The organism is Pontibacillus salicampi, from assembly GCF_042434395.1.
Classification (GTDB): domain Bacteria; phylum Bacillota; class Bacilli; order Bacillales; family BH030062; genus Pontibacillus; species Pontibacillus salicampi.
The window spans coordinates 171,904-229,574 of the sequence record NZ_JBHLTP010000011.1 but is presented as its reverse complement, the minus strand read 5'-3'; the positions used below and the strand labels follow the sequence as shown (position 1 = coordinate 229,574).

The window sequence follows — 57,671 nt, the reverse complement described above, 5'->3', positions numbered from 1 at the left end:
CCTCATCAACTCCGGCTTGGTTAGCTTCAAGCTTTACTAAAATATTATTTAAATAATTCAGTGATTTAACTTGAGGACTTAATACATCAGGTCGATTTCTTCTTGTTGAAACAGATCCAAGTCGTAAACCTCGTTCGTATAATTCCTTAGGGAAAAGAGCGAGTGCTTCAGCAATTACCACTACACGTGGTTCAGAGCAGCTAGCTGGATCTAATCCTAGATTTCCGGCACCACGTGATATAACCACGCGGATGTAAGCATTGTCTAATTGATTATGTCGTATCGTACTCACAATAATCTGCTCTAATTCCTCCTTTGTGTATGGAATATGAAGCAAGATTGATTGTGCGGATTCATATAATCGAGTCAGGTGCTGGTCTAAACGAAAGATATTTCCATCGTAGGAACGAATTCCTTCGAACACCCCGTCTCCATATAGAAATCCATGATCGTAAACGGAAACGACGGCTTCTTCTTTTCGTACGAATTGACCATTAAGGAAAATCCATTGACTGCTCATACTAGCACTCCTTTCTTTTCGATATTTAACACATTTAAGTGATAGTTGTTGGGAGAGAACCCTATGCGAAAAAAGGTGGGACACATCGTTCGCATAAGGCTCTGGTAAATCCGCTGGGAGGCGGCTCAAATCGATTTATCCTTAGGTGTTAGGATGAATTGATTTGTTTTGGTTGATGACAATATTAATCCCCTTTTCCCTTCTGGTCAACAGGCATTTGTTAATTTTTCTGACAAGTCAGATAATGGTATTGGTTAGTAAACGCTTACAATGCTGTTCTTATCACAAACCGCGTGGTCGAAGAAAAAAAAGAAAAAAAGTAAGCAAACGGGAGGATGAGGAAGGAGGAGGAGGGAGAAGAGAATGGATGGGTATTGGTGTAACTATTTTGCATTTGACGTAGCGTGGCGAGGGAAGAACAATGCAATTCTTTAGAAATTATAGGTGAATCGGGATAAATGTCTATACCACATGGGTAACTATTTCATACAGTATTGGTAGGTGACTATCACGAAAGGAGGAGGACTATGGCGCAGGATCATTCAAAAAAAGAAATGCGACCTCGGAGCATGTTTGATGAATTATTTGATGTAACGAAAAGCAAATCCATATTTGAAACAATGGACCAGTTATTCGCAGATGCTTTTGGAGGAGGGACACTTCCTGTATCTCAATACGAAACAAAAACCCACTACCACATAGAAGCGAGCTTGCCAGGAGTTGCAAAGGAAGAGATAGATATTGAACTAAATGGGGATTCCTTAAAAATTACGGTAGATAAACGCCAAACACTTGAGGATGAAAAGAGGGGGAAGAGGAGTAGTAAAAGAGAGTTTCAAGAAAGAACTATTCCATTGCCAGAGGATATACTACGACGGGATATGAAGGCTCAATATGAAAATGGTGTGTTAAAAATTGCTTTCCCAAAAAAGAGAGGTAAAAAGATAGAGATAGAATAAGGGCGAAAGATCCTGGCATAGCTCAGGGTCTTCTTTTTTATCTTTAGCTTTCTTATGCATATTTCATGAAGTTTATATTTCCAATAGCAGGGTAGTATGTTATTCTAACATTAACGTTAACGTACATATTTTACTGGTTAACAATGATTATGGCAGGAGGATCGTACTATGGAACGCAAGAAAATGACCGCACTCGATTTATCACTTGGAAGTATGTTTGTCGCACTAATGGCTATTGGTGCAAATATTACATCTATTGCACCATTTTTGGAAGTAGGTGGCGTCCCCATCACACTTCAGACCTTTTTCGGGATACTAGCGGGGTTAATTCTCGGAAGCAGACTCGGAGCATTTTCCTTATTTGTCTATATGATGCTCGGTTTAGCTGGAGCACGGATTTTTGCACAATTTGGAGGTGGACCAGGCACCCTTATTTCTCCTACGTTTGGATTTATTCTTTCTTACATTTTGATGGCTTATATCGTAGGAAAAATAGTGGAGCGAGAACGAACATTACCAAAGTATATCTTGGCTGCCTTGATAGGAATGGCTATTAACTATATTGTTGGAACCAATTGGATGTATGCAGCTTACATTCTATGGTTCGAAGCACCAGGAAACTTCTCCTATTCACTAGCATGGGCTTGGATGATGGCTCCGCTTCCAAAGGATATAATACTCTCTGTTCTTGCTGGTATCTTTGCTTATCGCTTAGAGCGCAGTGTATTGTCTAAAAGTCGCTATCGCAAGCAGCAAACCTATACCACATCAGCATAACTACAAATTGAATGATAACAGATATACCAAAACCTGGCATTCCTATTATGAGATGCCAGGTTTTGCTGTGGATTGATGATGTTTGGAGGGAGCAAGCTCTACAGTTGCTCCCATATCAGAGGCAAGCGTGACAAGGGATTGATTGATCCGCCAAATATAATATAGCTTGTACACAAACAAGCGGTCAGAAATGGAAGCTTCAGCAATCGTGAATCGTTCTACCGCTCTTCGGTCCTCCTCCAGTTCATATACGGTTATATTTCCTGTGCCCTTTATTAGCTTATGGATGTTATTAATATTGTGCAGTACATAATATTGCACATGTTCAAGAGTCTCTTCCATGTCTTTCTCTATTTTAGGATAAGAATGCCTTGTAGCGTGAAGCTGCTTTGCATAATAATTAATAGCACTTAATACTGTATGCCATCTTTCTATCCCCGACCTTCCAAACCTTCCTGGTCGATAACGGAACATAAGCGACTCTACTCGAATGAGTTCTAGTTTTTGATCGAGCTCGAAGCTTTTTTCAGCAAAGTTCTCATGATGTCTCTTGTGCAGTAAGTGATTTAAATAGGAATGAACGTAATCTGAAAGCTCATGAAAAAACTCAGAAGCATAATCCGCAATCTTATCTCTTGTGGTGGTAGGTAAAATAAAGGAAGCAGCGAATAAGCCAACATAAGCGCCGATAAACGTGTCGATTACACGTACACCCATTACCATTGGAGTTATTCCGCCAAGCAATAGATCATATAGCATAGCAACCACCATTGTTATCCAAAAGATCATGATGGAATAAGAAACAGGAAACAAATAAAAAGCCATGAAAATACATAGAAAAATAAAACTAACTTCTATAGTGCTATTTGATATCAATTGTGCTAAACCGAACCCTGCAAGTGCTCCCAGCACTGTTCCGAGTGTGCGTTGGTTTGCTTTCATAAAGGTACTGCCAACAGATTCAGTGCCCATGAAGATGATAAAGGAAGAAAGTAAAATCCAATAAGGATGAGCAGGAGTTAAGGTATAACCAAGATAGACTGAAATAGCTCCAGCTACTAGTGCCTGAATGGCTTTTTTAGTAGTTGGATGCAGGCCTGTTAGGGTAGCCTGGTCTTCCTGCTCCTCGTCTTCTGCAGGCTGTTCTTCCGTCAAGTGTTCCTTTCTTTCTCTGTGTAATTCTGTAACGCCATCAATAACATGATTCGCAATGGTTTCCATTCTCCTCACAAGATAAAGCCATTCCTCCGAGTCTTGATCACTGACTTCCCGAATTTGATGCCGCAATGCTTGAAGTGCTTTTTCCGCACGCGTTAATTGTTCTGGTACACTACCGTTACGTAACACCCTAATACTCCTGATTGATTCCACCAAGTCTAACAGTGCATCCTGAAAAGGGCTTTGCTGATAATGCTGCATAGCTCTTAATCGCTCTACAGCTGGGGATAAGCTTTGCATAAGCATATCTACGTCATAGACATAAAGCCTCAGTTCATTTGCACGAATTCCTTTCCAAATAAGAGATGGGCTAGTAGTCGCTAGTTGTCCAGAAATGTGCCGCGCATATTCATTTACTTTTGTTAAATTTTGATCGAGTGTCTTTATCTGCCTAGGTGTGATGGTCGGAGATACAATCATTTGCTTGACAAGATTCATAATTAGATTTGTTTGAATATGAAAGGAGTGCATACTTCGTTGCAGCACTTTTTCTGGTTGGTCCTTCAATACAACAAAATTGTAGACAAACGCATAACTCCCACCAATTGCTATGGCAAGATAATACCATGGGATCATTTCTAACTCTACTTTTAATATAGTAGAAAAGTAAATAGAAAAAAAGGCGATGACGGATAAGGAGAAGTAACGACTGGAAAATCTAGATAAATAGAAGGCTAAAAATACAACAAGAACGATAGCAATATCAGAAAGATAGTACATGCCGTATAAGTAACTGCCAAGGGAGATGGCGAGCATACTCGTTATGGCCATCAAAAAAGTAGTCATTTGCTTTTTTGCTTTTGTGTCGTCAAATACGACAAATGTAGAAACAAGTCCGACTACTCCTGAAAAGATGGGTACTGTAATCCCGCCAGGTCCTATATTAAAAAAACCAATAATTACGGAGGTTGTTAGGACGGCAGAAATTACACTTAACAGTATTTTTAACGCACTCTTAAAGCGCATAAGTCCAGGGTCAGAAGCGGTTAGCCTCGTCCAGTAATGTTGGATGGTTTGTAAAAAAGATAAATGTGCATTCATATCTTAATCATACTGGAAACCACTCCAATAATCCAAGTCATGGGGATTATTAAAAATTTTCAGTTAAGGAAGGGGAGTAGAAGTCATTTCTCTTTGTATACTATCCATTTTACTTTATCCTATATGGTAAGGAATTACAGAGGAGGTTTTTTTAGTTTTGACGATAATTGGGGAGCAAGTTAAAACCTACGCAGAGAAAAACCCTAACAAGCTTGCGATTCAAGTAGATAAGGACAAAGTGACCTACAAGGAATTAATTCTTCATATAGAACAAATACAACAACAGCTTCTTCAAGAAGTTAAGCCAATACGTGGCAAGACCATTGCAATTTTGTTGGAAAATGATATTAGCTGGATGGAGGTTTTTCTAGCTGTTGTTAACCTCGGTGGAATCGCTGTTCCTATTAAGGTTGACGGGGAACAGAAGTATGTAAAGGCCATTCTTGAAGATGTGAAGCCAAATATAGTCGTTACACGTGAGAAAAGGGTGGAAGATTTCCCATTTGTACAACAGTATCATATATTGTCGATGAGCTCTTTGTATCAGCTTCCCCAGAGATTTCTAAAGCCTGAGAAACTAGATGGAAAGGATCTATTTTTTATAGGGTATGAGAGAGCAGACCCTGAAGAATTGCTAGGGATTACTAGGTCTCATCAATCTTGGGAAAACAGCTTCTGGGAAGAAGAGGCTTCTTTGTTTATAACAGAAGAAGATACCATCCTGTTACCTGGCGCACTTTCCAGTCATGAGTTTTTATACACTGCTGTTCATTCATTGCATATTGGCGCAACAATTCTGTTGAAAAGAAATTTCTCTCCAGGTGACGTAATACAAAGTATGAAAGCAGGTACGACGATGTATGTCACCCCAAGCATGTATGAGCAATTAAAGGCCGAAGAAGATTTTAGTGAGCAATGTACTCTCCAGAAAATTATCATTACTTGTACCAATTGGAGTGTCCATGAGCGGGAGGAGGCTATTACACTGCTGCCACACACAGATATATATGCTTGCTTTGCTGAGAAGGAATTAGGTAAAGTAAGCATCCAGGAAGTGAAAGATCCGACTATTGTGCAAGGAAGTATTGGAAAACCATTAGCATCAGTAAAACTTTCTGTTCGAGACCAAGATGGTATCGAGGTAGAGCAGGGTGAGGTAGGTCAATTATATGTGAGCAGTCCATGGCTTTTTGCTGGTTATCACAATAAGAAAAGGGAAACAGACGAAGTATTTGTAGGAGATTGGGCTTCCGTGGGTCATCTTGCTTATCAGGATGCCAATGGCCAAATGATACTGATTGGCCATAAAAATACCGTCATTCAATTAGAAAATCGTGTTATTTATCCAGAAGAAGTTGAGGAAGTACTCCTTACGCACCCTTCTTTAGAGGAAGTGCTTGTAACTCAGTTAGAGAGGGATGAAGGATTAAGAGTAGCTGTCTTATATAAAAACAGAACCAATCAAACTATTACTCATGAAGAAATACAAACATTGTGTCAGGAAAATCTTGAGTTTGATAAGTGTCCAGATGAGTATATAGAAGTGTCCTCTTTTTATTATAAATCAAGCGGTGAGATAGATATAAAGAAAATGAAAAAATGGCTTAGTCAAGTGGAAGTGCAACGCCTCTAAACAAAAATCCCCCTGTTCAAAAGGGCCTCTTTTGAACAGGGGGTTATTTTCATATGTGTTATGTAAGAGGGTGTCAGGTGTAAAGAAAAAAATGGAGCGGGAGCCTATGGACAAATAAAGAAGCTCCGGTTCGCTATTGCTTTAGGTGTGAAATCTTCCCGTGCTTCTACAGGAAATCCACTATTCCCGTCCCATTAATTTTATTGAACAGTAAGTAATTCTACATCATATCCCATGAACAACCCTGTCTCTATAATTCCCGGAATGGCAGCAAGCCTTGTCTCAAAATCATCCTCAATAGTAGCAAAGCGAACGTCTATAATGAGATTACCTGCCTCTGTAATAACTGGTCCGTCCTTAGATTCTGCTTGGCGAAGGGTAACCTCTTCAACTGGGAAATCGGAAAGTTGATGTTCTACAAGATGGAGTGCCCTTGCATCTACTTCCATAGGTACGGCGAAGTTCTCTCCAAGCACCTTTACAAACTTAGACGGATCGACGAGGATATAATTCTCAGGTGAGCTTGCCATAACTAGCTTTTCATGGAACATTGCACCACCTCGCCCTTTAATAAGATTTCTTTGTTCGTCCACTTCATCCGCCCCATCAAATGCCCAATCTGGCTTCTGACTCGTAAGTGAAGTAGTAGGGATATTCAGGGCCGCACAAACTACTTCTACTTCATGGGAAGTAGGGATAGCTGTTACAGAAAGATGATGATATTTCATTTTCTTAGCGATTGCTTGAACCGCTAAGAAAGAAGTAGAACCTGAACCTACTCCAATCACATCACCATCTTTCACCCGTTCTGCTACCTTTTTGGCCACTTCTTCCTTTGCATCTTTATTGGAAATATCATTACTCCACTGAATAGTTGCAGCTAATGAGTTTTGCCATTTACTCACTGAAACCAGCTCCTTTTCAAATAGTTTGTCCCTTATAAAGAATTGTACGAAACGTCATTTCATAGCCTCCCATATACAGCCTGGTAAAGTTAATGGGAGGGTTAATGGATTACTTTAAGAAAGTAGGGAGAAAAGTAAAAAAATAGTTTGTACTTGTAATGAGATAGTTTAGTACATAGATTATTGTTGGGTAGAGTTCTCTGAATGATCTTCTGGAATCTGCTCAGGTAAAGGATCTACTTTATGCTCGTATTGATACCCTTTATTAATAGTGAACATAGTCATTAATAGAACACCAAGCATGATAATAAGAGAAACAATTAAAATAGCTATCAAGATTGTTTCCTCCTCTTTAGAAAAGGTATGAATAGTGTGACCTAGAGCTAGTGTAACATACAGAGTGGAGCCAAAGATTACGATATCCTTTTCTCTTGCTGAAGGAAGGGAGTAAGCAAATATCAATATATTCTACTTGCCAAAGTGTTTATAAATAGTTTATAATATTTGGTCGTAAGTATGGATGAAATAATAGGTGTGCTTTTCTGTGAAAAGGAGAAGCAGCATCGTGATACATTCTATCATGATCAGCTAACACTACCTGATTTATATCCTGCAAATATAAATAAGAGGTGGAAACGTTATGTCAGAAAAAAATTATCAAATTCTACTGTATTATCATTATGTAACGATTGAGGACCCGGAGCAGTTTGCACAAGATCACTTGGACTTTTGTAACAGCTTAGGCTTGAAAGGAAGAATCCTCGTCGCTAATGAAGGCATTAATGGTACTGTTTCTGGTACTATAGAACAGACGAAAGCATATATGGATGCAATGAATAATGATCCAAAGTTTGCTGAAATGAAATTTAAAATCGATGAGTCAGAAGAGCATGCCTTTAAGAAGATGCATTGCCGCCCTCGTCCTGAACTAGTGACTCTTCGTTTAGAAGATGATATCAACCCTCATGAACAAACAGGCGAGTATTTAGAGCCGAAAGAATTCTATAAAAAAATGCAAGAAGAAGATACCATTATATTAGATGCTCGAAATGATTATGAATATGATCTTGGTCATTTCCGTGGAGCTATTCGTCCAGATGTAAGAACTTTTCGCGAACTTCCTGATTGGGTACGGGAGCATAAAGAAGAGTTAGAAGGCAAGCAAATTCTAACCTATTGCACAGGCGGTATTCGTTGTGAGAAATTCTCTGGCTGGCTAAAGCGAGAAGGATTTGAAAACGTTGGCCAGCTTCATGGCGGTATTGCCACGTATGCCAAGGACCCAGAAACGAAAGGGGATCTATGGGACGGTCAAATGTACGTCTTTGATGAGCGTATCAGTGTACCCATTAATCAAAACGAACACGTTATTGTTGGGAAAGACCATTTCACAGGGGAGCCTTGTGAACGATATGTGAATTGTGCAAACCCAGATTGTAACGAGCAAATTCTATGTTCTGAAGAAAACGAGCATAAATATCTTCGAGGCTGCACTCATGAATGCCGTACGCATTCCCGTAACCGTTATGTGGTAGAACATGGGCTGTCCCAAGAAGAGATAAACGAACGACTACAAACCTTAGAAGAAGAGCAGCAACAGATTTCTTAATTAAATATAAATTGTAACCTGAAACGCTTCAGTACCTGTGTACTGGAGCTTTTTTTTTGGTTGGTTATAAAAATAGGTGGTTCGGTTAATTTGTATGAGCTGCTATTACAGGAGCACTCTTTTTATACCGTCTCCATACTCGAGAGGAGACACCGCAACTCCATTTCATTTAAATAATGATAGCTTGTATATGCTTTTTTGAAATTTTATCAAGTGAATGAATCCAAAATATTTCGTATGAAACCTCCATATGGTTAAGTAATGGGACTTTTTACTATGGGGGGCTTTATATGAAAAAGGGAATCAATATTATCGGTTATGCCAGAGCTGAATCTGGACTTGGTGAGGCTTGTCGATCTGCTGCTAGAGTTTTAGCTTCATTGGACATCCCATTTTGCATTGTGAACTTCCCACACTGTCCATCCAGACAAGAAGATTATTCATGGCAAGCTAAAGAAGTAGAAACACCGCTATATGATACAAACTTAATATTTATTAATGCAGATCAAATGCTGCTGCATAAGGAGCTTCTAATGCCATACCTTTCAGGCAGATTTAATATTGGCGTATGGCACTGGGAATTACCTATCTTCCCTTCCATTTGGGATGAAGCATTTTCTATGGTACAGGAGGTATGGGCGCCTTCTACATTCACATTACATTCTATTGCAGCAAGGTCAACCGTTCCTGTTTATCATGTACCTCATAGTGTGAAACTAGATGTTGATGATGATGTAAATCGTGCTTCCTTTCAGCTGCCAGAAAATGCATTTCTTTTTCTGACCATGTACGAAACCCATAGTACCATTAGAAGGAAGAACCCGGTGGCATCCATTGATGCATTTCAAGCAGCCTTTGATAAGGACGATGAAACGGTTGGATTAGTTGTGAAAATTAATGGAGGAAAAGAAGCTGCTCATGAAGTGGAAGGACTTCATCAGAAAATCGAAGGGTATTCAAATATATTTATTATAGATGACATACTGGAGAAAAAATATGTGAACAGTCTTATACATGTAACAGACTCGTTTATTTCTTTGCATCGTTCTGAGGGATTTGGGCTAACGCTTGCTGAGGCGATGTACTTAGAAAAACCTGTCATTGCTACTAATTGGTCAGCCAATACAGATTTTATGCATAAGCAAAATTCTTGTCTAGTACGGTATTCTTTAATGGTGGTAACGGGATATGTCAAAGGGTTATCCAGAGAACAGAAATGGGCAGAACCAGATAAAAAGGATGCACAATTTTACATGAGGAAGATGGTCCAGGAACAAAAGTGGGCAAAAGAAATTGGTATTAAAGGAAAGAATACGATAGATTCTTATTTATCTATAAAGAATGTAGGAAGTATTTATAAAAAACGATGGGATGCCATACGTTCGAAAAGCACGTTATAGCGCGTCTGTATTAACTTTTTTATTCCAATTCTGTGTTCATTACATACAGTATAGAGACATTACCTTGAACAACGGAGTTGAGAACATGAAACGTGCATTAATAACTGGCATAACAGGGCAGGATGGCTCTTACTTAGCAGAATTTTTATTAGAGAAAGGCTATAAAGTATATGGTGTAAAAAGGCGTACAGCTACTCCGAATGAGGATAATATTGTCCATCTTAAGGGATATATAGAATTTATTTCAGCAGATTTAGCAGATGTATCCTCTCTAATAAATGCCGTTAAAATTGCTAAACCAGATGAGGTGTACAATTTAGGTGCCCAATCCTATGTAGCCACTTCTTGGGAGCAGGCGATATTTACGTCCCAAGTTACAGCTATGGGAGTGTTGAATTTATTAGAAGCAATTCGTTTAGAGTATCCAGATGCTAAATTTTATCAAGCATCCAGCAGTGAAATGTTCGGAAAGGTAATAGAAACTCCTCAAAAGGAAAGTACACCTTTTCACCCAAGAAGTCCATATGGAGTGTCAAAGGTATATGGGCATTGGATAACCGTTAATTATCGTGAAAGCTATGATATGTACACCTGCTCTGGAATATTATTTAATCACGAATCCCCAAGACGGGGTCTTGATTTTGTTACAAGGAAAATTACAAATGCTGTCGCAAATATTTATTTGGGAAATCAGACAGAACTACGTTTAGGAAATTTAGAGGCAAAACGTGATTGGGGTTACGCTGGTGATTATGTGGAAGCAATGTGGATGATGCTGCAGCAGGAAAAAGCAGAAGATTATGTTATTGCTACAGGAGAGACTCATACAGTAAGGGAGTTTGTAGAGCATGCTTTTCAATATGTTGGTTTGGATTGGAAAGAATACGTGGTGCAGGATCCTGCGTTCATGAGACCAGCTGAAGTTGATCTATTGCTTGGTGATTGTACAAAGGCAAAACAAAAGCTAGGGTGGGAGCCTTCAACAACCTTTAAAAACTTAGTGGAAATGATGGTAGATCATGATTTGAATTGCGTGAAAAACACATAAACATACCTAAACCTTCTCCGTTTGTATAGTATGAGAAGGTTTTTTCCTTTATTTAGGCGTTCAAATTATTACGCGGAAAGGGCAATTAACATATACATATTGAAAGTACTGTAAACGAAATAACCAGGTGCTCAATAAATAGAGGTGTTAACCATGAAGATAGTAATTATGGCTGGGGGGAAAGGCACTCGGTTTTGGCCCCTCAGTAACGAGGAAAAGCCGAAGCAATTTAGAAATATTTATTCTTCTAAGTCAATGCTTCAAGAAACTTATACACGCTTTCGAGCTTGGGTTCCAGCAGAAAAGATATTTGTACTTACAAAAGCGGATTATATTCCTATTATTCAGGAGCAATTACCAGAATTAATGCTGGATCAAATAATCGTCGAACCTGCTCAAAGGGATACAGCGGCGTGTGTTTGTTTAACAGCTTTGTATTTTCAGGAAAGAGAAGATGACGAACCGCTTGTGTTTAGTCCCTCAGATCAGTATATATCAGATGCTGAAGAGTTAAAAGAAGTATTGCAAGCCTCCAATTCATTAGCGTATCAGGATAAAGCAATTGTAACACTGGGATTAAAGCCAACTAGACCGGAAACTCAGTATGGATACATGATAACCTCTGACCGACTAAATGGAAGTCCAGCGTATCAAGTGGATTGCTTTGTAGAGAAGCCATCCTTTGAAAGAGCGTTGGAGTTGTGTGTGATGGAAAATGTTTTTTGGAATAGTGGAATCTTCGTTATGAAGCCTAGTACCATTTTGTATTACATGGCAAAATTTGAAGAAGAAATGCTGTACACCATCATGGACTATATAAATGGGGACAAAGAGTCCTACCTTACATTAAATAAGATATCTGTAGATTATGCGATAGTGGAAAAAGCAGATATTATTTATATGATTCCAGCTTATTTTCAATGGGATGACGTTGGGAGCTGGAGTTCTTTGGATCGTACATTTACAAACGACCAGACAGGAAATATAGTGCTCGGAAATGTTCATAGTGATGGAGTGAAAAATTGTATCATTCATTCCGATCAGAAAGCTGTGGTAATAGGAGTAGAAGATCTTATCATCGTTTCAACGGAATCAGGTTTATTAATTTGTAATAAATCGGAAGAAGGAAAAATAAAAAATATTATAGGGGAGCATTTCAAATAGACAATAGGAGTGGGACTGCTTGTACACTGAAAATGATATGGTGCTAGTGGGAGCAGGTGGTCATGCCAAAGTCGTATTAGATGTACTTAGTCAACTCAATGACATATCCGTAATTGGTATTCTGGATAAATATGAAACAGGAAAAGTGCTGGGTGAATGGGAAATAATTGGAAATGACGAATTGTTATCCGATTTATATACAAACGGGTTAAGGAAGGTGTTCATATCAATTGGAGATAATGCAGTGCGAAGCAAGCTATACACCTATTGTGTTTCTTTAGGTTATACTTCTATCCCTGTTATTAGCCGTAGAGCCTCTGTATCTAAATGGTCATCTATTGATCAAGGTGCCATCATCATGGGAGGAGCAATTATTCAGCCGAATGTTCAGATTGGAGAGAATAGCATTATCAATACAGGGGCTGTCATTGATCATGATTCCTTTGTTGGAAGTCACTGTCATATTGCTCCAGGTGTTCATATGGCGGGTAATGTAACTGTAGGTAAAGAAAGCTTTATTGGTATAGGGTCTTCTGTAAAGGATGGGGTAAAAATTGGAGCAGGTTGTGTATTGGGGGCCGGCTCTATTGTAGTAAGTAATATACCTGATTACAGTCTGGCATATGGATCTCCTGCAAAGGTCATTCGCACATTAGATTAACTTTTATAAAGCGGGGTTTAAATGTATGGAGAATTATTATCCTGTTTCTAATCCAACGTTAAACGGTAACGAAGTGAAGTATGCGATAGACTGTTTGCAATCCACCTGGATTTCCTCTAAGGGAAAGTATATCAATACCTTTGAGACCGCATTTGCTAAACAGCATGATTCTTTGCACGGAATAGCATGTAATAACGGTACTTCAGCATTACACCTTGCGCTAATGTCGCTTGGCTGTAATGCTGGTGATGAAATTATTGTTCCTACATTAACATTTGTTGCTACCGCAAATGCAGTCACATACTGTGGTGCAAAGCCGGTACTAGTGGACGCTGAAGAGGACACATGGAATATAGATCCATCTGCTATAGAGAAGGCGATTACAGAAAATACGAAAGGAATTATTGTAGTTCATTTATATGGACACCCAACCAATATGGATCCTGTCATGGACGTTGCAAAGAAGTATAATTTGTTTGTTATTGAAGATGCTGCGGAAGCCCACGGGGCAGAATATAAGGGGAAAAAGGTTGGTTCCATAGGGGATTGTGGAACCTTTAGTTTTTTTGGCAATAAAATCATTACAACTGGAGAAGGAGGAATGATTACAACTAATAATAGGCAACTAGCACAATCTATGAAAAAGCTAAGCTCTCATGGAATGGATCCATCCGAACGATATTGGTATCCGCAGGTGGGGTATAATTATCGAATGACAAATATACAAGCAGCTATCGGATATGCACAGCTCGAAAATTTAGATTGGCATCTTAGTCAGAGGAAGCGGATAGCTTCACTATACAACGAACAATTAAAAGGTCACCCTTCTCTTGTGTTGCCAAAAGAGGCAGATTGGGCTAAACATTCTTATTGGATGTATAGTGTGCTCTTGCCAGTTAAAACGAGAAAGGAAAGAGACAGTATAATGGCGGACCTGCTAAAAAAGGGGATTGAAACAAGACCATTCTTCTATCCCATGCATGTTCTCCCACCATACGAGGATAAGCGAAAAGGTGCTTATCCAGTGGCAGAGCGACTGTATGTAAAAGGTATTAATCTTCCAAGCTATGCTAGTTTACAAGAAGAGGATATTGCTTATATATCAACTTCACTATTAGAAAGCTTGTAAAGATTAAATCATTTGTGAAGGGGAGTTTTATGTGACCATATATGACATTCTACAATCATTATACTCTAAATCAGAAGTCGATTTTATCTCGGGGCTAGAAGAGGAATTACAAATGAAGTTATCACAAGATAACTTTATCTCAAAGGAACAGAGGCAAACATACGTATTCAATGTATTAAGTACTAAACAAATGTTGAATCACCTTAACAATCCGGCTATTTCCATACGTGGTTTGAAAATGGTAAATAAAATCAAGCGTTTATTCGTTCTAAATGGTCGTGATTTTGTCCAATATATGTTTAATCAGTTAAAGGGTCATGACCCAAGTGATGAAGAATTGCAGCAATATTTGATTTTTTTAAATAGAATGTCAAAGAAAGAAGTGTACTTACGTTTTTTATCAGCTGAAATTTCAAACAGCACGAATGATATGCATACTGGGAATGCAATCGGCATTTTCTTAGGCTATCACTTCAAATTGTTGCTGAGAGGAGAAGGAATAGGGGGATTTACAGTCAGATTGATGAATGGTCTCCTTGCTAATGACCCGAGTGTCTCGTTAGTAATTGGTGTTGATACAATGAATTCAGAAGAAGTACATTTATTGGTGGAAGATTTGTTAGAAAGGTACAAAGAAAGAATTAGTATTGTTTCGTATAACCACCCAAAGGAATTAAACAACATACACGTCAATGGTTGGATTGTACCTTATGTAGGATTAAAGAATGCTTGTTGTTTACGAAGGCCCATTATCTTATGCATCCATGATTTAGTTTACACACATTTTCCTAAAAACAGTATATTAAATCAAAGGCAAACAGAGGAAGTTGATGAAACTGTTAAGCAATTGGCAGCAAAAGCAACTAAAGTTATATTCAATTCTGAGTACATTCGTCAGGAAGACGGGTTAAAATATTTAGGGTTACCTAAGGATAAAACACAAGTAATCAGGTTAGCTACTCCTAAAGAGGAATACGAAAATTATAATGTTGTTGGATATAAAGAATTCGTTGAAAAATATAATTTATACCGCCCTTATATTGTTTTCCCAACAGTGGTTAGATATTACAAAAATCATGTTAATTTAATTGAGGGATTTTTCCATTATAAAAAAAGTCACTTAGGCTCCTCCTCACCATTACAATTAGTTTTTACAGATGATAATCTTCATAGAGCTAGATCAGATGAATTAACAAATCTCTTATTAGATGCCGATAATCAAAAATTATTAAATGATATTGTCATACTAGGAAGACTGCCTGCCAAAGATATTCCTTCCTTATATAAATATGCTAAAGGTACTATAGTTCCAACTCTATTTGAGGGAAGTTGTCCATTTCCTATATTAGAATCACTCTTGATGGAAACTCCTGTAGCGGTTAGCAGGATACAAGTCACGTATGAGCTGTTAGGTAGTTTTGATTTATTTTACCACTTTGATCCTACATCAGTAACTGAAATTGCAAAGGCAGTTTATGATTTAGAGCATGCTGACGAGGAATGTGGTACAAAACAAAAGAAGAGTACACAACATCAGTTAAATCGTAGTTGGATAGATGTCGCCAATGAATACCTTGATGTATTTAGGGAAATGGGGGGATATGAATGAGGGTTGGAATTTGGTGTACTAACATGTCAAATGGAGGTGGAAAAAGACTGCTTGGAAGCCTTTTGCCTGCCATTGCAAGAGATGAGGATTTAACACTTGTTAGACTTGTAATTTCTGCCTCTTCTCAATATAAAGAAAGATACTCACATGAAGAATATAAAAATATAGAAATTATATATTATGAAGGAAGTATAGATTCAGAATATGGAAGAAAGCTTACCCATGATGTGGATGTTGTTTATTTCTTCTGGCCTCATCTTGGTTTTTATCAAAAAGTAGATAAACCAACTGTTTGTACGTTTCAGGATACAACATTGATAGATTTTGCTGCTCCACCTGTTACTGGTACATTTGTGAAAGAGTATTGGCAAAGGAGCTATGGATGGTTATCTAACATGACCAGTGTAGTAGTATCTTCTGAAGCAACTAAAAAAGCTATCATACGACTGTTTGGAGATTACTTATCAAATGCCGTTGTAATACCACATGCTATTTTACCCGATGATAGAAATACCACTGCAAGAAGTTCTTCTTCTCTACACATACCTAAGGATTATATACTCTGTGCTTCTAATCTATCGCCACATAAAAATATTTATAATTTGCTAGTTGCATATTCGATGTTCGATAAAAGCATGGATTATCCGCTTGTAATGATAGGAGATTATACAGAGAAACTTCAGATTCAACCTCCTGAATGGCCTGAGATTCCATATATGCCAACCTTAACATCCTTGATACAAAGAAAAAATTTGAAGCTAAATAAGGATATTTATCCTTTAGGTTTTATACCAGATCAAGATGTTATCCCAACCATAAAAAATGCAAAAGCTCTTATTATGCCAAGTTTAAATGAAGGGGGAGGAAGTTATCCGGTGGAAGAAGCGTTACAGCAAGGCACCCCTGTGTTATGTTCAGATATACCTGTAATGAGAGAACATATGTCTAGACATTCGGCTGATATTATCTGGTTTAACCCAGATTCTCCAGAATCAATATTGAATAGCATCCACAAATTAATAGGGAAGTATGATTATTATAAAAACGAAGCTATAAAGGGGATGAATGACTCTACAGAGACATGGGATGATGTAGCGGCTAAATACATTCATACTTTTCGAATTGCATATTTAAAATATCACGGATTATTATAAACTGTCCCCCCTTAGTGGACAGTTTTTTTAATGGCAGTTGATTATAGATACTTGAAATAATGGTTAAAAGCAAGCACAATAACAAAGAAGGTATCGAACTAGAAAGGGTGCTCATATGAAGATAGAAGTTGTGAAATGCCATGGGTCAAACAATGATTTTATATTAATAGATGAAATAAATAATGTATATTCCTTTACGGAGGAAGACAGAAAGCAAATTGCAATCCTCCTATGTAACCGTGATGACTCACTTGGAGCTGATGGAATATTATACACGATGCCAAGTAACCATGCAGACGGAAGGATGAGAATGTTCAATCCCGATGGTTCAGAAGCGGAGATGTGCGGTAATGGTTTACGGTGTGTAGGCCGCTACATACTGGAAATGGTGAATAAGCATGAAATTATTGTGGAAACCAAAGAAGCGGATTTAATGGTTATGCAACAAGAGGAGATATTTGAAGATATTCCTTCTTTTGAGGTTTCAATTGAACCGGTACGGCTACATCCACGGGATTTGCCTTTAACCAGTGAGGCTGAGCTGCATATTGAAAAGCCTATCCAAGCGTTATCCAAGGATTTAACGTTTACTGCTGTGGCGGTTCCTAATCCGCACCTTATTGCGATGGTGCCAGAAATTCACGATGAGAATTTGTCTTCAATCGGTTTGGCTGCAAATGAAAACAAGTTATTATTGCCAAATGGAGTGAATGTAAGTTTTGTACAGCCACTTGGAGATAATAAAATCTTTGTTCGTACCTATGAGCGAGGTGTTGGGTTAACAAATGCATGTGGCACAGCGATGTCCGCCTCTTCTTTAACAACTGTGTTATTAGAGATGAATAGACTGAATGAAGAAATATATGTGTATAATCGCGGCGGCTTTGTCATTTGTATTGTGGAAAAATACGGGGATGAATACGTAATTAAACTTCGTGGAAATGCTACGTACGAGTATAAAACAGTTGTTGAAATAGATTTGACACAGCAAGATATGATGGAGCAAACAAATAGAATTTGGTTTGATGAAGAAAGGAAAGCATACGAAAAGCTGCAATTCCATGCGGAACAGGAAATAAATCATGTAAATGGATAAAGGATGAAATGGGGAATAGTGGATTTACTTTATACTTCCACTATTCCCCCATACTTGTCTTTTCCTTCTAACATATGATGTACTATCTTCCTTAAGAAGGGAGGGGTACTCATGAGTGATTATTACCAAAGTTGTGATTGTCATGAACACAGAGATCATGGATATTCCCATCATAAAAAAACGGAAACTACCTCCTGTGATTGCTGTATAACAGGGCTAGCGAAAGTGATTCATACTAGATTTAGCTGTGGAGATGTAATTGGAATTACCTTCTTTCAAGAAGAGGGGGCTGGTATTTTTATAGGTAGATTCAGGGGCCTAAAGCATGAAGTGCTAGAGATAGAAGATTTGCTTGTGCCAGGTACTACAAGCTTTGTTCCTTTATGCTCAGTTGGTAGCGTCGAGAAAGGGCTTGTATTCCAGAATGAGCCTTTAAACGTAAAATCATAATAATTATAGTAGGTAGAAACATAACTTCGCTCACTGAACGAAGTTATGTTTTTTTTATGGTGCTATTTCTTTATTGGTCTTCCTTGTGAAATCTAGGTGAAACCATGAAACACTATTATACATAATAACATATGCTACAGAGGAAACCTGCCACGAGTAGGTTCAACAATTGGAGGTGTGTATCCTGAACCCTATTGTATCTGTTATTTTGACTAGTTATAATAAACCTTCCACGGTAGGGAAAGCGATAGAGAGTGTTTTATCTCAAACATTACAAAACTTTGAGCTATGGATTATGGATGACCACTCTAGTTCGGAAACAAAAGCTATCCTACAACGATACGTTTCAGATAAGCGCGTTCACCTAGTCGATAGTGGTATTGCAGATCATCTCAGGTATCAAACAACTAGATATGCCACCTTAATAAATGAAGCCCTCCCTAGGACAAAAGGAAAATATATAACGTATTTAACAGATGATAATCTGTTTAAGTCCACTCGATTTAAAAGAATGGTAAATGTTTTGGAATCAAGACCTTCCACTGAAGTGGTATATTCCAAGCAGCAGGTTATACATCTAGATGAACATGGGTCCGTAACCAAAAAGTTTATTAGACATACAAACGGAAAACTGAGAAACCCTGTTGGATTGGTAGACCATTGCTCCATTATGCATACACGAGGCATAGCTGAGAAGGTATTCCATAGGTTTGGAAGCTATTGGGATGATGGTCCGGAGAACTGGTACAATGGGGATGCTGCATTTTGGAAACGGCTGACTAATTTCACTTTATTCCATCCCATTCCGGAAATATTGGATGTAGCATATAAAGATACACAATCCTTTCAGCACTTATATCAATTTATTCCAGAAGACATACCAACGGGTGTTATAATCCAAACACCAAGTAGTGAATTGTATAGAGTGGAAAATGGCACGAGAAGGTTAATTTCTCCTGAAATAATGCAAGACCTTCATTATAATCAGAATAAGATTGTTGTAGTACCAGCACCATTTTTATTTAAATATCCGGAAGGTGCTCCTATTAACCGTAGTGTATTTACAAACTCTTCAACTTTTCCTGATATGCATTTGATTAAATCTGCTTCCAGCCCAACTGTGTATATGTATCAAAAAGGGAAAAAGCATCCTCTACCAAACGAGGAAGTATTTTATGAATTTCATTTCAACTGGAATGAAATAGTGAACGTCTCGGATCATCTTTTGTTAACTATACCTACAGGTGCTCCAATTACGTCGCTCCATCAAGGTGTTTCCATATTGCCAGATGGTGTCTTGTTCCGTCATCATCAACAATATTATGTGAGTAATCAACAAGCACTTTGCCCTATTCACGCTCAGGTAGCTGAAAGGTTACACTATCCAACTGGCCATTCAGTAGTTCTTAGTACGCACCAAATAAGCAGCATTCCAATTGGTGAAGAGATAAGGTGGAATGTGTCATTTAGATAGGTAGATTATTATGATACACCTTCTCTTATCTTACATTTTATTTCATTCGTTAGAAACATTATAGGATAGACTGGAACAGTCCTTAGATTGACTCTCCCCTGAAATAATATGATGGGGGAGAGTATAAAAATAAAAATTCGAACTGTAACGAATCTCAACAGAAGATTTTCGAGTATAGTTCTTTTTTAATGCTACATTTCACATAACATATGCTTCGTGATGTATTGCACTAATCCGATTCTATTAAGGCATCTTCACCATTTTATAAATATTCCTTGGTAATTCGTTACATAAAATGCTGATAAACATACGTTATTATAGAACGTTATTCTAATGCTTTGGTTGTGAGGATGGTTGAAGAACTATTTTCCATAAGGTAGAGCATGACCATAAGGAAAGAAGAAAAAGTACAAAATGAAAGTGGTGCATTATTGTCATGAAGGGAGTTATTTTAGCAGGAGGTACAGGGAGCAGGTTAAAGCCTTTGACCAATATTCATAATAAACACCTATTACCTGTTGGGAGATATCCGATGATATATTGGTCTATCATAAAGCTAAAAGATGCAGGAATTGACGATATTATCATTGTGACAAATAAACACGATTTATCTTCGTTTATTCAGCTCTTAGGTAATGGCGAAGAATGGAATGTAAAACTGACCTTTATGATACAAGTCAAACAAGGTGCGGGTATAGCTGATGCGTTACTGCGGGCTGAGCCCCATATTAAAGGGGAATCTGTTGTCGTATTACTTGGTGATAATGTGTTTGAGGATCCTCTTGATAAATATGTGCATCAATTTCGGAAGCAAGGAGAAGGAGCAAGAGTTCTATTATATAAAGTAGATGACCCTTCCCGATTTGGAGTACCGGAATTGGATGTAAAGACTAATAAAATAGTTGCTATTCATGAAAAACCAAAGCTTCCCCCCTCCAGCTATTGTGTGACAGGAATATATATGTTTGACGACCAGGTTCTTTCCTATATTCAGCAGCTCACTCCCTCTATGAGAAACGAACTAGAAATAACAGATGTAAACAATATATATATTGAGAAGGGTAAGCTGGAATTTGATATTCTGGCTGGCTGGTGGATAGATGCAGGAACCCATGAATCTCTATTTAAAGCATCAGCATTACTATACGATATGGAGCAAAAGAGGGATGTACATGAAGAATAGACTACTAGTTACGGGTGGTGCTGGCTTTATTGGGTCAAATTTCATTTCGTATATGCTAGAGCACACTGATTACTACATTACTAATATTGATTCATTAACCTATGCTAGTAATCGACACATACTAGATGAATTTCAACCTAACCCACGTTACACCTTTATGAAAGGAGATATTAGTAAGCCGGAGGATATAGCCGCTGTAACTAAGGATTCTTATGAATGGGTCATTAATTTTGCTGCTGAATCTCATGTAGATAGAAGTATTGAAGATGCTTTACCATTTCTACAATCGAATATAATGGGGACTTATCAACTGTTAGAAGCAGTACGTAAAGGTGCCATATCCAACATGATTCAAATTTCTACAGATGAAGTGTACGGATCATTAGCTTGGAGCGACGATGCTTTTACAGAGCAAACCCCTATTGCACCAAATAATCCCTATTCTGCAAGTAAGGCGAGTGCTGATTTACTAGTAAGTTCCTATGTAAACACCCATCAAGCACCTGTTATTATTAGTCGATGCAGCAATAATTTCGGACCAATGCAGAATAAGGAGAAATTCATCCCGACTATTATATTGAATGCAATGAAGGATGAGCGTATTCCATTATATGGTGCCGGCACAAATATGCGTGATTGGTTATATGTGGAGGACCATTGTCGAGCCATTTTTAACATTATGAAAAATGGGGAGATGGGAGAGGTGTATAACATTGGTGGAAATGAAGAACTAACCAACTATGATGTACTGAATCTTATATTGAAGAAATTAGGGAAAGATGAGAGTTTAATAAAATACGTAGACGATCGAAAAGGCCATGATCTACGCTATGCGATGAATTATTCTAAGGTTTTGCATACATTAGGTTGGAAACCAAGTGTTTCCTTTGAAGAGGGGATAGAGAAAACAATCGCCTGGTACACATCACAAAAGAGATAGTGGGTGAGTATGTGATAATCGTTGTCACGGGAGCGAACGGGCAGCTAGGAAAGAGGTTAGTAAATCAACTTAAGCAGAAACATACAGTAGTAGGACTAGGAAAAGAAGAACTGAATGTGACGAATAAAGACGAAATAGATTATCAATTGGCAGCCATTAAGCCAGAGCTGATTATCCATGCAGCAGCGTACACAGCAGTGGATTTGTGCGAAGTGAATAGAGTTCTTGCTTTTGATGTAAATAGTTTAGGAGCGGGTTACGTCGCTCAGGCTGCTCAGTCAATAGGTGCAAGAATGATATACATTAGTTCAGATTATGTTTTTGACGGATATAAGGGAGTGCCATACGTAGAAGAAGATATTCCAAGACCTTTATCTATTTATGGATTAAGTAAAAAGCTAGGAGAGCAATTAACCATGATGAGTGGGAACTTTATGGTGGTACGCACATCTTGGTTGTATGGACACGGAGGCAAGAACTTTGTTACTACTATGCTTAGATTAGCTAGAGCCCAACAGCCAATCAGCGTGGTTCATGATCAATTTGGAAGTCCGACGTATATAAATGACCTGGTAGATGCAATTGAGTACATGTTAGCAGCACCTTGTGGGGTGTATCATGTTACAAACAGTGGCTCCTGTTCATGGTATGAATTTGCCGAACATATTTGGAGAGAAGCTGGCTACAACCCGGAGATGATTACGCCAATTTCCACAAGTGAATACGGAGCAAAGGCTGTCAGACCCGCGTATTCCGTTCTTGCTACATCTAAGCTCGTCCAAACAGGGCTTTCTGAACTGAGACAATGGGATCAGGCGCTAACAGACTTTGTTAGAAAGGAGCAGTCTTTATGATTGACGGAGTTAAGCTAAAAAAAATTCAAAAGCACTGTGATGACAGAGGATTTTTTGCTGAATTAGTACGGGATGATGAGCCAGAGCTCTTGAATCGATTTGGGCAGGCGTCCTGGTCCATGACCTATCCAGGTGTTATTAAAGCGTTCCATTATCATGAGAAGCAGGATGACCTATGGTTTTTTCCATCTGGAAATGCTCAGGTTGTCCTGTATGATTTACGAAAGGATTCCTCTACTCATGGTCAAACGGATGTTTATTACATGGGTGATGAAAACCCGATTATGCTATTAATTCCGGTAGGCGTAGCACATGGATACCGTGTTCTTGGGAATATTCCTGCTACTATTATTTACTTCACTACTTCCTCCTATCATGCAGCCAATCCTGATGAAAAACGTATCTCTTATGATGACCCCACGATAAATTTCTGCTGGGATACTCAATATCGATAAAGGAGGTTCATGATGTGAAAAGATTTTGGGCTAAGCTTATATTCCCGATTCTGAATCATACTAACAGTAAGTATATAATTGAAATAGGGGCATTTAAAGGGGAGAACACCAAAAACCTTGTAACCTTTTGCCAATTAAAAAATGGAAAATTAACTGTTATCGACATAGATCCTCAGTTTGACTCCAATCAGTATGTTCAAAAATTTAATCATCATTATGAGCTCATTCAAAATTATAGTCTTCAAGAGCTTCCTTTTTTATCAGGCTATGACTCCGTGTTAATCGATGGTGATCATAACTGGTTTACGGTATATCATGAGTTAACTATTATTGATAATAAACTAAAGGATGACGAGACATTTCCAATCATTTTTCTACACGATGTAGAGTGGCCATATGCAAGAAGAGACATGTATTATAATCCCTCCTCCATACCAGATGAATTTCTTCATCCAAACAGCACGGGAGGAGTGGCCCCTGGCTGTTCCGATTTGATTGACCTTGACCGTATGGATGATGTAGAGGGAGCAATCAATCATGGGATGAACCATGCTTTGAAAGAAGGAGGGGAAAGGAATGGTGTGTTGACAGCAATTGAAGACTTCTTACAAACGACATCTCGAGCTATTAGCTTTCATCGTGTTTCTTCCTTTCATGGACTTGGTATTCTTTCGCCGTCAGACCCTGATCTAGATTCATTTATCCAAGATGTAATACAGCGTTCAGGATTATAAAATAAATCATTTCTATAAGGGAAGTGACATGAGGGAGAGGTGGAGTACATTGCATAACAGGAAATTACTCTTCTTTTCACATATGTGTACACCAAACCGTATAACAGGATCAGAAAAATACTTGTTATTATTTCTACAATATGCCAGAAATAGTGCAGAATGTGTGTTGGTGGTTCCAAATAAGGGAGAGCTAGAGATTAAGGCGAGAGAAATGGGACTTAGAGTAATTATTCAATCCTTTCCAATAGGGTGGAGTTTGTGGGAGTCTCATGCTGGAACTTATACCGATATAATCTCTCTAGGCAATGATCAGCGAATATCTATGCTGCAAAACCTCCTAACTCAGGAAAGACCGGACGCTATTGTAGCGAATACATGCGTTAACATTGCACCTGCCATCGCTGCTAAAAAGGAACAGATACCTGTAGCATGGATGATCCATGAAATTTTACAAACAACTGCTTATACTCCACATGCTGTAGGGTTCATCCAGCATTATGCAGATTGGGTTATCGGAGTTTCTGAAGTGGCTCTATCCTTCTTTCAACAGGAAACATATTTACTCTATCCTACCTACGAAATAAAGCATGTTATGGAAAGTAATGAAAGTCAGCATAGGGAGACGTTACGTACCCAATTAGGTGTAAACCAAAAGGAATTGTTAATTGGTATGTTAGCCGCTGATATTATACCTTCCAAAGGTGTTGATCATTTCATTTCAATGGCCTTACTCCTTGCTAGTAAATACCCTTCTGTTCATTTTCTTATTACTGGTAATCAAACTGATTCATCATATTTCCACAATTGTATGAAGAAAGTCAAGATGTCCCCTTATAACAATAGATTTCATCAGAAAACGTATATAAAGGATGTAGCTACTATCTATCCTGCCTTAGATGTTGTTGTTGTCCCGAGTTTGGTAAAAGAAGGATTTGGCTTAACCGCATTAGAAGGTATGATATTTGGGAAGCCCGTCGTTGCATACCGCAGTGGAGGTCTTGTGGAAATATTACAAAAGACTGGGAATGGAGATAAGCTAGCCAACCATGGGAATATTAGAGAACTTTCTTCTATAGTAGAGAAGCTTATTCAAGAAAAGGGTAGGTTAGCAGAGGTAGGGAAGCAAAGCAAACTGGCCGCAATGCATATATTTGGTGCAGATAGATTTCAGCAGCAGATCATCCAACAGCTTCAAATAGTTTGTAACAAGCCACCGACTTCACATATGCTGCCTTATGTGCCACAAGGTGTACTCATAAAATCGGAAGAAGGCACGGCAATATTTATAGTAGAGCATGGTTTTAAACGTCATATCGTCACCGAACAAGATTTTGCTTATTACCGTTATAAGTGGGAAAATATTTGTATTTTACCTGAGGTTACAGTGCACTCTATTCCTCACGGAAAGCCAATCTCCTCAATGCATTCCATTGTGGATAATGGCCCTAACCAGTTTCTTATCAAAGCTAGCACAGGGGAAGAAGTATCTATGATTCGGAACGGTACTATATATCCTATCGTGTCCGAGGAAGTATTTCGCCATTTAAACTTTAGCTATAATGAGATTATTACAGTGGAAGATGACATATACAATCGTATTCCAAGGGGAAATGCTTTAGAAGGAATAATATTTGAAAGGGGGATAGTTAACGGGAAATTAGTAACATTTGGAACAAATGAATTATATTACACAGAAGAGGACACGGTTCGTTTGATTACTGATGAAGTCATCTTATCCTGTTTTCACCTTTCCTTTCAAGATTGTATCCATTTACCAATAGAAGCCTTGGAAAGAATGCAAAAAGGAAAGCCAATACTTCCTTTATAAAGGAAAAAGCAGGAACTGATATCAGTTTGCCTGCTTACTGTATTGAAGAATCAAGAGAGACATAATGTTTATCTCTGCGGAAGGGTTTCTCTCTCTCAATCATTCTTTGTATCTCTTCGTTGTTATATAATGTTTTCAACCGCCATTTACTCAAAAATAATCTTTCTCGGTATGCAATGGATTGTATCTCTGCTTCACTAGACTTCTTAAAGCTTTGACTCCCATAGTGATGAATGAATACATCCTCTGCTACCCAGGCTTTCTTCCCATATATTTGAGCACGGATACAGAAATCAGCATCCTCGTAATAACCCGGCGAAAATCCTACATCAAACCCTCCAATGTATTGAACCAAGTAGCGAGGAAACACCATACAAAATCCACTAATTAATGTGGTGTATTTGCCTTTACCATTAAGTCTTATTCCTCTTTCTCTGGCAAAGCGATGCATCGTTGCTATTGTATTGTATGGAGGGTCATCCACTAGTTGGTCTTTTATTACAAAGTTGGACACTGGACCGACGATACCAATAGTTTGGTCCCGTTGAAACGGAACAATTAACCTAGTAAGCCATCCTTCTGTTACCACTGTATCATTATTTAATAAAACAACATACTCCCCCTTTGCCTCTTTTATTCCTTGGTTACATGAATAAGGGAAGCCCTTATTCTCTGAATTATATAGACACTTGATGAGCTGCAGTCCTTGGAGATACTCTTTTGTCCCATCATACGAATTGTTGTCAATGATGATTAACTCATATGATATATGGGTGTATCTAACAACGCTATCAATGCATTCTTTCGTGAATTTCAAGCTGTTCCTTGTGATGATTACAATAGAAACAATCGGATAGCCCTCTGAATTTTGAGTGTTTATATTCATACCCTCCTCAATTACGAGAATTACACTACAGTATTAATTTATGTTTATAGAAAGAAACAATGTCATGGTATATGTTCTTTCTAACTCTTTGGATCTTGAACAATAATTAATGGAGTGATTATATTGAGTAATATAGAGACGCATGTTCCTACAGAGTTTTATCAGAGAACATTTGATTGGGCTAAAGCATACTTCAAAGATATTGATGATTATTATAAAGTGATCTATCCAAAGGAGAGCATTACTTTCTCTGCCCCTAAGGGATTAGACCCTATCAGATGGCCTGTAACTACCCCTTATCAAGAAGCATTTGTATGTATAATCCCAGAAGGACGAATTTTTAGCTCCCACGGTTATGTGGCAACTCCAGATAATAAACGTATGAGAGATATTGAGTTTACAATCCCTCTACCTTATTCGGAGCTTCCAGTTCCAGATGAAACAGAAGAGACAGTAGCCCATTTACTATGGGGAGGTAATGACGTTACCCAAAATAACTATCATCATTTTCTATTAGATATTCTTCCTAGATACCATTTATTGCAAAGAAGTAACATTCATATTGATAAATATGTTTTTGGGAAAATGTCAAAGCCTTTTCATAAAGAATGGCTTAATATGTTGGGGATACCTAAAAGTAAAGTGATAGAAATAGATCCCAGCAGTAAGTTTCCTTTTCACCTTAAGGCGAAAAAAGTGATTGTTCCTTCTGTTCCAAGATTAATGGGAGGAATCCCGAAATGGGCAGTTCAATATATAAAAGATACAGCAACTCAAAAAGTAACCCTTAAGCCTGATTCAACCTATAAGAGGATATATATCAGTAGAGAAGATGCAGGAGCTAGGTATATCGTAAATGAATCAGAACTAAAACAATTGCTAGTCAATAAAGGTTTTAAAACAATAACTTTAAGTTCTTTGAGTGTTAAGGAGCAGGTTGAAATATTTTCATCTGCCGATGTGGTCCTTGCCCCGGTAGGAGCCGGAAACACGAATTTAATATTTTCAAAACCAGGAGCTAAACACTTTGAGTTAAGTCCTCGAACGATGAATAGTAACGTATTCTGGAAGATATGTAACCATTTAAATCTGGAATACTTCCAAATAGTTTGCCCTATTGAAGAGCCTCCTAAAGTGATAGGGGGGATTGATAACTTAATAGTAGATATAGATAAATTAAACAGTTTATTGCAAATGGAAGGAATTTAATTTTATAACTAAGAGAGGAAGAGAATAAGTGGAGTTAAGTGAGTTTATCAAACGTATTTCATTTAAGGATATTCAGCCATATACTCCAGTAGATGCTTCTAATATAAATAATACAGTATTAGAAATGGATAACACTATATTTCCTGAAGATGATTTGATGTTAAAAAAATATCTTGAGCCAGTATGCCTAGAAGTTCCCAGAATGTCTACTTTAGTCATGGCAGGGATTATTAACAAAGCTGTAGCCGCCATGAAAGATGAAGAGCGTTTCGTAAACGTAGGTGTTTGGAATGGCTTTTCTTTCTTATCTGGATTAGTTAACAACGGTAATAAAAAGTGCATAGGAATAGATAATTTCTCTTCATTTGGGGGACCCAGGGAAGCCTTTATGAAGCGTTTTCATTCCTATAGATCTGACCAACATGAGTTTTATGACATGGGGTATGAAGAGTATTTTCATTCTATTCATAAAGGACCGATTGGGTTTTATTTTTATGATGGTCCTCACGATTATGTAAATCAACTAAAAGGACTCGAAATTGCCGAACCTTTCTTCTCAGAAGGTAGTATTATTATGGTCGATGATACAAATTGGAATGAACCTAAACAAGCAACCCTTGATTTTATGAAGCAGAGAAAGGACCAGTATGAAATAATATTGCAACAGAATACACATTATAACAACCATCCTACCTTTTGGAATGGCATTATAATTCTAAAAAAGATTAATTAAATGAACACCCTTCTAGGACTATCTGTAGAGGAAGAGTCCAGAGGGGTTTACATAAAGATGGTTAATGTAATTGAAACTGAGATGAAAAAAGGCATAAGTATTTCTTGACTCAACTTGCCATTAAACGAATAAATGGGAATAAAATTCATGCTATCTCTTAACCAATAAACACAAGTGCAAGGGTCAGCAGAAAGAGCACACTAGAAATAGGAGTCATGCCCCATCGTTCTTTCCTGCTTTTTGAAGCAATATTTCCGAAGGTGTTTAAGGCAAAAAAGACGGTAACGATAATAAGAATGGTGTTTGTAGGTAAGGAGGGTGTGATTGTAATAAAGCCTGCGTTTTGGGCATAGACTCCTGAGAGAAAAAGTAATACAAGTGCAGAAAATATACTGCCTATTCGAAAAGGGCGGGGTAATGTTGGATAAAATCCCCCCCATGCATATTCACCCAATGGTGCTCCAAAGGCAAGTAGTATGTGAAATAATGCTAATAAAAGCATGATAGATAAAGATATAATGGTTATGGTTATTTCCAGCATGCTTCGTCCTCCTTCTTAAACACACTTATTAGATTGTATGATTATACGGGGATAACAGAACTCTCTTTTCTTTACTATAGAATAATGGAGTGATTAAGTGAAACAATATAGTAAAAGGAGGTTTTTTCTATGCAGGAGAAGGATGTTGTAAAAACACTTAACCAATTTTTGAAGGGTCAGTATATGGGCATTCACGCATATGAACATTACATAGGAATGTTACAGGATCGATATATCAAGAAGGAATTTCAGGCTATTCAACAAAATCATAAACAGCATGCTCAACAGGTGGCGGAACGTATTCAGAATTTAGGTGGTACGCCAGTAAACGATGAAGGTGTTGTGGGTTCTGTACAAGGGTATATAGGCAAGTTTTTGATGCCTAAGGATACTAAAGGGATTGTAGAGAGCGCTTTGAAAGGAGAAAGCCATTATGGGGTGGAAATTTCCGAGGAAATAGTGAAAGGTGACTTAGATAAAGAGAGTCACCGGGTGGTGAAGGAAATTCTGGATAAGGATAGGCAGCATGTAAAGATATTAGAGCAATTGAGTAAACAGCACTACTAATGCAGTCCCTCTGTAGGAACAGGGGGAGTTTTGAATGGAGGCAATTCATAGGAGAGGCTGTCCCCACTTAATAAAAAGTTAGTAAGATTATGAGGAAGATAGGAAAATTTAATTTTAAAGTTTTGAAACCAATTAAAATGAGGAACGTATGCATTATAGGAACTTATTTTTTCATAGTTTTGGAGAGGAGATTTTCAGATGAGTACGAATAAAATTATTTCATCATTGGCGTATTTTAGCGTCTTCTTCGCCCCCTTCTTATTACCTCTTATTACGTGGATTATTGGGGAGGAAGAGGTGAAGCATCATTCGAAACGAGCACTTATTTCGCATATCATTCCATTTGTTATGATAATTGCGCTAATCATAATTGCATTAGTGGTAGGTGGTTTTAGTGAAGGAACCGGCATTGCTGTTGTCATAGGGGTTGGAGTATTTGGTTTGATCTCCTTTGGTATTATGATTTGGAATGTGGTTATGGGAATTAAGGTATTGATGAATTAATAAAGAAGCAGACCTCGAGCAGCAGGTCTGCTATTTTTTTATGGTAGTGAAGTACAGGAGCAGATTAGTGAAATCGATCGTGGATATTATTTTTTTTCCATGTTTTGTTTTGGAATTCATAAAGCTCTAGGGAAAGCGCAAGGTAATTGCGTTCAAAGAGATCGGAAAAATGATCTTCTATTACTTGAAAAAGGGCTGTGCACGTTTCTTCCTTTTCTACCTCACTTCTGCCTTTGCCGATTTTTAACGTTACATGGACGAATGCGTCTTCTGCGGACCCATCTGCAACGTAATAATCTTGTAAAGCTATGGCGCGAGAGCGAATACCACCTATAGGAAAAGTGTCTTCTCTTTGTAGCAATACCTCGTGCAGCTTTGGAAGCAGCTCTTTCATATTAGCTTGAGATTTGATATTTTCTGTATATTCTACGTAAATATGCGGCATATTCACATCTCCTTATACTATGCTAGGTTGTTTCTTACCTACATAATTGATCAGCCTTCCTACTTTTTCTATTTCTGTCACCACTTCATCCCCCTCATATACCTTCTCTAACCCTTTTGGGGTGCCTGTCAGGATGATATCATTCTCACTTAGGGTCATGAAGCTAGAGAGGTATTCGATTAAGTAAGGAATATCAAATACCATATCCTTTGTATTACCTTCCTGTGTCTTCTTTCCGTTAATATATGTCCGGAGGGCCAGGTTCATCGGATCAGCGATGTCTTCTTTTGGTACTATCCAAGGACCTAGTGGAGTACAAGTATCCCTGTTCTTTACTCGCAAATTTGGACGGTAATAGTTTTCTAGATAATCCCTTATAGCATAATCGTTAGCGATAGTGTAGCCCTTAACATATTCATAAGCCTCTTCTTTTCCTATGTGTTTTCCACTTTTTCCAATTACAACGGCAAGCTCACATTCATAGTGCATGTTTGTGGCATCTACTGGACGTAACGTTTCTCCTTTGTGGCCGATAAACGTATTGGGACCTTTGAGAAAGACAAGCGGTTTCTCAGGGGCTGAAAAGGAAAGCTCTGAAGCATGATCAGCATAGTTGAGCCCTAATGCAAACACCGTTCTTGGTTCCACTGGAGGTAGCCAAACTATTTCTTCCTCAGAACAAGAGGTTCCTTCCTCTAGAAGAATCTTATGATCTAACACTCTTGCATGATGGACCCTGCCCTTATAAGCAACTCTAGCTGTTTTCATGATTGTACCTCCTTCACATACGCTTGCTCTTTTATGAATGAATTGTCCAAATTCCCAATCGTATCTATTTCAATTCGAACTTCATCCAGGGCTTTAGCAAGTGGTGGTTTATCGGGGATTCCTACTAATAGTGTATCTCCTTTACGTAATGTCATGAACTCGGTAACATCTACTAGTAATTGGGATATGGACCGGATTAAATGTACAGTGGAATTGTGCTGGCAGAGCTCTCCATTAATATAGACGCGTATTTCCAATGCATCGGGAGAAGGGACAGAGTCCTTTTCCATAATCCATGGTCCAGCTGCGCAAAATCGGTCACGTGCTTTTTGTTGAATAGCTGGTCTATGTACGTTTTCATGTGGAATAGATATGTCATTAACAATAGTATATCCAAGTACATAGGACATCGCGTTTTCTGTAGTAAGTTGTGTAGCATTCTCTTTCATGACCACGCCTAAACAAGCTCCTATTTCTACGTGTTCTATTTCTTCAGGAATAGGAATATTCGTGTTAGGTCCAGTGAAAGTATTTGCTGGTTTTATGTATAACACAGGTGCTTCTGGCGGTTTTTGATAAGGTGGCTGATGAAAAGCCTCTTTTTGTTTCTCCCACGTGCCAGCATAATTGAACATAGTCCCGTATATCGTTCCGGACAATGGGAAATCTAATACACTTTTTTGTTCCGCTTCTATCATCTGCAGCGTTTCAGGATGAATCTGAACTTGCTGAAGTTCAGGAATCCCGCATATTTTCGCGTATGCATTTTTCATGGAATCTCCTCCAAATCGGAAAATGTTTGATACTAAATTCATAGTAACCACAAATCGTCTTAAAATTCAAATATCTATTATGTTTCTGTTGCAGCCAAGGATGCCTCCAGCTGACTAATGAACCGTTTGGCTGCTGTAGAAAGATGACGGTCGGTTAACCAAATCATTGCTGCTTCTGCCTGTACACTATTTTCAATAATTGTTAACGCTTTCAAATTTGGGTAGGCTGCTTCGGACAAGGAAGATTTGGGCACAATAGCTGCCCCAACGTTTGCTGCCGCTAAGGAAAGCAGCATAGAAACATCAGGACACTCACAAACAATATTTGGCTCAAAGCCATTTAAACGACAGGCATTCAGGATGACTTCATATTGCCCCACACCACTCATGCGGTGAAGTAATAATAATGGCAAATCCGCTAGGTCTGCCATGAATACTTCTGAAATTGAGGACGGAAAAGGACACATTTCCTTGGTTGTAACGAGAACATATGGTTCAGAAGGAAGACGAAGTAAGGAAAAGTCATCCTTATCAATGGGTAATCGAACGATAGCTAATTCAATTTCACGGTTCCGTAAGCTCTCTGACAGAAAATAGGTGTCTCCTTCTTGTAAGTGAAAATGCAGATTTGGATATTGCTCGCGAAACGATTTCAGCTGCCTTGGTAAAAAAGAAAAGCATGATTTCACGGAGCCTAAAGCTAGGACACCACGAATTCCTTCATGGGTTTCTTTTACTTCTGTGATCATGTCATCCATTTCGTGAAGCAGCTTTTCAGTCCGATGATACAGCACTTTACCAGCTTCTGTTAATTCCAGCTTTTTGCCATTTCGTTCGAATAAAGGAATGCCAAGCTCACCCTCCAACTGCTTCAGCTGTTGACTGAGAGGAGGCTGGGCGATGTGCAGTCTTTTTGCAGCTCTTGTAATTTGTTTCTCTTGTGCAATGGTATAAAAATAACGAAGCTTACGAATATCCATGCACGTTCTCCTTTCGATATCTATATGTTTTTGATATGTATAAGCAACATTTTAGATATTTCTCATCTATCGTAGCACATGCTACAGTAAAAATGACAGATATTTCAGATAAATAATGAATCGGAAGAATTGAAAGGTGTGTTGATAGAATGATGTATGCAAAGGAAGCTAAGGAGAAATTGAGAGGATCAATAGCGCCGATTGTCACTCCATTTATGAAGGATTTTTCGATTGATTACCCGACACTTGAAAAGCTCATAAATTGGCATATTAATAGTGGAACTCATGCGATCTCCGTCACAGGAACGACAGGCGAGCCTAGCTCGTTATCGGTGGAGGAACGTGTTTCCGTAATGGAGAAAGCATATAAAGCTATTGATGGCAGAGTACCATTTGTGCCTGGTACAGGATCAACTAATCACGATGAAACCATCTATTTAACACAAAAAGCACAGGAGATAGGAGCGGATGCAGCCCTAGTGATTGTGCCGTATTACAATAAACCTTCCCAGCATGCTTTGTATAAGCATTTTAAGGCGGTACATGATGCTGTCGACATCCCCATCATTATTTATAATATTCCCGGAAGAACAGCAACAAATCTTCATGTCGAAACGTTAGCAAGGTTAAATGAAGATTGTGCAAATATTATTGGTGTGAAAGAATCCAACAAGGATTTTGAGCATGTGAATCGTGTGCTGTTGAACTGCGGTCGAGACTTTTTACTTTATTCTGGAATTGAGCTATTGTGCTTTCCGATGCTTGCTATTGGTGGTGCTGGTCATATCAGTGCAACAGCAAATATCATGCCTGATAAAGTAGCAGAAATATACAATGCGTGGAATAAAGGGGATGTTCAGCGCGCTCAGGAATTACACTATGAGCTTATGCCGCTTAACGATGTGTTATTTAAGGACACAAACCCTGCACCTTTAAAGGCAGCATTAGGTATGATGGGGGCAATTCACCCAGTGCTTCGTCTGCCGATGGACCTGCCAACAGAAGATTTACAGCGAGAAATTCGGAGGGTTCTTCACGACTATGTGGACCTGCCGGAGCATGTTATACCAAGTAAGTAGAGGAGGAGTATGATGAATTCACAATTAAAGGATAAACAGCAACTGGTTCAAAATATATTGAGCAAGGTAACGAATGTAAAGCTATATATTAACGGAGCGTTTGTGGAAGCGGAGAGCAACCAACAGTTTGCCAACCACAACCCGTTTACAAATGAAACAATTAATTATGTTGCTGAAGGGGCTCAAGCAGATATTGATAAGGCAGTGTCGGCAGCTCGAGCAGCCTACAAAGGAGAATGGGGCAAACTGAAAGTAAAGGAAAGGCTTGCCTATGTGAATAGAATTGCTGATTTAATTGATGAGCACATTGAGGAAATTGCTCCTCTCGAATCGTATGACACAGGACTTCCTATTAGCCAAACGAAAAAAATGGTAGCTCGCGCGGCTCAAAATTTCCGCTTCTATGCAGAGATGGTTTCGGCTCGATTAGTAGGAGATGCCTATCAAGTGGATGACGAATTTTTAAACTATACCATCCATAAGCCTGTAGGGGTTGCGGGTCTTATTACACCATGGAATGCCCCATTCATGCTCGAAACGTGGAAAGTGGCACCAGCATTAGCGACAGGTAATACAGTAGTACTTAAGCCAGCCGAGTGGTCTCCGTTAAGCGCTAATCGATTAGCGGAAATTATTGATAAAGCGGGTCTACCAGATGGGGTATTTAATGTTGTTCATGGATTTGGCGAATCAGCAGGTGCCGCTCTTGTTGCCCACCCGGATGTAGAGTTGATTTCCTTTACTGGGGAAACGACAACTGGTTCGGAAATAATGAAAAATGGTGCAGATTCTTTAAAGCGTTTTTCCATGGAGCTAGGTGGGAAATCTCCTATCATTGTATTTGATGATGCAGATTTTGAAAGAGCGCTTGATGCTTGTACTTGGGGTATTTTCTCCTTTAATGGGGAAAGGTGTACGGCTAACTCGAGACTTTTGCTGCATGAAGGCATATATGATTCATTTGTGAAAGCGCTTAAAAATAGAGTGGATAACATTGTTATCGGGGACCCCTTAGATTCAGACACTCAAATCGGTCCTCTTGCTCATCGAGTTCACTATGAACGAGTGAAAGGCTATCTCGACCTTGCGAGAGAAGAGGGATGCGAGCTATACAGCAGTACCATGCAGGACGCATACCAGGACGGTAATTATATAGCTCCGACGTTACTGCTTAATGTAAATAATTCAATGAGAGTAGCTCAAGAGGAAATTTTTGGTCCGGTTCTATCGGTTATTCCGTTCAAGGATGAAGAGGAAGCAGTCGCATTGGCTAACGATATACGGTATGGACTTGCAGGGTATGTTTGGACCAATGACCTAAAACGAGGTCATCGGGTCGCACAAGCCGTTGATTCTGGTATGTTGTGGATAAATGCACAGAACGTACGAGACTTGAGAACTCCATTCGGTGGTTCGAAACATAGTGGTATTGGACGAGAAGGCGGATACTATGCATTTGAGTTCTTTACAGAAACGCAAGTTATTCATGTGGCATTAGGGGACCATTCCATACCGCAATTTGGAAAAAAGGGGGAATAAGCTATGGGCGCTAAAACAGGTGCACAATATATTGAACGTATTAAACAGGCTGGAAACAATGTATATATCCAAGGTGAAAGAGTCGAAGATCCTACAACACATCCAGCATTTAAGAATGTGGTTGCTTCCATGGCACGACTATACGATATCCAGCATGAACAGCCGGAAAAGATGCTTTACACTTCTCCGACTTCAGGGGAACAGGTGGGAATGAGCTTTCTCAAGCCTGAGTCGATAGAGGATCTAATTCGTCGCCGGGAAGCCATTACAGAATGGTCGCGCTCCAATGGAGGTATGATGGGGCGATCTCCGGACTATTTAAATGCTGAAGTCATGGCAATGGGCTATGCAAATGAATTTTTTGCTGAACAGGATACGATGTTTGCTGAGAATGCACGCAATTATTATGAATATGTCCGAGAAAATGATATCAGCTTAACCCATACCTTAATACATCCACAGGTAAACCGTGCAAAGGCCCAGCATGAACAGAAGGATGCCAATGTAGCCCTTCACCTCGTTGAAAAGCGAAAAGATGGCATTATTGTCGATGGTATACGTCTATTGGCTACACAAGGTGGCATTACAGATGAAATACTAGTATTCCCATCTACTGTTAAGCAGTCTGGGGAATTAGATGATCCGTATTCTCTTGCTTTTGCTATACCCAACAACACAGAAGGATTGAAATTCTTCAGCAGGGAATCATTCGATTACGGAAAGAATGAATGGGATCATCCTCTCTCTTCTCGTTTTGAAGAAGGTGACGCTATCGTTTCCTTTGAAAATGTCTTCGTTCCGTGGGAGCGCGTGTTCGTATGTGAGAACTCATCCATTTGTAATAGAACATTTATTGAGACGAATGCGGTTGTTCATATGGCCCATCAGGTCGTTTCCAAAAATGTCGTCAAAACAGAGTTCCTGCTTGGTATTATCTTGCAAGTTATGGATGCAATTGGCATTGACCAATTTCAGCACGTTAAGGACAAAGGAACCGAAGTAATGCTTATGCTGGAAACAATGAAATCCCATCTCTATCGGGCGGAGCATAACGCAGAAATAGATAAATGGGGTGTTATGACACCAGATTTTGATGCATTAAATGCCGCTAGAAATTGGTATCCGCGCGTCTATCCCCGCATAACGGAAATTCTTCGTATCTTAGGTGCATCAGGGCTGATGGGCATTCCAACAGAGGCTGATTTTCAGCATGAAGAAATTGGACCTATCGTCGAGAGAGCCATGCAGGGCAAAAACCTAGGTGGATATGATCGCGTACAGCTATTCCGATTAGCGTGGGATGCCACACTTAGTGCCTTTGGTAGTCGTCAAGCACACTATGAGTACTATTTCTTTGGTGATCCAATTAAAATGGGCATGACGTACTTTGATCAGTATGATAAACAGCCTTACAAAGATTTTGTAGAGGAGTTCTTACAACAGACGAAGACAGCTAAACCGAATCTGTCTAACGTATAAGGGGGAAGGGTTATGGCCTTTGATATTATTCGATCTGCCAGAGCGGTTTTGCATGTGAAAGATTTAAACGCCTCTAGAGTTTTCTATGATGCGTTAGGCTTTATAGAGACTGAAGTGGATGAACATTCTATTTATTATCGGGGATTAGAAGAGCATGTTCACCATAGCCTTGTATTAAAGCAAGCTCCAGAACCTGCTGTTGAGGTAATTAGTTATAAAATGATGTCAGAAGAAGATGTTGATCGACTAGCTTCTCACTTTGTAGCTAAAGGCTATGATGTTAAATGGATGGAGGAGGGAAGCCAGACAGCGTTAGGGCGTTCCTTTAGAATTCAGGATATCTCTGGGATTCCGGTCGAATTCTTTGCTACAATGAAAACAGTCGATCGTATGCTGCAACGCTTCGAGCATTATAAAGGAGCACGAGTTCAGCGTATTGATCATTTCAATTGTATGGTACCTGATGTGCAAAGGGCATACAATTTCTACGTAGAGGAACTAGGCTTCCGTTGTTCCGAGTACACATCAGATGACGAATCCATTTGGGCTGCCTGGCTGCATCGGAAGCCAAGTGTTCATGACGTCGCTTTCATGAATGGGGATGGTCCAAGACTTCATCATATAGGCTTTTGGTTAAATGATCAGCTTAGTCTCATTCACGCCTGTGATGTTCTTGCCTCACTTGGATATGTGGACAGCATTGAAAGAGGTCCTGGGCGGCACGGTTTATCTAACGCATTTTTTCTATACTTACGCGATCCGGACGGACACCGGATTGAATTGTATAATGGAGACTACTTAACAAGTGATCCTGATTTCAAGCCAATAAAATGGGATATAAATGACCCAACTCGTCAAACTTTCTGGGGACATGAAGCACCAGACCGATGGTTCAATGAAGCTTCTCTCGTGAATAATGTCCATACAAATGATACAGTAGCATTGAAGGAACCAACGTTGAAACGCAAGAAACCAACATTTGTTATATAGGAGGGCTAGCATGGACGATCGTTTATTTAAATCAGCCATGGGAAAATTCGCAACAGGAGTAACGGTGGTAACTACCGAGGTAGATGAGGAAGTCCACGGCATGACTGCCAACGCTTTTATGTCTGTATCATTAGAACCTAAACTCATCCTAGTATCCGTTGCCAACAAAGCAAGAATGAACGAGCTAATAAAGGAATCTGGATATTTTGCTGTTAACATCTTGTCCGATGCTCAAGAGGATATGTCCAATTACTTTGCTGGCATGGTTAAAGAAAAATGGGAGCTCGATTTTGACCGTTTCGAAAGCCAGCCAGTCATCAAAGATTCCATCGCCACCATAGCATGTAAAGTGTATGACACCCACGCAGCTGGTGATCACACGCTATACATCGGAGAAGTATTGAACCTGGAAGTAAAAGACGGATCTCCACTTGCCTACTTCGAAGGAAAATACCGAGGTATCCAATAATAAAAGGTTAAATCTAGCCCCACCGCTATATAGCGGTGGGGTTTTTTTGATGGGGATGGAAAAGGTCTTATCTCCGGGAGAAGAGTGCATATCTTCAGGAGAAGAGCGCATATCTCCTTGGGAAGAGCGCATATGTCCCGGAGAAGAGCGCATATCTCCAGAGTAAGAGCGCATATCCCCAGGGGAAGAGCGCATATCCCCCAGAGAAGTGCGCATATGTCCCGGAGAAGAGCGCATATCCCCAGGGGAAGAGCGCATATCCCCAGGGGAAGAGCGCATATCCCCAGGGGAAGAGCGCATATCCCCAGGGGAAGAGCGCATATCCCCGGAGAAGAGCGCATATCTCCCGGGGAAGAGCGCATATCCCCCGGGGAAGAGCGCATATCTCCCGGAGAAGAGCGCATATCCCTCGGAGAAGAGCGCATATCCCCAGGGGAAGAGCGCATATGTCCCGGAGAAGAGCGCATATATCAAAGGAATCGAATTTCCTGAGAAAATCACATATCAGACACACTCTAGTTTGACAAAATCAAATAGAATTTTGTCTATATTACCCGCATAAATTGTCTAATACCTATTATTGTAACCGATTACAAAGGGCTCATATAATATAGGGAAAAGGAGGGGTTCTGTGGAATTGTTATTTCCAATCGTTGCTATTACTCTTATGTTGTTTGTGATTGGGTATGTCAAGCTTCGGGAGTGGAAGGGAAATCGAGGCAGACCTCGTAAACAGAAATGGGAGGGAGAGACTGCAGAAGAGGCTGAGAATCGTGCTAGGAATACAAAAAGGTATACAGATATCCATCGTGGTAATGGACTTGGCGGTGGGTCTAAGGCAGTGTGACAGGCTAAAGTCTTGCATGATATAGTGAACATTAAGGAGTATGTTGGTACAAAAAAGCCCATCCTCTGGCCAGGATGGACTTGTTTACTCGTTATTGGTTTAAATATGCTAAAGTTCCATCTACGGCATATTGGTGATCCAATTCTGGTGTGAGCCCAGCAACGGTAATGGTACCGACAACTCCTGTTCCCTTTATAATAAGCGGAATGGAACCGCCGACAGCTTGAAAATCATTAATAGGCAGAAGGGAGCTTTCGTTATGACTCGTCCCCATCTCTTTAAAACGTTCAGCGATAAATGCTGAACTATGGTTATAGTGATTAACCACAGCTTTTTTTCGGTTAATCCACGCTTCGTTTTCTCCTGATGTTCCATTCATAAGATGAGAGAATAATGGTTGTCCGTTTCGTTCAATGTGTACCGCAATGAAAACATTATGCTTCTTTGCCATATCAATTATGGTAAAGCCTAATTGCAAGGCGTCCTCATTGGTGAACTTGGGGAACGCCAGTTGATCTTCTTCTTGTAAGAGCTTGCTCATTGATTCTGAATGCAAAATAATCTCCTCCTAAGCTATTAAAATAGCTGTTGTTTTTTATCTAATTGGTAATTAATAATTGCTAGAATAATAGCACCTACTACCATCAGGGCACCAACCCATGCTGTGTCGCGAAGTTCTAGATGATTCACCACGATCCCTCCAATAGCAGAGCCTGAAGCAATACCTACATTAAATGCTGATATATTTAAAGCTGATGCTACATCCTTTGCGGACGGTACGAGCTTTTCTGCTAAAGACACAATATAGACTTGCACGCCTGGTGTCATCATAAAGGCTAATAGACCGAGTAATACGATGTTCACTACACCTAGAACCTGTAATGGAGAGGTCCAATATAAAAGGAAAAGGACTACAGTCTGTGCAGCAAATACATAGCGCAATCCTTTAACAGGATGTTGGTTGGCGATTGTACCTCCTATAATATTACCAATTGCAACTGCTATGCCATAGGCAAGTAAAAGGATACTCACGGCCTGTTCGGGAAAACCTGATACATTTTGCAAAAGGGGAGAAAGGTACGTAAATAATACGAATGTACCCCCAAATCCGAATGCTGTCATAAGCAAGGCTAGTAAGATGCGCGGCGTTATTATTAACTTCACTAGCTGTTGAAGTGATGTCTTGTTCCCTTTACCAATTGAGGATGGGACACTTATCAGCGTTGCTGCAAAGCTAATCATGCCTAGGATGGCTACCCCAATAAACGTATATCTCCACCCGAAGGTCTGTCCAATAAATGTTCCAAGAGGTACGCCAATAATAGTAGCAATTGTAAGCCCGGAGAACATCATGGACATGGCATTTCCCTGTTTATGCTTTGGAACTAATTCGGTTGCAACGGTTGCGCCTAAAGAAAAGAACACTCCATGTGCTACAGCTGTTATAACTCGTGCCACGACAAGTAACGTGAAAGAGGCTGCCATGGAGCCTAATACGTTTCCAATGATAAAAATACCCATAATAAGCAATAGCGTTTGTTTCCTGGACCAATGACTCAATTTAGCGGTTACTATTGGCGCACCAATTGCAATACCTAGTGCATAGCTTGTGATTAACCAGCCGGCCTTTGTAACTGAGATGGATAACTGTTCAGCAATGGTCGGTAATATACCAACTATTACAAACTCAGTGGTACCGATAGCAAAAGCACTTATGGCAAGAGCTATTAGAGCTAGCCTGCTCTGCTTTGAAATATTATCTTTCACTGTAAATCCTCCTCTCGATGTAATTTCATTGCTGGTTTTACTGCTGATGTATGGTTCGCATCCCCCCTTTCAAGTCGTGTCTTGCTAGAATAAGTTAGATATTTGCCTTGCTCCTTCCATGACACGATGGATATAAATACTAAGGTTGTTCGTGGTGATACGGCTGCTTGGCCCGGCGATTGCCATAGCAGCTATCACTTGATCGTCTTTAAAAATTGGTGCACCAACACAACGAAGTCCGATTTCACTCTCTTCATTATCAAGTGCATACCCATGCTCCTTAATGTGGTTGAGTTCCTTCATGAATGTATCATGATTAGAAATGGTATTTTCTGTAGTAGGAGGTAATGGGAGCGTAGCAATTATACTTTCCTGCTTTTCTTTCCTTTCAAAAGCGAGTATCGCTTTCCCGATAGCGCTATGGTGTATGGCATCCACCTGACCAATATAGGAGTGAGTACGGATGCTCTTAGCTCCATCCGCTACTTGCGTTATAACCGTTTGCTGATCTTGCAAAATTCCGATGTAAGCTGTTTCCTCTAGGTCTTTGCTAATTTCAAAGAGAGGTGGAACAGCCTTCCAATTTTCAGCAGGAGTGTAGGATGAACCTGACCCTGCTTTCGCTCCTAATGCGTACCCTCCAGAAGCTGTTTTTTGTAAATAGCCATTGTCTAAAAGTGTTGTTACTAGACGGTAGGCTGTGCTTTTGTTAAAGCCAAGCTCTTTTTGAATGTGAAGCAAATCTCTAGGGCCATGTGCCTTAATAAGCTCAAGGATTTGAAGCCCTTTTTTCAATGTCTTTACTTCATAGTTAGGTTCCATACAAAAACCTCTTTCGTTTCTAATTTTGAAGGAAGGTTAAATTACGTTTCATAATAGTAACGTTGTATTTCTATATATGCAATACATTAGCGTTAGGTTTCAAATATAGAAACTAAACGCCCTGCAATGGTAGTGTAGAATTCCATGACAGCTCATGGTTGTTGCTGAAAGCTACCTTCCTATTGTTGGTTTAACACAACAGCAACAATGGTTTTAACGTAGTTTTTGTAAAAAAGCATATTTTTTGACTTTATTATGTGAATGTTCTAATATAATATTTATAAGATGAATATTCCTTATAAGGGGAGTAGCTTTCACATTAAAGTCGTCACTACAGAGGTGTTCCTCTCGGCTTTAGTGGCAACGATTGTTGTTAGCAAGACCTTACCACATAATTGGTACAGGTCATTTTTTGTATAGAAAGACCTGTACACATAGCGGTATAGGTCCTTTTTTATACAATAAAATAAAGTGAGGGATGATGCATTGAGAAGACAAAGGAAATCTTTTCAACAACTAATTCAATCCAATAAAGAAGAGCTTCTAACCAATAAGAAGGAAATTGATAAAATTGATGACAAAGTAGATAAAAAGCTGATGATTCATCGAAAGGAGCAAGCTTAAGATGTTTATGAATCTTTCAAATAATATGGAACAGGAAATGGAGAAGATGCAGGAGTCATTAGCCCCTCTCATGAAAAAAATGAGTAAGTATTCTTTTGCGTCTATACTTTTAGTTAGTTTCTCTGTATTAAACTTGTTATCTGCTATGTTCTTTATTGATGGGACGCCAGGTACTGTCACCTTACTTGTGTTGGCAGGAATAGGGGCATTTGGTATGGCGCTGAACAAAGAGAAAAAGCATTATAAAAAGGAAATGAACAAACAGGGGAATGAATATATTATGGAACGAATTAAGAAAAGTCGTTATTTGTCGGAAGGCCGTGTATCAGAATATGTCAACACGATAAAAGATAAACAATATCTTGCCCTGACTAGCTTCTATAACTTTCTAAGGGAAGAGGAAGACGCAAAGAAGCAATATTTGTATCAATAACTCTAGACCGTCCAAATGAAGGGCGGTCTTTTTTTGCAATCGAAACACTTTACGCTGTTTCACATAGTGAAACTTATGTGTTAGTGGTTCAATCTTTTGAATATCGTGGAGAGACATGCTACTCTATATCTTGCGAAGTCATAGACTTGGTAAATGCATTGTAAAAGCGAAAGGAGCAGTTATTCCTATGAACAGTTTACAAGACACAATTCAGTTAAATAATGGTGTTCACATGCCTAGACTTGGCCTTGGAGTGTTTAAGGTGGAAGATGGGGAAGAAGTAATAAACTCTGTAAAATGGGCGATTGAGCACGGTTACAAAAGTATAGACACAGCAGCTGCATACCAAAATGAAGAAGGTGTGGGACAGGCAATTAAGGAATCCGGTGTAAACCGCGAGGATATCTTTGTAACGTCTAAGCTTTGGAATGCAGATCAGGGCTATGAAGAAACGTTAGAAGCATTTGAAACAAGTCTTAACAAATTAGGCCTTGATTATTTAGATTTGTATCTTATTCATTGGCCTGTCGAGGGAAAATATAAAGACTCCTGGAAAGCGATGGAGAAACTTTATAACGATGGAAAAATTAAAGCAATAGGGGTAAGCAACTTCCAGGTTCACCATTTAGAGGATTTATTACAAGATGCAGCTGTGACACCTGTTATAAATCAAATCGAATTGCATCCAAAGCTAACACAAGAACAAGTGCGTTCCTTCTGCGAAAAGCAGGGTATTGCAGTAGAAGCTTGGAGTCCACTAATGCAAGGACAAATTTTAGAAGAGCCAGTAATTAAAGAGCTAGCGGAAAAATACAATAAAACAGCTGCCCAAATTGTCATTCGCTGGGATCTTCAAATAGGAATCGTTACCATTCCAAAATCTACAAAACAACACCGAATTCACCAGAATGCCGATGTATTTGATTTTGAATTGACTAAAGAGGAAGTAGCGAGTATTAGTGCATTAAATGAAGATCATCGGGTAGGTCCAGACCCTGATAATTTTGATTTTTAATCAACATGAATAGAATGATAATAAACACCTGCTCGCTATATAGGAGCAGGTGTTTGTTTTGTCATATTACGTATTACATAGCAGACTCTTGGAGTTCTGTTTTGTCTTGCTTCTTTCCTTCATTTAATTGCTTTTGTTCTTTTCGGGTAAAAAGGCGATATACTGCAGGAATTAGCAACAGTGTTATGAACGTTGCGAACATGATACCTGAAATAATGACGGTTGCCATCGGGGCTTGATAATTACCTGTGGTACCAGTTGCAAGCGCTAATGGCAGCATCCCCCCTGCTGTAGTAAGACTAGTCATAAAAATAGGACGAATTCTGTTTTTACCTGCCTCTACTAGTGCTTCAGAAACAGGGAGGTGATGGTTACGAAGCTGGTTGGTGCGATCAATAAACAGAATGGCATTATTCAGGACGATACCAATTAACATAATAACCCCCATGCCAGACATCACACTGAGCTCTCTTTGAGTGGCAAACAGTCCGACAATTACACCGACAAATGTCATCGGAATAACAGACATGACAATAATCGGATGTAATAGATGGTTAAATTGAACCGCCATTACAAGATAGACAAGGAACAGGGCGACCCCTAAGATAATCAGCATTTCCTGGAAGAGTTCCTGCTGTTGTTCCAGATCACCAGCTGTCGTAATGGTGTATTCTTCAGGAGGGTTAAACGATTCTATCGCTTTTTCAACCTCTCGATTAATTGTACCTAAATCGCTATTCTCTATGTCGGCAGAAATGGTTACCAATCTTTCGCCGTCCACATGGCTTATTTCATTCGGGACAGGGACACTTGTAAAAGAGACAAAATCGGAAAGCTTCTTCTCCCCTTGTTGAGTAAGGATAGTGCTGTTTAATAGCTCTTTTTTAGTCGTAGTAGTTTGATCCCATCGTGCCATTATCGGTATGGTGGTGTCTTGAATGTGAATATCATCTATTTGTGTATCAAGGAAGGACTGCTGTAGGGATGCTTGAATCTGACTGTTCGTTAACCCAGCCTCTTGTATATTGTCTTCCTTTAGCTCAACTACTTCCTCCAAGGAAGACCTTTCTACAGAGGAATGAATACCGACAATGCCGTCGATTGTTTCAAGTCTTTCCATAAATTGATTAGAAACGGATTTCAGCGTTCCAAACTCTTCTCCAGTTATCTCAACCTGAACAGGATTACCACCTCCACTTGACAGCGTATCCTGGACATTCTTGATAGGATGGTCCTTCTCCAGACTCCGAAGCTCGGCTAGAATGTCCTCCTTTACGGTTTGTTGATCTGTCGTTATATCGTTCCCTTTCGTCATATTGATTAAGGTATATAACAATCCGTTATTGTCTATTACATAATTAGATTCAACATCCGTTATAGTAGAAAGCCTTTCGTTTATATCTTTAACAATATTTTCTTGTTGTTCTGGATCAATTCCGCTTTCTAAATTAATGGCAATTTCACTATATCGATTATATATGTCTGGCATAATAGTCATCGGCACCTTTGGAATTAACGCTAAGGACCCACCGAATAGGGCGAGAAAGATGAGAATGACAGCAAGGCTCCTCCTTTTCTTCTCCACCGTCCATTTGACTACTCGACCATATAGGCGTAATAGCGCTCCTTCCTTTTTGTTCCCTTTCTGGTGACGTACCTGTAAGAACTTCTCTGAAAGGGAAGGGATTAAGGTAAAGGAAACAATGACAGAACTCACTAGTGTCACTGCTACAACGACAGAGAGGAGAATCATAAACGTGCCCATTTCACCGCCCAATAACCCTATAGGAACAAATACTACAATAGTCGTGAGCATGGAGGCAATGACAGCTGTTGCTACTTCCTTTGTTCCCTCGAGTACAGCTCTTCTATTTCCAAGTCCATCTTGTTTCTTCCGGTAAATGGATTCAAGAATAACAATCGACGAATCGACCATCATGCCGATTCCGAGCCCTAATGCAATCAGAGTGAGCATGTTCAAGCTGTAATCCAACAACCATATCGTAGCAAAGGTAAGAAGAATGGAAGTTGGGATGGAAAGGCCGATAATAAACGTTGCTCTCACATTCCGCAAAAACAGGAGTAAAACGACGATAGCAATGGCGCCTCCTATAATTATGTTCTTAGTAACGCTATTTATCGAATCTTCTACATAGTCCGCAGGTGAGACTATTTCATTAACCTGGAACCCTTTAACAAGTTCTTCTTCTTTTATTTGGTTAATTTCAGATCTGATGGCGTTCGCTGTTTCGATTTGTGTATAATCACTAGTTCCGCCTACTTGAACAAATACAAGCTCCTTCGTTCCGTTTTTCCAAACAAAGGAAGAGCTTTCTAACGGCTGGATTGTTACATCAGCTATGTCTTGGAGGGAGATAGATCCGTTTTCCGTAGGAATCTCTAATTGCTTTACTTCTTCAACACTTTGCAGGGTAGTGTTCCACCGAAGGGAGGGAGATTGTTCTTCCCCTTCTAAAGTACCTAATGTAGCTTCCTTGTTTGCTTGCTCGATCGTACTAATTACTTGTGTAACATCTATCCCTTGTGCTGTAAGTTCTTTTTGATCAAATGATACGGAAAGCTCTTGTTCAAATAAGCCTGTTAACGAGACATCTCTTACTTCTTTTAGAGCTTCTAATCTTGGCTCCAAGATAGTGGTTGCAAAAGAGGACATCGTCTCCATGTCTCCACCGGAAAGATCCATAAAATACTCATAGTTTTGTTGAGTTCCATATTGACCTGTTTCGGTGTGATGTATGTTTGGAAGAGTGGCTGTTTCACTTGCAACAAGGGATTCTACTTCTTTGTATATGTCGTCTCCTTTTCCTTTCTCAAAATTCATAAAAAAGGATGCGCTGCCAACATAGGAGGTAGATTCCACCTTCTCGACTCCCTCAATGGCCATCAATTTTTGCTCCAGTGGAGTAGTAATCGTTCGTTCCACATCTGCAGCTTGCATATCCTCGGTCCTGATATCCACGTATGCACCATCCATTGTTACGTCAGGGAATAGCTCCCGATCTAGTTTCGTGATGGAATATGCACCTAAAAAAATAATCAACACTGTAAGTAAACTGACCAAAATTTTTCGATTCATGATAAATTTCATCATCTGCATGCTTTTTCCTCCTTATCCAATACCTAATATGTGTCCGTTTGTATTTAAACCTCATGTGTATGAGTTTACTTTTTTTGGGAGCATTTACATCATATCCTTCTAAGCGGAACTAGAACATTAGCTCTAGATGTATTTTGACTAAGTCTTAAGACGTATATTTCACAGGGCGTATGGATTGGATTATAGAAAATATAGGTAAATGAGGATATCAGAGGGATGTCTAAGGGGAAAGGACGTGGTATGTTAGAAGCAGATAATAGTTGGAAGGGAGGAGAGACATGAAGTATTCATTTTACAGAGAGCAGGAAACGGAGGAAGTAGAAAGCTTTCATGTGAAGAGTCATGAAGCGTTGGCTTTAGAACGAAACGTTGCTGTTGTGGGAAAAAAGCCATTTTTTGTTTTTTCTGAGCAGGACCTTCAGGGAAAGGGTGCGGAGGATAATCTTTATATTGAGGTGCCGGCTGATACAGCCTGTATATATGTTCTAAATGAAGGAGAGCTGACAGATTATAAGCTGCTGTATAGGGATGTGCACGCAGAACATAACAAGTCATCAAATCCATTAGCAACATTTGAAGGGAAAGAAGGACTCGGGGATAAATTGTTTGTTATCATTCGACGCTTGAAACAGTTTATCGATCACTTCAATCCCTCTATACCTCGTCTCTATGAAATTAGCATAAGCAAGGGAGATATAGTAGAACAACCGCTTTCACTAGATAACCGTCTAGCGATTCAACCTTCTGAGAAAATCGCACTCATTGTCCATGGCTTCTTCTCTGCAAGTGAACAAAACTTCGAGGCGTTAAAACAGGAGCTGTGGAATAGAAATATCTATGACAGAATTATAGGGTATTCCTACGCTACTAATATTCAAGGAATTGAGGCTCATGGGGACCAATTATATACAATATTGCAGGATACTGGTATAGGGCATGAGGATAATGAGGTGGACGTATATGCGCACAGTCTTGGAGGCTTACTGCTGAGAAGTCTATTAACTAACGCCCACAACCTTGAAAAGCATCCAATCCAAAGACTGATCCTTGCTGGTGTTCCGAATCTTGGCACGCCTTTAGCGGTATATGGAAATAGCATACTAAGCGAGCATGGATGGAACGTGACAGAATTGCTTTTCCATTTAATTCGCGATTTAATCCAGAAAGGAAAAGATGCACTGCCAGCATACGAACTATTTATATCACAAGTAGCCTTGTTGGAGAGTAAATCCCCTGTGCTTGCTGATATGTCACCGAATTCTCCTTTTTTAAATCGATTAAATAAACAAGAAATAACAGTCGCCAAAGGAATATACAGCTTCGGTTATCAGTTGCCAGAGGACAAGCTGCATGAAGGCTTTTTTCTAGAACGGTATCGCGAACTTTTAAAGCGATTACATGTATTTCAGAATGAAGAGCATGACGGGGCAGTTCCTTGTGCAAGCTCTCTCTATCCATTTTATGCTGAACCAGCTCCATTAATAGGGAAAGAAGAACAGAGAGGATGGCATTCCTGGTATTTTGGGGAGGAGAAGCATGTTACTATGCTTTTGGAAGAAGTACTAAGGGAACGTCTATAAATAGAAAAACTGCTCTAAACCGATTTGCTTTTTCGGTTGGGAGCAGTTTTTTTATGACTGTACGTGTTGGTTTCCAAGTGCAGTGACTATCCATCATTTCTTGGTTGAAAAAGGTAACCCGCCCCATGAAGGGGACTCAATTACAATCTTCTTCTTGAAATAGCTTCGCGCATCTTGGTTTGTGCTTGCTGCGTCTTTTCTTTGTTTTGCAGGCTGTAATTGACATATAGAGCATCAATAATAGATAACTCTGCGATTCTTGATGCAAGAGCTTCAGAGCGATAATCCGTTTCTTGAGATGTGGTGAATAAGCAGACATCCACAGCTTTGCTGAAGGGGGATTTAGCAAAGTTGGTAATGCCGATTGTCGGTACATTGTTTTCTTTCGCTACTTCCATGACTTCCAGGATATCTTTGTTCGTGCCGGTGTGAGAGATAAACAGCGCTACATCTTCCTTTGTCAATTGAGAGACTGCCATAAGCTGCAAATGGGTGTCTGTATAGGCATGGCTGGGCAAGCCGCTCCGCATAAATTTGTGCTGAGCATCTAGAGCTGTAACACCAGACCCTCCATTCCCATAAAAGTGAATCTGCTTTGCCTGCCCGATTAGCTGCAAAGCCTTATGAAAAAATTTTTCTTCCTGTATGTCTTTTGTATATTGAATCGCATTCACATTTGCTTGAAATACTTTTTGGAGAATATCCATTTCGCTATCCTGCTCGGAGATTTTTTCATGAATGTCTTGAATGGGATTAACTACCTCTGAAGCAAGAGAGATTTTTAATGCTTGATATCCTTTATAGCCAAGCGTCTTACAAAAGCGAAATACAGTAGCATCCGCCACCCCAAGATCCTCTGATACTTGGTTTATTGTTGAATGTACAATTTTGTTTGGGTCTTTCAGTATATAGTCTGCTATTTGTTTTTCTTTCTCGCTCATTTGCCGATAATAGGACTTAATACGGCTAATGACCTGCGTAGAGCTTTCCGTCATCTGTACTCCCTCCGTTTCTATCCTATTTATAGTGTAAACAAATTTATTTTTAAATAAAAGGAACGTGAAGAAAATTTTTTTCATGAAAACGGTTGATACGAAAAAAATTTTATGTATAATCGTAAGTGAAAGAAAAAATATTTCAAACTCTATAGATCATGAGTATATATTTTTTCATAGAAATGAAAGCGATTACCAATGAAAAGCAAACGAGATGGTGTTTTGTGGAGGGAAGTCAATGAAAACGGATATTATTCTAGCTATTGATATAGGAACGACAAGTACGAAAACACTTGGCTATGACAAAGAAGGCACGATATGGGCAGAAGTAGAGGAGGAGTATCCTCTCTATTCTCCAGAACCTTCACGTAAAGAGCAAGATCCAGAGGAAATATATCAAGCTGTTACTAATACAGTGAAAGCTGTTGCTACTGAAGTAACGACTAAGGGGGGAGCCATTTCCGGAGTTGGTTTCAGTGCTGCCATGCATAGCATTTTAGCTGTGGACCAGGATGGAAAGCCATTAACCATGGCACTCACTTGGGCAGATCAACGCTCCATTAAAGAGGTAGAAGAGCTGCAATCAGGAAATGGACACGAGATTTATCTTCGTACCGGGACTCCGCTTCATCCCATGTCACCTTTAAGTAAATTAATGTGGATGAATCGAAATGAACCAGAATTATTTCAGGCGGTGTACAAGTGGATTTCCATTAAGGAATATGTTTTCTATCGACTGTTCCATCGTTACATTGTCGATTATTCCATTGCTTCAGCGACCGGATTGTTTAATCTGGAGGCATTAGACTGGGATGAAGAAGCTCTAGACGTTGCAGGCATATCAAAAGAAAAGCTATCTGAACCTGTTCCAACAACTCATGTGTTAACCGAGCTTTCCTCTGCAAAAGGAGAAGAGTTAGGTCTAGAAGCTGGAACCCCGTTCATACTTGGAGCAAGTGATGGTGTTCTAGCCAATATTGGAGTTGGTGCTTTGCACCCAGGGTCAGTTGCATGCACCATCGGGACAAGCGGCGCTATAAGAACAGTCGTTGATAAACCGACAGTCGATCCAAAGGGAAGAATATTCTGCTATGCATTAACCGAGGATAAATGGGTCATTGGTGGACCTATCAATAATGGAGGTATTTCATTCAGGTGGGTAAGAGATAACCTGTTCCCAGACATTGATAAAGAGGCGGCAGTGAATGGTGTTAGTGCTTATGAGGAGTTAACAACAAGAGCGGCTAACATTCAGCCTGGTTCCAATGGACTGTTATTCCTACCATACCTAACTGGAGAAAGAGCTCCATTTTGGGATTCGGATACGAAGGGGGTATTCTTTGGGTTAACGCTGGATCACAATCGAAATCACATGATTCGAAGTGTGCTGGAAGGGGTTATGTTCCAAATGTATTCTGTTGCAATTGCTCTTATTGAAGCAGGGGTAGAGCCTGTTGAGTTTAGAGCAGGCGGCGGTTTTGCCAAATCAGATGTATGGAGGCAAATTATGGCCGACATGTTTGAAACAGAGCTGGTTATTCCCGAAAGTCATCAGGGCTCCTGCCTAGGTGCTGCTTGGTTAACGATGAAGGCATTAAACATGATTGAGGACCTTTCAAGCGTCAATGACATTATTCACACAAAGGTGAAGCATTCGCCAATCCCTGAAAATGTCACGATTTACCGTAAGTTGAAACCGATTTATTTACGTCTAGCACGGAAACTTCCAGCAGAATTTAAAGCCATTTCGGAAGTACAGCGTGATCTAGCTAAACAGTAATGAAGATATACAAGAAATAAAGGGGAGTTATTTGTATGATGGATTCAACGGCAGGATTAGTGATTGTCGCTATTCTGGCAGTATTAGCACTTTTATTCTTAGTAATGAAAACCAAGCTTCAAGCATTTGTCGCTTTATTATCCGTCAGTATTGTGGTCGGACTAGTAGTTGGAATGAAGCCAACTGAAGTCATTAATACGATAGAAGAAGGTATGGGAAGCACTCTAGGGTATGTAGCTGTGATTATCGGTTTGGGTGCCATGTTTGGAGAAATGCTTCGTGTATCAGGAGGGGCAGAAAGACTTGCTCTTACCCTCGTAAATAAGTTTGGTGAGAAAAATGTAAGCTGGGCACTTGGCTTAACAGGCTTTATAGTATCTATTCCTGTATTCCTTGATGTAGCTCTAGTAATCTTAATACCTATCATTTACAGCCTAGCACAAAAAACAAAGAAATCACTACTGTATTTTGGTATTCCATTATTAGCAGGATTAGCTGTTACTCATAGCTTTATTCCTCCAACACCAGGACCGATTTCTGTTGCGACATTGTTAGATGCTGAACTGGGATGGGTAATCCTTTTTGGTGCAATGGCAGGTCTTCCAGCAATGATCTTAGCTGGTCCTGTATTTGGAAAATATATAGCAAAGAAAATTCATGTTGGTGTTCCAGACTATATGCTGGAGCAGATTAAGGATGCGGAATTTGATGAGGATTCACTTCCAAGCTTTGCAAGTGTGGTACTCATTATTACACTGCCATTAGTGTTGATATTAATTAATACAGGGGCAGGGCTTATTTTGGATGAAGAGAACGGCGTTTTTGAATTCCTTACCTTTATTGGCCACCCATTTGTAGCTCTCACACTAGCAGCATTGTTAACCTTTTATATTTTCGGAATCAGAAGAGGATTTTCTAAAGAACAGGTGCAGGAAATCACTACAAAGGCATTAGAGCCAGCTGGCATTATTATTCTAGTTACTGGTGCAGGTGGAGTATTCGGAGAAATGTTAATAGCATCTGGGATAGACGAAGTGCTAGCAAGCGCACTAGAATCTACTCAAATGCCATTAATCGTCTTTGCCTTTATTACAGCAACGGTTATTCGTGTAGCCCAAGGGTCTGCAACTGTATCAATGATTACCGCTGCAGGTCTTGTTTCTCCGCTGTTGGATACCTTTAATGTCAGCGAACCAATGCTAGGCTTGCTGGTTATTGCAATTGCTTCTGGTGCAACAGTAGTTTCCCACGTAAACGATTCAGGCTTCTGGCTTGTCAACCGATACTTCGGATTAACGGAAAAACAAACACTGCAATCTTGGACAGTCATGGAAACAATAATTGGTTTAGTTGGCTTCGGTGTTGCGTTACTCGTTAGTTTCTTTGTATAACGATAAACTTACTAAGAGAAAAGAGGATATATTATGAATATAGGTTTAATTGGATTAGGTAAGATGGGCTTCAATATCGGGGCACACATGCTAGATAAAAAGTATCAAGTACATGCATATGATGTGAATGAACAAGCTGTAGAGCAGTTCCGACAAGAGGGAGGAGAAGGATTTTCCTCTATCCAAGACCTTGTAAATAGTTTGCAGGACGGACCACGAGTAATTTGGATGATGGTCCCAGCTGGCGAGATTACAGATCAAGTCATTGATGAAGTCTCTCCGTTATTAAGTAAAGGCGATATTTTAATAGATGCGGGAAATTCTAATTATAAGAAGACGCTTGCTCATCATGAGAAGCTTCAGGAGCGTGATATTGAATTCTTTGATGTTGGAACTAGCGGCGGTGTTTCTGGAGCCCGTAAAGGAGCGTGCTTTATGATTGGGGGGAATGCGGAGGTATTCCCAACCATCAAACCAATTTTTCGGGATTTAGCTGTACCAGACGGTTACCATTTTGCTGGACAAGGCGGAAGCGGTCATTTTCTTAAGATGATTCACAATGGTATTGAATACGGAATGATGGCAGCAATTGGCGAAGGCTTTGATCTCCTTGAGAAAAGCCCATTCGACTATGATTATGAAGGGGTAGCGAAAGTATTTAATAATGGATCGGTAATACGCGGCTGGTTAATGGAACTAATGGAAAGTGCCTTCCGAAAAGACGCTAACCTAGATGACATTCGTGGTGTCATGAACTCCTCAGGGGAGGGGAAATGGACGGTAGAATCGGCTCTGGATTTCGAGGCAGCCGCACCTGTCATTACCATGTCATTAATGATGCGTTATCGTTCAAAAGAAACAGACACATTTACAGGTAAAGTCGTAGCAGCCCTTCGTCATGAATTCGGAGGCCATGCTGTAGAAAAAAGGGAATAAATAAGGAAAGACAAAGCACGGTCAACAGGAGACCGTGCTTTTTATATGATAGTATTCCTTTCTGTGTTAAGAACTAAATGGGGAAGGAATTGATTCTATAATCGGATAAAATCATTTCTTTAACCTTGGATGGTATTTATGTATAGCTTATGTGGAAGGTGTGAATTCCAGATAGTAGTGTGGGAAGGCAGAAAGGAGAGTGGAGTTCTCATCTCCCCTTGTTTCTTTAGACAAACGCCAGTCTTTATTGAATGGAAAGTCATCCTGTTACATGGTGGATAGTGCTGAAAGGTCAGAAAAACTGAATAGCTTCGTATATGTTTATAGTAATAGAAAAGAATGGAGCTATGATACTATGAATAAGATGATAGAAGAACTATTTAGATGCGTTAGGTGTAATGCGTTGAATTTAGAAAAAGTGGAGAGGGAGAGGGATATAATAATGAAACTAGATTGGGAAGCAGCAATTGATTCTCTTTCCCAGATTAGCGTGATTGCAAACCAGGATAATCGACCTGTGACCGTCCACAATTTGGGAGAAGAGATAACATGTATAGGAATTGGTACAGATGCCGCGGTTTTTAGACATCAACAAGCTCCAGCTTATGCGTTCAAAATATATGCAGCAGAAAAACAATACAAAATTAAGATAGAGGAACACATATATAACCTCTTAGAAGGATCTCCTTATTTCTCAAGCAGCTTTGGATCTACAGATCGATACTTGATACTAGGCTATGAGGAAGGAATAACTTTGTATGATTGTATTCAACATGGAGTACACATACCAACACAGGTGATAGAGGATGTGGAGGATGCAAGGGAATATGTTCGTAGCATGGGCCTGCACCCACGGGATATTCATCTTAAGAATATATTGTTACAAAATGGACGGGCTAAAATTATAGATGTTTCCGAATACGTACATCCAGGAAATGACTTTCGATGGGAGCATTTAAAGCAAGCATATGAAGAATATTATCATTTAATTGATGGGAAAGAAGTCCCCTTGTGGCTTATCGAGAAGGTAAGAAAGTGGTATAACCAGCGAAAAGTCCACTTTTCATCCTATGATGACTTCATGAAGATTGTATTAAAATTTGCTAAACATATTAAGCCCTAATGTTCTTGAAGCAATAGCTATTTTATAAATTCCTCTCCTTACAGAAAAAGGGATTTCCCCTCTTTGTATAGAAAGAAACAGAAAGGAATATGGAAGGGAGAGGAAGGCAATATGCAGAATCCAATACATAATGAAATTGGAACAGTGTTTGTTCCGGTAAAGCACATAGAAGAAGCAAGGGATTGGTATTGCGATCTTTTAGGTTTACCTCCGACAGAGGAGGTGCAATTTGGGCACCTCTATGTATTACCAATGAAAGGGACTGGAATCGTGTTGGATAGTAAGATATATTCAGAGGAAAACATCTTGAAAACCCCTCTGTTCCACCTAAATACGGATGATATTCATGCAGCTTATGCGTATATGAAGGAGAAACAAGTGCAGTTCGTTTATGATATTCAATATGATCATTATTTTGTGATAAAAGACCCTGACGGAAATCACCTGATGGTATGTCAGTGTTAATTATAGAGGAAGAGGCACTTGCCAAGACGGAAGATGTGCTTGTTTATCGATACGTTTATTCGTTGTGTCGAAATGAGGACAGCTTACCTAAAAGAATTGAAAAATGGAGGTTTGTATGAACAATACAGGTGCTACGTTCCAGGTGAGAGTAGGGGAATATCAAGAGGGTTTGAGTTGGTATGAAACTTTGTTTCAACGTGCCCCGGATTTTGTTCCACATGAGGATTTTGCAGAATGGGAAATTATTAAAGGTACATGGCTGCAGGTTTCTCAAGGAAATCCGACGATTGGGAATGGACCGCTTCGATTGGGAGTCTCCAACATAGCGGGGGAGAGAAAAAGAATTATGGAACAGCTGCACATTAACATTGAACCTATTAACAAAAGGGAAGGTGTTCCGGCGGCTTGGTGTACGTTCACAGACCCCTATGGAAACAAAATAGGTCTGTATCAGGATTTATAACAGACAAATCCTTATATCAAGAAGAAAAATAGAACACCTTGGGAACGTGTCCTATTTTTTAAGCTGATTCTATCATTTGAAACCAAACAGTTTAATCCGTTTTGTTAAGTGGCTTTTTCTTTTTTTTAGGAAGCTTAGCCACAGTGACACTAAGCAGCGTATTTGTATTTATAAAGGCTCCAGTATTTAATCCTCCTGCGCCTGCTACGGTAATGGTCTTACCACTTGGTGAGATAATTTTAGCGTTCCCAAAGTTTATGACACCATCATTAACGGTATCAATTTGAACAGGTCCTAATTGGAATGCCATGCTTATAGTCCCTCCTTTAATAGAAGATAAAATAACCTTACCCCGCCAAGGGATAAGGTGGAGAGTGATTCTATCCTTGCATAGCAAATTAGTACAAAAACGTTGCTCCTACGATAATTAGTAGAATGAACAATACAACGATTAGAACGAAGCTGCCGCCGTATCCGCCGCCATAGCCACCACCACCGTAGCCACAGCCACCATATCCGCCATAGTAACCCATTAACAGTTCTCCCTTCCATATATAAATTAGAGAAAAGAGAATGTAAGCACTATCCATCCTCTTACTGCTATCGTATGGTTTCATGGTACTAATCGTATAGGTGTACAACTATGAATAGGGTAAATGATAGAAACACCTACTCGGCAAACCTTTAAGGAAAATTACTGTCTTAAAAATAGCCATCCCGTCTATACCAACTTTCCCTTGTATGAATATCATGTATTAGCTGCACGAAGGGAGGCATTTTACATGTCTGATCACGAGCATTACGAGCATGACAATCATGAAGAGAGAAGAAGAACCATCATTATTAAAGCAGATAATGTCGTAATTAAAGCAGAAAATGTAATTGTAGATGACGATGATGATAAAAGAGACAGAAGACGTAGGAGAAGAGATCCCTTTGGATTCTATAGAGATGAAGATTAATGGAAGAGAAGGAATCTTCAAATTAGAAGATTCCTTCTATCTTTCTTTTTGTTTCCGGTTTCTTTTCATGTCCTTACCCTAGGAAAGTCACACTTCAAGGCTGGGCAATAACATATTAGGGGGACAGTCTACATTTGTATAGTTTATGCAGAATGCTCCACAGTCTGTTGAAAATGAGTGTCTCGTGCGAGATAGATGGATAGGACAAGCCCTATTGTGACAGGGGCTAGAAGAACGATGTACACCATATTCGCTCCGTATTGTGACGCAGCTAGACCTATAATGGGTGTCCCTAACGCAACAGATCCTTGGTTTAGAACCATACGAAAACTAGCCATCCTGCCGTGATAGCTTGCTTCTGTAATCATTTGCTGCATGGATTGTAGAAGCACCCGAATCCATGTTGTCCCTAAGCCGATAAACAGAACACCTATAAAGGCAGCAATTCGGTCAGGAAACAATCCAACTATCACTAGCCCCGCCACCATCATTAGAAATGCATACACAGCGAAATGTCTTTGATGGATAGACCACCACCATCCGCCTG

General features: G+C 39.5%; 59 protein-coding genes (2 of these 59 only partly in view). 41 read left to right on the top strand and 18 right to left on the bottom strand.

From position 1 onward, the window contains the following. A protein-coding gene (gene ilvE, locus ACFFGV_RS13325; RefSeq protein ID WP_377348658.1) for a branched-chain-amino-acid transaminase crosses the window boundary here: on the bottom strand, nt 1-520 show its 5' portion. 389 nt of this gene lie to the left of the window's left edge; only the first 520 of its 909 coding nucleotides appear in the window; the start codon lies at nt 518-520; its stop codon lies off the left edge, out of view. A gap of 527 nt (nt 521-1,047) precedes the next feature. On the opposite strand from ilvE, the gene ACFFGV_RS13320 reads away from it, so the two are divergent. Next, on the top strand, nt 1,048-1,479 hold the full coding sequence (locus ACFFGV_RS13320) for an Hsp20/alpha crystallin family protein (RefSeq protein WP_377348656.1): 432 nt from the start codon (nt 1,048-1,050) through the stop codon (nt 1,477-1,479). 168 nt (nt 1,480-1,647) lie between these two features. Continuing rightward, nucleotides 1,648-2,256 (top strand): biotin transporter BioY, encoded by a 609-nt coding sequence (locus tag ACFFGV_RS13315; RefSeq protein WP_377348654.1) that lies wholly within the window; start codon nt 1,648-1,650, stop codon nt 2,254-2,256. Nucleotides 2,257-2,301: 45 nt separating this feature from the next. Here the strand turns inward: ACFFGV_RS13315 and ACFFGV_RS13310 are convergent, their stop codons facing one another. After that, nucleotides 2,302-4,515: an FUSC family protein gene (locus ACFFGV_RS13310; RefSeq protein ID WP_377348652.1), complete on the bottom strand. Its 2,214-nt coding sequence runs from the start codon at nt 4,513-4,515 to the stop codon at nt 2,302-2,304. A gap of 157 nt (nt 4,516-4,672) precedes the next feature. Between ACFFGV_RS13310 and ACFFGV_RS13305 the strand changes: the two genes are divergently transcribed. Next, the gene (locus tag ACFFGV_RS13305; RefSeq protein ID WP_377348650.1) at nt 4,673-6,148 is read left to right on the top strand and encodes an AMP-binding protein; all 1,476 of its coding nucleotides are present in this window, start codon (nt 4,673-4,675) and stop codon (nt 6,146-6,148) included. Nucleotides 6,149-6,348: 200 nt separating this feature from the next. On the opposite strand, the gene rpiA is transcribed toward ACFFGV_RS13305, so the two are convergent. Together rpiA and ytzI are read right to left on the bottom strand one after the other, a co-directional pair. Further along, entirely contained in the window at nt 6,349-7,053 is a 705-nt protein-coding gene (gene rpiA / locus ACFFGV_RS13300; protein ID WP_377348648.1) for a ribose 5-phosphate isomerase A, read from the bottom strand. A gap of 180 nt (nt 7,054-7,233) precedes the next feature. Continuing rightward, nucleotides 7,234-7,389: a YtzI protein gene (gene ytzI, locus ACFFGV_RS13295; protein WP_377348646.1), complete on the bottom strand. Its 156-nt coding sequence runs from the start codon at nt 7,387-7,389 to the stop codon at nt 7,234-7,236. Nucleotides 7,390-7,693: 304 nt separating this feature from the next. Between ytzI and trhO the strand changes: the two genes are divergently transcribed. The 17 genes from trhO (at nt 7,694) to ACFFGV_RS13210 (ending at nt 25,841) form a co-directional block, all read left to right on the top strand. Beyond that, a complete protein-coding gene (gene trhO / locus ACFFGV_RS13290; RefSeq protein ID WP_377348644.1) occupies nt 7,694-8,662 on the top strand; it encodes an oxygen-dependent tRNA uridine(34) hydroxylase TrhO in 969 nt (322 codons plus the stop codon). A 290-nt stretch (nt 8,663-8,952) separates the two neighbouring features. Next, nucleotides 8,953-10,062: a glycosyltransferase gene (locus ACFFGV_RS13285; RefSeq protein WP_377348642.1), complete on the top strand. Its 1,110-nt coding sequence runs from the start codon at nt 8,953-8,955 to the stop codon at nt 10,060-10,062. Nucleotides 10,063-10,147: 85 nt separating this feature from the next. Continuing rightward, the gene (gene gmd / locus ACFFGV_RS13280; RefSeq protein WP_377348640.1) at nt 10,148-11,110 is read left to right on the top strand and encodes a GDP-mannose 4,6-dehydratase; all 963 of its coding nucleotides are present in this window, start codon (nt 10,148-10,150) and stop codon (nt 11,108-11,110) included. Nucleotides 11,111-11,263: 153 nt separating this feature from the next. Then, on the top strand, nt 11,264-12,274 hold the full coding sequence (locus tag ACFFGV_RS13275; protein WP_377348638.1) for a mannose-1-phosphate guanylyltransferase: 1,011 nt from the start codon (nt 11,264-11,266) through the stop codon (nt 12,272-12,274). 19 nt (nt 12,275-12,293) lie between these two features. Then, a complete protein-coding gene (locus tag ACFFGV_RS13270) occupies nt 12,294-12,935 on the top strand; it encodes an acetyltransferase (protein ID WP_377348636.1) in 642 nt (213 codons plus the stop codon). A gap of 25 nt (nt 12,936-12,960) precedes the next feature. Beyond that, on the top strand, nt 12,961-14,064 hold the full coding sequence (locus tag ACFFGV_RS13265) for a DegT/DnrJ/EryC1/StrS family aminotransferase (protein ID WP_377348634.1): 1,104 nt from the start codon (nt 12,961-12,963) through the stop codon (nt 14,062-14,064). A gap of 31 nt (nt 14,065-14,095) precedes the next feature. After that, complete coding sequence (locus tag ACFFGV_RS13260) at nt 14,096-15,673, top strand: glycosyltransferase (RefSeq protein WP_377348632.1); 1,578 nt, start codon at nt 14,096-14,098, stop codon at nt 15,671-15,673. Further along, nucleotides 15,670-16,827 carry a glycosyltransferase gene (locus tag ACFFGV_RS13255; RefSeq protein WP_377348630.1) on the top strand — a complete coding sequence of 386 codons (1,158 nt, stop codon included), beginning with the start codon at nt 15,670-15,672 and terminating at the stop codon, nt 16,825-16,827. Before ACFFGV_RS13260 ends, ACFFGV_RS13255 begins: the two co-directional genes overlap by 4 nt. A 115-nt stretch (nt 16,828-16,942) precedes the next feature. Beyond that, on the top strand, nt 16,943-17,923 hold the full coding sequence (gene dapF, locus ACFFGV_RS13250) for a diaminopimelate epimerase (RefSeq protein WP_377348628.1): 981 nt from the start codon (nt 16,943-16,945) through the stop codon (nt 17,921-17,923). Nucleotides 17,924-18,034: 111 nt separating this feature from the next. Beyond that, nucleotides 18,035-18,373, top strand: a complete 339-nt coding sequence (locus tag ACFFGV_RS13245) for a hypothetical protein (RefSeq protein WP_377348627.1) — start codon at nt 18,035-18,037, stop codon at nt 18,371-18,373. A gap of 175 nt (nt 18,374-18,548) precedes the next feature. Then, nucleotides 18,549-19,847 (top strand): glycosyltransferase, encoded by a 1,299-nt coding sequence (locus ACFFGV_RS13240; protein ID WP_377349308.1) that lies wholly within the window; start codon nt 18,549-18,551, stop codon nt 19,845-19,847. Nucleotides 19,848-20,283: 436 nt separating this feature from the next. Beyond that, nucleotides 20,284-21,030 (top strand): sugar phosphate nucleotidyltransferase, encoded by a 747-nt coding sequence (locus ACFFGV_RS13235; protein WP_377348625.1) that lies wholly within the window; start codon nt 20,284-20,286, stop codon nt 21,028-21,030. After that, complete coding sequence (gene rfbB, locus ACFFGV_RS13230; protein ID WP_377348623.1) at nt 21,020-21,970, top strand: dTDP-glucose 4,6-dehydratase; 951 nt, start codon at nt 21,020-21,022, stop codon at nt 21,968-21,970. The genes ACFFGV_RS13235 and rfbB overlap by 11 nt, the downstream gene beginning before the upstream one ends. Nucleotides 21,971-21,981: 11 nt before the next feature. Continuing rightward, entirely contained in the window at nt 21,982-22,824 is an 843-nt protein-coding gene (gene rfbD / locus ACFFGV_RS13225; protein ID WP_377348621.1) for a dTDP-4-dehydrorhamnose reductase, read from the top strand. Beyond that, complete coding sequence (locus ACFFGV_RS13220; RefSeq protein WP_377348619.1) at nt 22,821-23,279, top strand: dTDP-4-dehydrorhamnose 3,5-epimerase family protein; 459 nt, start codon at nt 22,821-22,823, stop codon at nt 23,277-23,279. Before rfbD ends, ACFFGV_RS13220 begins: the two co-directional genes overlap by 4 nt. A gap of 14 nt (nt 23,280-23,293) precedes the next feature. Next, nucleotides 23,294-24,013 carry a class I SAM-dependent methyltransferase gene (locus ACFFGV_RS13215; protein ID WP_377348617.1) on the top strand — a complete coding sequence of 240 codons (720 nt, stop codon included), beginning with the start codon at nt 23,294-23,296 and terminating at the stop codon, nt 24,011-24,013. Between the two features lie 121 nt (nt 24,014-24,134). Continuing rightward, on the top strand, nt 24,135-25,841 hold the full coding sequence (locus ACFFGV_RS13210) for a glycosyltransferase family 4 protein (protein WP_377348615.1): 1,707 nt from the start codon (nt 24,135-24,137) through the stop codon (nt 25,839-25,841). Between the two features lie 34 nt (nt 25,842-25,875). Here the strand turns inward: ACFFGV_RS13210 and ACFFGV_RS13205 are convergent, their stop codons facing one another. Next, entirely contained in the window at nt 25,876-26,727 is an 852-nt protein-coding gene (locus ACFFGV_RS13205) for a glycosyltransferase family 2 protein (RefSeq protein ID WP_377348613.1), read from the bottom strand. A 114-nt stretch (nt 26,728-26,841) separates the two neighbouring features. Here ACFFGV_RS13205 and ACFFGV_RS13200 point away from each other — a divergent pair, with 114 nt between their 5' ends. Together ACFFGV_RS13200 and ACFFGV_RS13195 are read left to right on the top strand one after the other, a co-directional pair. Beyond that, the gene (locus ACFFGV_RS13200) at nt 26,842-27,936 is read left to right on the top strand and encodes a glycosyltransferase family 61 protein (protein ID WP_377348611.1); all 1,095 of its coding nucleotides are present in this window, start codon (nt 26,842-26,844) and stop codon (nt 27,934-27,936) included. 28 nt (nt 27,937-27,964) lie between these two features. Further along, nucleotides 27,965-28,669 (top strand): class I SAM-dependent methyltransferase, encoded by a 705-nt coding sequence (locus tag ACFFGV_RS13195; protein ID WP_377348609.1) that lies wholly within the window; start codon nt 27,965-27,967, stop codon nt 28,667-28,669. A gap of 157 nt (nt 28,670-28,826) precedes the next feature. Here the strand turns inward: ACFFGV_RS13195 and ACFFGV_RS13190 are convergent, their stop codons facing one another. Further along, nucleotides 28,827-29,210, bottom strand: coding sequence for a hypothetical protein (locus ACFFGV_RS13190; protein ID WP_377348607.1), 384 nt, complete (start codon nt 29,208-29,210; stop codon nt 28,827-28,829). Between the two features lie 129 nt (nt 29,211-29,339). On the opposite strand from ACFFGV_RS13190, the gene ACFFGV_RS13185 reads away from it, so the two are divergent. Together ACFFGV_RS13185 and ACFFGV_RS13180 are read left to right on the top strand one after the other, a co-directional pair. Next, a complete protein-coding gene (locus tag ACFFGV_RS13185) occupies nt 29,340-29,777 on the top strand; it encodes a ferritin-like domain-containing protein (RefSeq protein ID WP_377348605.1) in 438 nt (145 codons plus the stop codon). Between the two features lie 198 nt (nt 29,778-29,975). After that, nucleotides 29,976-30,281: a magnetosome magnetite crystal formation protein family gene (locus ACFFGV_RS13180; RefSeq protein ID WP_377348603.1), complete on the top strand. Its 306-nt coding sequence runs from the start codon at nt 29,976-29,978 to the stop codon at nt 30,279-30,281. Between the two features lie 64 nt (nt 30,282-30,345). Here ACFFGV_RS13180 and ACFFGV_RS13175 read toward each other — a convergent pair whose 3' ends face one another. The 4 genes from ACFFGV_RS13175 to ACFFGV_RS13160 all read right to left on the bottom strand — a co-directional run bounded on the left by ACFFGV_RS13175 (nt 30,346) and on the right by ACFFGV_RS13160 (nt 33,247). Then, the gene (locus ACFFGV_RS13175) at nt 30,346-30,726 is read right to left on the bottom strand and encodes a 5-carboxymethyl-2-hydroxymuconate Delta-isomerase (protein WP_377348601.1); all 381 of its coding nucleotides are present in this window, start codon (nt 30,724-30,726) and stop codon (nt 30,346-30,348) included. A 12-nt stretch (nt 30,727-30,738) separates the two neighbouring features. Beyond that, nucleotides 30,739-31,494 carry a fumarylacetoacetate hydrolase family protein gene (locus ACFFGV_RS13170; RefSeq protein WP_377348599.1) on the bottom strand — a complete coding sequence of 252 codons (756 nt, stop codon included), beginning with the start codon at nt 31,492-31,494 and terminating at the stop codon, nt 30,739-30,741. Beyond that, complete coding sequence (locus ACFFGV_RS13165; RefSeq protein ID WP_377348597.1) at nt 31,491-32,267, bottom strand: fumarylacetoacetate hydrolase family protein; 777 nt, start codon at nt 32,265-32,267, stop codon at nt 31,491-31,493. The genes ACFFGV_RS13170 and ACFFGV_RS13165 overlap by 4 nt, the downstream gene beginning before the upstream one ends. Nucleotides 32,268-32,344: 77 nt before the next feature. Beyond that, nucleotides 32,345-33,247 (bottom strand): LysR family transcriptional regulator, encoded by a 903-nt coding sequence (locus ACFFGV_RS13160; protein WP_377348595.1) that lies wholly within the window; start codon nt 33,245-33,247, stop codon nt 32,345-32,347. Nucleotides 33,248-33,399: 152 nt separating this feature from the next. Between ACFFGV_RS13160 and hpaI the strand changes: the two genes are divergently transcribed. From hpaI to ACFFGV_RS13130, 6 genes are all read left to right on the top strand, one after another. Beyond that, nucleotides 33,400-34,326, top strand: a complete 927-nt coding sequence (hpaI, locus tag ACFFGV_RS13155) for a 2,4-dihydroxyhept-2-ene-1,7-dioic acid aldolase (protein WP_377349306.1) — start codon at nt 33,400-33,402, stop codon at nt 34,324-34,326. 12 nt (nt 34,327-34,338) lie between these two features. Then, on the top strand, nt 34,339-35,865 hold the full coding sequence (gene hpaE, locus ACFFGV_RS13150; RefSeq protein WP_377348593.1) for a 5-carboxymethyl-2-hydroxymuconate semialdehyde dehydrogenase: 1,527 nt from the start codon (nt 34,339-34,341) through the stop codon (nt 35,863-35,865). A gap of 3 nt (nt 35,866-35,868) precedes the next feature. Further along, complete coding sequence (gene hpaB / locus ACFFGV_RS13145) at nt 35,869-37,344, top strand: 4-hydroxyphenylacetate 3-monooxygenase, oxygenase component (protein ID WP_377348591.1); 1,476 nt, start codon at nt 35,869-35,871, stop codon at nt 37,342-37,344. A 12-nt stretch (nt 37,345-37,356) separates the two neighbouring features. Then, on the top strand, nt 37,357-38,334 hold the full coding sequence (gene hpaD / locus ACFFGV_RS13140) for a 3,4-dihydroxyphenylacetate 2,3-dioxygenase (RefSeq protein ID WP_377348589.1): 978 nt from the start codon (nt 37,357-37,359) through the stop codon (nt 38,332-38,334). A 10-nt stretch (nt 38,335-38,344) separates the two neighbouring features. Beyond that, nucleotides 38,345-38,803: a flavin reductase family protein gene (locus ACFFGV_RS13135; RefSeq protein ID WP_377348587.1), complete on the top strand. Its 459-nt coding sequence runs from the start codon at nt 38,345-38,347 to the stop codon at nt 38,801-38,803. A 631-nt stretch (nt 38,804-39,434) separates the two neighbouring features. Further along, nucleotides 39,435-39,650, top strand: coding sequence for a hypothetical protein (locus ACFFGV_RS13130; protein WP_377348585.1), 216 nt, complete (start codon nt 39,435-39,437; stop codon nt 39,648-39,650). Nucleotides 39,651-39,741: 91 nt separating this feature from the next. On the opposite strand, the gene ACFFGV_RS13125 is transcribed toward ACFFGV_RS13130, so the two are convergent. The 3 genes from ACFFGV_RS13125 to ACFFGV_RS13115 form a co-directional block, all read right to left on the bottom strand. Further along, entirely contained in the window at nt 39,742-40,206 is a 465-nt protein-coding gene (locus ACFFGV_RS13125) for a heme-degrading domain-containing protein (RefSeq protein WP_377348583.1), read from the bottom strand. Nucleotides 40,207-40,226: 20 nt separating this feature from the next. After that, entirely contained in the window at nt 40,227-41,417 is a 1,191-nt protein-coding gene (locus ACFFGV_RS13120) for an MFS transporter (protein ID WP_377348581.1), read from the bottom strand. Between the two features lie 84 nt (nt 41,418-41,501). Continuing rightward, nucleotides 41,502-42,239: an IclR family transcriptional regulator gene (locus tag ACFFGV_RS13115; RefSeq protein WP_377348579.1), complete on the bottom strand. Its 738-nt coding sequence runs from the start codon at nt 42,237-42,239 to the stop codon at nt 41,502-41,504. 486 nt (nt 42,240-42,725) lie between these two features. Here ACFFGV_RS13115 and ACFFGV_RS13110 point away from each other — a divergent pair, with 486 nt between their 5' ends. The 3 genes from ACFFGV_RS13110 (at nt 42,726) to ACFFGV_RS13100 (ending at nt 44,311) form a co-directional block, all read left to right on the top strand. After that, complete coding sequence (locus ACFFGV_RS13110; protein WP_377348577.1) at nt 42,726-42,863, top strand: FbpB family small basic protein; 138 nt, start codon at nt 42,726-42,728, stop codon at nt 42,861-42,863. 1 nt (nt 42,864) lies between these two features. Continuing rightward, a complete protein-coding gene (locus tag ACFFGV_RS13105) occupies nt 42,865-43,296 on the top strand; it encodes a DUF5392 family protein (RefSeq protein ID WP_377348575.1) in 432 nt (143 codons plus the stop codon). Nucleotides 43,297-43,483: 187 nt separating this feature from the next. Continuing rightward, nucleotides 43,484-44,311 (top strand): aldo/keto reductase, encoded by an 828-nt coding sequence (locus ACFFGV_RS13100; RefSeq protein WP_377348573.1) that lies wholly within the window; start codon nt 43,484-43,486, stop codon nt 44,309-44,311. 73 nt (nt 44,312-44,384) lie between these two features. On the opposite strand, the gene ACFFGV_RS13095 is transcribed toward ACFFGV_RS13100, so the two are convergent. Next, complete coding sequence (locus ACFFGV_RS13095) at nt 44,385-47,429, bottom strand: efflux RND transporter permease subunit (protein ID WP_377348571.1); 3,045 nt, start codon at nt 47,427-47,429, stop codon at nt 44,385-44,387. A 278-nt stretch (nt 47,430-47,707) separates the two neighbouring features. Here ACFFGV_RS13095 and ACFFGV_RS13090 point away from each other — a divergent pair, with 278 nt between their 5' ends. After that, nucleotides 47,708-49,009: a DUF7379 domain-containing protein gene (locus tag ACFFGV_RS13090; RefSeq protein WP_377348569.1), complete on the top strand. Its 1,302-nt coding sequence runs from the start codon at nt 47,708-47,710 to the stop codon at nt 49,007-49,009. A gap of 140 nt (nt 49,010-49,149) precedes the next feature. Here ACFFGV_RS13090 and ACFFGV_RS13085 read toward each other — a convergent pair whose 3' ends face one another. Next, a complete protein-coding gene (locus tag ACFFGV_RS13085; RefSeq protein ID WP_377348567.1) occupies nt 49,150-50,004 on the bottom strand; it encodes a MurR/RpiR family transcriptional regulator in 855 nt (284 codons plus the stop codon). A gap of 238 nt (nt 50,005-50,242) precedes the next feature. Between ACFFGV_RS13085 and gntK the strand changes: the two genes are divergently transcribed. The 6 genes from gntK to ACFFGV_RS13055 all read left to right on the top strand — a co-directional run bounded on the left by gntK (nt 50,243) and on the right by ACFFGV_RS13055 (nt 56,162). Beyond that, the gene (gene gntK, locus ACFFGV_RS13080) at nt 50,243-51,784 is read left to right on the top strand and encodes a gluconokinase (RefSeq protein WP_377348566.1); all 1,542 of its coding nucleotides are present in this window, start codon (nt 50,243-50,245) and stop codon (nt 51,782-51,784) included. 38 nt (nt 51,785-51,822) lie between these two features. Then, nucleotides 51,823-53,175 carry a GntP family permease gene (locus ACFFGV_RS13075; RefSeq protein WP_377349303.1) on the top strand — a complete coding sequence of 451 codons (1,353 nt, stop codon included), beginning with the start codon at nt 51,823-51,825 and terminating at the stop codon, nt 53,173-53,175. Between the two features lie 33 nt (nt 53,176-53,208). Next, nucleotides 53,209-54,111 carry a phosphogluconate dehydrogenase (NAD(+)-dependent, decarboxylating) gene (gnd, locus tag ACFFGV_RS13070; RefSeq protein ID WP_377348564.1) on the top strand — a complete coding sequence of 301 codons (903 nt, stop codon included), beginning with the start codon at nt 53,209-53,211 and terminating at the stop codon, nt 54,109-54,111. A 442-nt stretch (nt 54,112-54,553) separates the two neighbouring features. Beyond that, the gene (locus tag ACFFGV_RS13065; RefSeq protein WP_377348562.1) at nt 54,554-55,234 is read left to right on the top strand and encodes a serine/threonine protein kinase; all 681 of its coding nucleotides are present in this window, start codon (nt 54,554-54,556) and stop codon (nt 55,232-55,234) included. Nucleotides 55,235-55,345: 111 nt separating this feature from the next. Next, nucleotides 55,346-55,699, top strand: a complete 354-nt coding sequence (locus ACFFGV_RS13060; protein WP_377348560.1) for a VOC family protein — start codon at nt 55,346-55,348, stop codon at nt 55,697-55,699. A 115-nt stretch (nt 55,700-55,814) separates the two neighbouring features. Beyond that, a complete protein-coding gene (locus tag ACFFGV_RS13055; protein WP_377348558.1) occupies nt 55,815-56,162 on the top strand; it encodes a VOC family protein in 348 nt (115 codons plus the stop codon). 91 nt (nt 56,163-56,253) lie between these two features. Here the strand turns inward: ACFFGV_RS13055 and ACFFGV_RS13050 are convergent, their stop codons facing one another. Both ACFFGV_RS13050 and ACFFGV_RS13045 read right to left on the bottom strand, forming a co-directional pair. Next, nucleotides 56,254-56,472, bottom strand: coding sequence for a spore germination protein (locus ACFFGV_RS13050; RefSeq protein ID WP_377348556.1), 219 nt, complete (start codon nt 56,470-56,472; stop codon nt 56,254-56,256). 88 nt (nt 56,473-56,560) lie between these two features. Then, complete coding sequence (locus ACFFGV_RS13045; protein WP_377348554.1) at nt 56,561-56,695, bottom strand: YjcZ family sporulation protein; 135 nt, start codon at nt 56,693-56,695, stop codon at nt 56,561-56,563. 249 nt (nt 56,696-56,944) lie between these two features. On the opposite strand from ACFFGV_RS13045, the gene ACFFGV_RS13040 reads away from it, so the two are divergent. Then, nucleotides 56,945-57,124: a hypothetical protein gene (locus ACFFGV_RS13040; protein WP_377348552.1), complete on the top strand. Its 180-nt coding sequence runs from the start codon at nt 56,945-56,947 to the stop codon at nt 57,122-57,124. A 143-nt stretch (nt 57,125-57,267) separates the two neighbouring features. Here ACFFGV_RS13040 and ACFFGV_RS13035 read toward each other — a convergent pair whose 3' ends face one another. Beyond that, nucleotides 57,268-57,671: the 3' portion of an MFS transporter gene (locus tag ACFFGV_RS13035; RefSeq protein WP_377348550.1), read on the bottom strand. The gene runs 799 nt beyond the window's last position; only the last 404 of its 1,203 coding nucleotides appear in the window; its start codon lies off the right edge, out of view; the stop codon is at nt 57,268-57,270.

Excerpts from the sequence above, each read along its gene's own strand:
- ACFFGV_RS13320 (WP_377348656.1), top strand. The coding sequence starts at position 1,048 with ATGGCGCAGGATCATTCAAAAAAAGAAATGCGACCTCGGAGCATGTTT.
- ACFFGV_RS13315 (WP_377348654.1), top strand. The coding sequence starts at position 1,648 with ATGGAACGCAAGAAAATGACCGCACTCGATTTATCACTTGGAAGTATG.
- ACFFGV_RS13310 (WP_377348652.1), bottom strand. The coding sequence starts at position 4,515 with ATGAATGCACATTTATCTTTTTTACAAACCATCCAACATTACTGGACG.
- trhO (WP_377348644.1), top strand. The coding sequence starts at position 7,694 with ATGTCAGAAAAAAATTATCAAATTCTACTGTATTATCATTATGTAACG.
- ACFFGV_RS13285 (WP_377348642.1), top strand. The coding sequence starts at position 8,953 with ATGAAAAAGGGAATCAATATTATCGGTTATGCCAGAGCTGAATCTGGA.
- gmd (WP_377348640.1), top strand. The coding sequence starts at position 10,148 with ATGAAACGTGCATTAATAACTGGCATAACAGGGCAGGATGGCTCTTAC.
- ACFFGV_RS13275 (WP_377348638.1), top strand. The coding sequence starts at position 11,264 with ATGAAGATAGTAATTATGGCTGGGGGGAAAGGCACTCGGTTTTGGCCC.
- ACFFGV_RS13265 (WP_377348634.1), top strand. The coding sequence starts at position 12,961 with ATGGAGAATTATTATCCTGTTTCTAATCCAACGTTAAACGGTAACGAA.
- ACFFGV_RS13255 (WP_377348630.1), top strand. The coding sequence starts at position 15,670 with ATGAGGGTTGGAATTTGGTGTACTAACATGTCAAATGGAGGTGGAAAA.
- dapF (WP_377348628.1), top strand. The coding sequence starts at position 16,943 with ATGAAGATAGAAGTTGTGAAATGCCATGGGTCAAACAATGATTTTATA.
- ACFFGV_RS13245 (WP_377348627.1), top strand. The coding sequence starts at position 18,035 with ATGAGTGATTATTACCAAAGTTGTGATTGTCATGAACACAGAGATCAT.
- ACFFGV_RS13235 (WP_377348625.1), top strand. The coding sequence starts at position 20,284 with ATGAAGGGAGTTATTTTAGCAGGAGGTACAGGGAGCAGGTTAAAGCCT.
- rfbB (WP_377348623.1), top strand. The coding sequence starts at position 21,020 with ATGAAGAATAGACTACTAGTTACGGGTGGTGCTGGCTTTATTGGGTCA.
- ACFFGV_RS13220 (WP_377348619.1), top strand. The coding sequence starts at position 22,821 with ATGATTGACGGAGTTAAGCTAAAAAAAATTCAAAAGCACTGTGATGAC.
- ACFFGV_RS13205 (WP_377348613.1), bottom strand. The coding sequence starts at position 26,727 with ATGAATATAAACACTCAAAATTCAGAGGGCTATCCGATTGTTTCTATT.
- ACFFGV_RS13190 (WP_377348607.1), bottom strand. The coding sequence starts at position 29,210 with ATGCTGGAAATAACCATAACCATTATATCTTTATCTATCATGCTTTTA.
- ACFFGV_RS13185 (WP_377348605.1), top strand. The coding sequence starts at position 29,340 with ATGCAGGAGAAGGATGTTGTAAAAACACTTAACCAATTTTTGAAGGGT.
- ACFFGV_RS13180 (WP_377348603.1), top strand. The coding sequence starts at position 29,976 with ATGAGTACGAATAAAATTATTTCATCATTGGCGTATTTTAGCGTCTTC.
- ACFFGV_RS13175 (WP_377348601.1), bottom strand. The coding sequence starts at position 30,726 with ATGCCGCATATTTACGTAGAATATACAGAAAATATCAAATCTCAAGCT.
- ACFFGV_RS13170 (WP_377348599.1), bottom strand. The coding sequence starts at position 31,494 with ATGAAAACAGCTAGAGTTGCTTATAAGGGCAGGGTCCATCATGCAAGA.
- ACFFGV_RS13165 (WP_377348597.1), bottom strand. The coding sequence starts at position 32,267 with ATGAAAAATGCATACGCGAAAATATGCGGGATTCCTGAACTTCAGCAA.
- ACFFGV_RS13160 (WP_377348595.1), bottom strand. The coding sequence starts at position 33,247 with ATGGATATTCGTAAGCTTCGTTATTTTTATACCATTGCACAAGAGAAA.
- hpaI (WP_377349306.1), top strand. The coding sequence starts at position 33,400 with ATGTATGCAAAGGAAGCTAAGGAGAAATTGAGAGGATCAATAGCGCCG.
- hpaE (WP_377348593.1), top strand. The coding sequence starts at position 34,339 with ATGAATTCACAATTAAAGGATAAACAGCAACTGGTTCAAAATATATTG.
- hpaB (WP_377348591.1), top strand. The coding sequence starts at position 35,869 with ATGGGCGCTAAAACAGGTGCACAATATATTGAACGTATTAAACAGGCT.
- hpaD (WP_377348589.1), top strand. The coding sequence starts at position 37,357 with ATGGCCTTTGATATTATTCGATCTGCCAGAGCGGTTTTGCATGTGAAA.
- ACFFGV_RS13135 (WP_377348587.1), top strand. The coding sequence starts at position 38,345 with ATGGACGATCGTTTATTTAAATCAGCCATGGGAAAATTCGCAACAGGA.
- ACFFGV_RS13115 (WP_377348579.1), bottom strand. The coding sequence starts at position 42,239 with ATGGAACCTAACTATGAAGTAAAGACATTGAAAAAAGGGCTTCAAATC.
- ACFFGV_RS13105 (WP_377348575.1), top strand. The coding sequence starts at position 42,865 with ATGTTTATGAATCTTTCAAATAATATGGAACAGGAAATGGAGAAGATG.
- ACFFGV_RS13100 (WP_377348573.1), top strand. The coding sequence starts at position 43,484 with ATGAACAGTTTACAAGACACAATTCAGTTAAATAATGGTGTTCACATG.
- ACFFGV_RS13095 (WP_377348571.1), bottom strand. The coding sequence starts at position 47,429 with ATGCAGATGATGAAATTTATCATGAATCGAAAAATTTTGGTCAGTTTA.
- ACFFGV_RS13090 (WP_377348569.1), top strand. The coding sequence starts at position 47,708 with ATGAAGTATTCATTTTACAGAGAGCAGGAAACGGAGGAAGTAGAAAGC.
- ACFFGV_RS13085 (WP_377348567.1), bottom strand. The coding sequence starts at position 50,004 with ATGACGGAAAGCTCTACGCAGGTCATTAGCCGTATTAAGTCCTATTAT.
- gntK (WP_377348566.1), top strand. The coding sequence starts at position 50,243 with ATGAAAACGGATATTATTCTAGCTATTGATATAGGAACGACAAGTACG.
- ACFFGV_RS13075 (WP_377349303.1), top strand. The coding sequence starts at position 51,823 with ATGGATTCAACGGCAGGATTAGTGATTGTCGCTATTCTGGCAGTATTA.
- gnd (WP_377348564.1), top strand. The coding sequence starts at position 53,209 with ATGAATATAGGTTTAATTGGATTAGGTAAGATGGGCTTCAATATCGGG.
- ACFFGV_RS13065 (WP_377348562.1), top strand. The coding sequence starts at position 54,554 with ATGAAACTAGATTGGGAAGCAGCAATTGATTCTCTTTCCCAGATTAGC.
- ACFFGV_RS13060 (WP_377348560.1), top strand. The coding sequence starts at position 55,346 with ATGCAGAATCCAATACATAATGAAATTGGAACAGTGTTTGTTCCGGTA.
- ACFFGV_RS13055 (WP_377348558.1), top strand. The coding sequence starts at position 55,815 with ATGAACAATACAGGTGCTACGTTCCAGGTGAGAGTAGGGGAATATCAA.
- ACFFGV_RS13050 (WP_377348556.1), bottom strand. The coding sequence starts at position 56,472 with ATGGCATTCCAATTAGGACCTGTTCAAATTGATACCGTTAATGATGGT.
- ACFFGV_RS13045 (WP_377348554.1), bottom strand. The coding sequence starts at position 56,695 with ATGGGTTACTATGGCGGATATGGTGGCTGTGGCTACGGTGGTGGTGGC.
- ACFFGV_RS13040 (WP_377348552.1), top strand. The coding sequence starts at position 56,945 with ATGTCTGATCACGAGCATTACGAGCATGACAATCATGAAGAGAGAAGA.